The organism is Methylomonas defluvii (assembly GCF_033949435.1).
Classification (GTDB): domain Bacteria; phylum Pseudomonadota; class Gammaproteobacteria; order Methylococcales; family Methylomonadaceae; genus Methylomonas; species Methylomonas defluvii.
Window position 1 is genome coordinate 1 of record NZ_JAXARY010000034.1, and the last position, 42,448, is coordinate 42,448.

Sequence of the window (42,448 nt, forward strand, 5' to 3'; positions counted from 1 at the left end):
ACTCACAGGACTTTTCGAAACGTGTCGAAGAACTGGTATCAACTGTTTGCCATTAGTGAACAATTTATGATCTATACCAGCCATTGACAAAGACACCTCGAACGGCAGAAGTTGGCCGAAATTTGCCCATCAACCCACTCCAGAACACCTACCGGAAAATCGGGTTTGCGATAGGTTTAAAGACAATTCACAAATATCCGAAGCTACATCAGGCTTCAAAACCCATCTCGAAGGAAGAGAAGCCGGACTCGTCGCCGTATATCAACGACAGGCCGGACGGATCGGGTATTTTGCTTTGTTTGGCCGAGTAGGCGTCCAGGATTGGGGTGATGTGGCGTACCGATCTGGGCGTGGTGTAAACCAGGAAGGCCGTTTCGTCGTCGGACCAGCCGCCGAACATCGCCATGCCCTCGGGGCCGTTTCGCGCCACGTAGGCGGCTCGGAAAGCGCCTAACAGCACGTAGATTTCACCGGATTCGTATTCCTGGCGGGAGAGGGTGATGCGGTGCCAACTCATGGTTTTTGCCATTTCATGCCTTCCGTCACTAAATCAACTTAATTGACCTAAATCGTCTTGCTGCTTGATTTTGCTCAGCCCCAAGAATCTTAACATCGGAAGGCAATGCAGACCATACAGGTGCCCACCGGGATGGATAATCCCGGTGCTAGAAAAATTACGAAATGTAATTAAACAACGACAGATTTTGTACCTTGGTAAAGGCTTGCTGCGCGGCTTGCAGTGATATTTGTTGCAGATTGAATTTGCTCAAAGCTTCGGCGTAATCCAGGTCGCCGATGTCCGAGGCGGTGGATTTGTTGTCCAGAATGTAGTCGGCGTTTAAATTTTCCTGATCGTCCAAGGCGTTTAAACGGGCGCCGGCCGAGGCGCGTATCGTATCGAAGCGCACCAGAGCGGTATCGATGTCGTTCAGCGAGTTCTTATTGGGCGTGTTGGCTTTTAAATCGGCGGATATTTGCGCGACTGCTTGAAACACGTTGCTGATGCTGCCTGCTGTCAGCGGCGCGACTTGAATACTGCCGAACACCGACTCGCCGGGGTCGCCGTCGGTCACTTGCCGGGTGGGGCCTATCGCGATACTACGTTGGTTGGCGTCACCCTGATAGGCGTAAGCCGGGGTGTCGGTAAATGCGGCCTGATCGGTTTTGTATCCGGAATAAATATACTCGCCGTTGGCATTTTTGGTGTTGGCGATGCTTAGTAATTGCTTGTTCAACTCATCGATTTCCATCGCGATTTGTTTGCGGTTGGTGGCGGTGTTACTGTCGTTCAAACCTTGTACGGTCAATTCCCTGATTCTATGCAACACGCTGCCGGCATTATCCAGGCCGGATTCTTCCAGGTCGAGCCTTTGCCGCGCCGCGCCGATGTTGACTTGGTATTGCTCATTTTCCTTAATGTTGTGATTCAGGTCGATCATACTGGTGGCGGCGACCGCATTTTCCGCGGGGCTGAGGTATTTCTTGCCGGACGATAGTTTTAGCTGAGTCTCGCTGAGTTTGGATTGTTGATCCAACATCGCGTTAAGGCCGAGCTGATGATTCCATGAAGTTGAAATGCGCATAATAATCTCCTAGCGAAATGCCCCGATCAGCGTGTCGAACAGTGAGTTAGCCACCGACACGGCTTTGGCTGCTGCCTGATACGAATTTTGAAAATTGATGAGATTGGCCGCTTCTTCATCCAAGTTGACGCCGGATACGTTTTCCTTGGCGCTGGTGGCTTGCTTTAGCAGGGTTTCCTGCGCGGTGCGACCCACCGAGGCGGCATGCGTTTGCGAACCCACATCCGAGATCATTTGCCCATACACTTGGGTAAAGCTGGCTTTACCGCCGAACATTTTTGCTTGGGTTTCCAGGTTAGCCAATTTCAGCGCATTGCTGTTGTCGCCGGGCAGGCCGGTGGCGCTGGCGGCAGCAATTTGTCTGGGATTGGTGATGGCCGCGTTCACTTTGATTTTGGCGGCGGCATTAAAGTTGGGGCTGATCTGGAAGGAATCGCCGCTGGTCAACGAGCCGCCGCTAAAACTAATACTAAAACCGTTAGTGGCGGCGGTGGTCGCCAGAGTAGCGGCGCTTAAGCCTGTGGTAGTGGTATTGTCGCTTAAATTGGTCAGGCTGAAAGTGGCCGCCGGCACCGTTGCGGTCACATCAAGCCGGTAAGCGGCGCCCAAGCCGGATGCTGATGTTGGGGCAACAAATGCGCTAGAAACCACCAAGGTGCTGTCGCTGACGGTGGCTTTCACTTGTGGAGTAGGCGAATTCAAATCAAAAAACGCCACATTGGTGTTGCCGTTGATGTCGTAGCCGGCTTTATGAATATTGTTAAATTCCGTAGCCAAACCGGTTGCCAGCAAACCCAGCTGTTGTTGCGCAGGGTCCAGTACTTGATCTCTAAAGCGCAAATTGCCGGAGATTTCGCCGCCGGATAACTGTTTTGAAATATCCTGGCCATTCAGCATGATCAGCTTTTGATTGACGTCGTTACTGTCGCCGACCACGGACAGCGTCGAAGCCGCACTGCCCAACACCAGTGGTTGGCCCTTGCCGATAAACACGTTGTAAGAGCCGTCGGCTTGGGCGACATAGGAAACATCGGCTTTTTCGGCAATTTTAGTCAGCAATAGATCGCGCTGATCCATCAACTCGTTGGGCATTTGCTTGCCGGACGAGCGGCCGATGTCCGACACGATTTTCACATTCAATTCGGCCAGGGTTTTGGCAAAGCCGTTTAGCTCTTGCACCGAGCTGGTGATGTTATCGTTGACGCGCTTACGCAAATCGCCGAAGCGGGCGCTCATGGTGTTGAATTGCTGGGTCAGCGATTCGGCTTCGGTCAACATCACCTGGCGGGCGGCCACCGAGCTGGGATCGTTGGCAACGCTGTCGATCGCATCGAAAAAGCTTTTCATGGCCGGTGCCAGACCAGTGGTTTCGTCGGCGGTGATATTGTCGATTTGCGAGGACAAGGTGTAAAAACTGTCTATATCGTGAAACGTCGCGGTGCTGGAGCGGACCTGATTGCTGATGAACTGGTCGTAGCTGCGGGTGATATTAGCAACCTCGACGCCGTTGCCCATATAGCCGTTGCCGGTGAATTGCTCGGGGCGGGTGGCCAGTTCGACGCGCTGCCGGCTGTAGCCTTCGGTGTTGGCGTTGCTGATGTTGTTGCTGGTGGTTTCCAGCGAGCGCTGGAACGCCGTCAGCCCCGACAATGCGTTTCCGAGAATGCCAATGGCCATGGTCGCCTCCTATCCCGCGCTTTTTAGAGCTGCTACCTGGGCCGCGGTTTGGCTGTGGTAGATCGTCATGACTTTTTCGGCATACCGCGGATCGGTGGCATAACCGGCTTGTTGCAGCTCGTGTAAATAGTGTCCGGCGTTGCCGGCTTTTTTCAAAGCTTCGCTGTAACGCGGATTGGTTTTGATAAAGTTCACGTAATCGTCGAAGCTCTCTTTATAGGAATCGTAAGCCCGGAAGCCGGCCATTTCTTTTTTGGCGACACCCCCGGCATATTCCAGCGTCATGGTTTTGGCTTGTTTGCCTTGCCAGGACCTGTCGGCCTTGATATTGAACAAGTTAAAGCTGTTATCGCCCTGGGGATTTTTCACCATGCCTTGGCCCCAGCCGGTTTCTAATGCCGCTTGAGCCAGCAAGACATTGGGATCTACTCCCAGGCTGCGCGCGGCTTGTTCGGCATGCGGACGCAATTGGTTAACGAACTCGTCTCTGGAGGTTAGCGGCCGATCATTTTCGCTGCTGACTTTGTCGTCCAGGGTTTGCCATTGGTCGGCTAGCGCATTTTGACTACGTTCCAAACGGGCCAAACTGCGTTCCATGCTGCTTAAGCCGGAGGCATCCAGCGGCAGGGATTCTTCGCTTTCCTCGCCGGCTCGCAACGACTGATGATGGTCGGGCTTATTGCTGGCGCCGGTGCCGGCCGCGCGATTCAAGAAATCGCCAGTGGACAGTTGTTTGTCTTGTTCTTCGTCTTTGTTTTGTTTGGGCGACAGTTGTTGGGCAATCAAATCCGCAAAACCGATGCCGGGTTTGCCGGCCAGGTGCACGGACATTTGCTGGTCGTACATGTCTTGATAAAACTGGGTTTGTTGGCTATCCAAAATGCCTTCGGACAATTTAGCCTGACGCATGTTTTTCATGATCATGCCTAAAAACACCGACTCGAATTGTTTGGCGACTTCCTTGATCGCCTCGGGCGATTGCTCGCGGGCGCCTTGTTTAAGTTTCGCCAGGCCGTTGAAGTCGGTATAAACCGAAGCGCTGTCTACGTTTAACATGGGAATCTCCAAAGAATCATGCAATTGGCGGCTGTGTAACGTTGTTTAAATCACAATCAACTCGGCTCTGAGCGCGCCGGCGGATTTCAATGCTTCCAAAATCGCCACCAAGTCGCTGGGGCCGGCGCCGACGCCATTTACCGCTTGGACGATCTCGTCCAGCGATACGCCGGGGTTGAAGACAAACATGTGGTTTTTATCTTCTTTAACCGAGACATTGGATTGCGGTGTGACTACGGTACTGCCGCCGGATAAGGGGTTGGGCTGGCTGACTTGTTGGTTTTCGCTGATCGTCACCGTCAGGCTGCCATGAGACACCGCGGCCGGTTGTACTCTGACCTTGCTGTTGATAATCACGGTGCCGGTGCGCGAGTTGACGATCACTTTGGCCGGTGCGTCGTCGGGAGCCAATTCCAGGTTTTCGATAACTGAGGCAAAACCGACCCGTTGATTGGGATTAACCGGCGCTCTGACGCTGACCGAAGTGGCGTCGACGGCTTGCGCGGTGTCGGCGCCTAAAGCCTTGTTGATCGAGTCCGCCATGCGCTGCGCGGTGGTGAAATCCGCGGAATTCAAGTTAAACACCAGGTCCGCGCTTTGATCGAATGAACTGGGCACGATGCGTTCCACCGTGGCGCCGTTGGGTACCCGGCCGACCAGTGGATTGTTGACGGTAATTTTTGAGCCGTCCTGGCCGCCGGCACTAAGGCCGCCTACCACTAAATTCCCTTGTGCCACCGCATACACATTGCCGTCGGCACCGCGTAAAGGACTCATCAACAGCGAGCCGCCGCGCAAACTTTTGGCATCGCCTATCGAGGACACCGTGACGTCAATTTTTTGACCGGGTTTGGCGAAAGCGGGCAGGTCGGCGTGAATACTGACCAATGCGACGTTTTTGGCTTTGGGATCGGTATCGGGCGGCAAGGTCAGGCCCAGTTTGCCCATCATGCTGCGCAGGCTTTGGCCGGTAAATTTGGTTTTGTCGCCGGTTTTATCCAGCCCCGTCACCAGGCCATAGCCCACCAATTGGTTGGTGCGCACGCCGGCGATGGCGGCGATGTCTTTGATACGTTCCGCTTGCGCGGTATTTGCCAAGAGCAGTAAGGCGAATGAAAAGAGTATTTTGTTCATCAGATTTCTCCGTCAGCCTCGGCTAGAAAGGAAACAAGGGGCTGGAAAGAATTCGCGAGATCCAGCCGGGCTTGCTGCTGTCGGCCAAGGCGCCGTCGCCGGTGTACATAATTGTGGCGTCGGCCACTTTGCTGGAGGCCAGGGTGTTGGCGACGTTGATGTCGATAGGCCTTACGATGCCGGACAGGCGGATATATTCGCTGCCGTCGTTCAGCGTCACACGTTTTTCGCCGCGCACGCGCAGATTGCCGTTGGGCAACACGTCGACCACGGTCACGCTCATGCTGCCGGTCAACCGGTTACTTTGCCGGGAGTCGCCTTTGCCTTCGCTGCTGCGGTCGGTACTGTATTCGAGCGATGAGGCCAGGTCATGTCCAAGCAAAGCCTCGCTGGCGACGCCGAATAGAGTTGGGGCGGAGCCTTTGATATTGATGTCAGAGTTTTTACTGGCCTTGGAATTGGCTTGCTTGGTGGCGTTGGTGTTTTCGTCGAAGGTTACCGTCAAAATATCGCCGACCCGGCGCGCGGCATGATCTTCGAATAAGCGCATGTCGTAGCCGGCCTGGTAAATCGCGCCGTTGCTTTGTTGGGGCGGCCGCAAATCGGCGGGTTGTACCGGGGCGAAGTCGGGGTCGCGTTTTGGCAAGGTATCGCAGCCTGCCAGCAAGGCGATTGCCGCTACCAGCAAAATTTTGCCGCCTGCTTGCCGTGTGATGAATGTATTCATGAGCTTTGTCCTGAATTAAAGTTGTTGCGTGACAAAGGACAACATCTGGTCGGTGGTGGAAATGGCTTTGGAGTTCATCTCATAAGCACGCTGGGTTTCTATCATGTTGACCAGCTCTTCCACGACGTTGACGTTTGAGGTTTCCAAGGAACCTTGAATCATGGTGCCAAGTTCGTTTTCGCCGGGCGCTCCGATAATCGGCGCACCGCTGGCGACAGTTTCCCGGAACAGGTTGTCGCCAATCGGCTCCAAGCCGGCGGTGTTGATGAAGTCGGCGATCTGAATCTGTCCCACCTGATTGGCTGCCGCCGCGCCGGGTTGGGTTACCGATACCGTGCCGTCCTGGCCGATGGTGACGCTCAGCGCGTCTTGAGGAATGGTGATGGCCGGTTCCAGCGGCATGCCGTTGGAGGTGACCACTTGGCCGGTGGAATCCATTTTGAACGAGCCGTCACGGGTGTAGTTGATGTCGCCGTTGGGCATTAAAATCTGCATAAACCCGCGTCCGCTGACCGCTATATCCAGCGAGTTGCCGGTTTGTAGAATATTGCCTTGGGTGTGCAGTTTTTCGGTCGCTACCGTGCGCACCCCGGTGCCTAGCTGTAAGCCGGTGGGTAATTGGGTGTTCTGGGTGGACTGTGCGCCGGCTTGACGGACGTTTTGATACATCAAGTCGGCGAAAATCGGTCTGGCTTTCTTGAAGCCGGTGGTGTTGACGTTGGCCAGGTTATTGGAAATAACCGCCATGCGGGTTTGTTGGGCATCCAAACCGGATTTTGCGACCCATAATGCTCGTTCTGTCATGACAATCTCCTAATCTGACAATTTTTTGTCTTATCAGGAGTAAAGCAGAAACTATGCCACTTGCATCAGCTTGGCGCTGGCGCCTGATGTGTCATCGATGTTTTTCATGACCTTGGATTGCAATTCGAAGTTTCGAGACAGCTCTATCATTTCCACCATCGCCGCCAAAGCATTGACGTTACTGGATTCCAGAGAGCCTTGAATCAGCGTGACAGTGGCGTCGGCCGGTATGGCGCCGGCTTGCTTGGCGTGCATCAAGCCATCTTCGCGTTTTTCCAGATTGGCCGGATCGGGATTCACCAGCTTGATCCGTTCAACAATCACGCTATTGGTGGCATTGACGCCTTGCGGGACGATGGAGATGGTGCCGTCGGTACCGATTTCCAGTTTTTGGGCGGGCGGAACCGTGATCGCTTCGCCGCCTTCGCCAAGCACCGAGAGTCCTGCGCCGTTTTGCAGTAAGCCTTCCGGGGTGAGGCGCAGATCACCGGCGCGGGTATAGGCCTCCTGGCCCTCGGCATTACGCACCGCGATCCAGCCTTGGCCGTTGATGGCGACATCCAGGTCGCGGCCGGTGGTGTGGATACTGCCGCTGGCCATGTTGGTGCCCGGGCGTTCGGTCATCGAATAGACCCTTGATGGATAACCGGGACCGAAAGCCGGCATCGCGCGAAATTGCTCGAAATCGGCCTTGAAGCCGGTGGTTTGGGCGTTGGCCAGATTATTGGCGTTGGCGCCTTGCGCCAGCAAGGTCTGCTTGGCGCCGTTCATCGCAATGTATAGGCTACGGTCCATGGTTATTCCCCATTAATTACCGAATCTGCAGTATGGTTTGCATAATGCTGTTTTCAGTGGTGATGGTTTGCGCATTGGCCTGGTAATGCTGTTGGGCTACGATCAGGTTGACCAGTTGCGCGGATAGCTCGACATTCGAGCTTTCCAACGCGCCGGCCTGAATCAAGCCGAAGTTATTCGCGCCGGCCTCACCGGGAATCGGTTCCCCGGAGTTGGCGCTTTGTCCCCAAGCGGTGTCGCCGATTTTGGCCAAGCCGTTGGTATTGGCGAAGCGGGTCAATGCCACTTTACCCATGGTCTGTGAGCCGCCGTTACTGAAGCGGGCAAATATCACCCCTTCATCGTCAATATCAATGCCCGTCAAGCGTCCGGCCGGTAAGCCGTTTTGCGTCATCGTATTCACGCTGAACTTTTCCTGAACCTGGGTGGAACCGAAGAAGTCCATGGTGCCTACCTTCACAGGGGCCGCGCCGGTCGCCGGCAGTATGGTGTAATCACTCAAGGCGAAGCGTCCGGACACCGGGGATTGTAATTTGCCGGAGGAATCAAAAGTCATCACGGCCGGCGTCGGCAAAGTGGTGGTCGTGGCCGGGGCGGCGACCGCCGTGCCATAGGTGCCGGCATTGATGGAGGTTCGGGCGTTTGGGGTGGCTGGCTCGGCCATAAAATGATACACACTCCAATTCGTAGTGGAGGCTGTCGAGGCGCCTTTTACATAATAGGTGGAGAGAATATGCGGCGAACCCAGCGAATCGTAAACAGTCACCGAGGTTTGCGAGTTGTAGGAGTTATTGTTGGTTGGGTCGAACGGAGTTACGCTGGGAACTGTTTCGTTGGCGTTGAGATTTACCGCCAGAGAGACAGTGTCGGTGGCGCTGGGTAAGCCGGTGAGGGTATTGATCTGCACCGGTTGCGTCACCCCGGTGCTGAAGCCGTCGGAGACTGCAGTGCCGTTGGGTTTATAAACCATCAGTGATTTGCCTTGGTTGTTAACTAGATAGCCGTCCTTGTCCAGTTTGAATTCGCCGGACCGGGTATAAGTGATGTCATTGGTTTCTGTTGGGCTTTTGGCCATGGTAAAGAAGCCTTCGCCGCTGATCGCCAAATCCAGGTTGTTGTCGGTGAACGACAAGCTGCCTTGGTTGAATTGTTGGGCGACGTTGGCAACTCTGACGCCGGCGCCGGCCGTGGTGTTGCTGACTCCCCCCAGACTGGAGGCGTAAACGTCGGCAAATTCCGACCGCGACTTTTTAAAGCCTACGGTGTTGGCGTTGGCAATGTTGTTGCCGGTCACCGCCAGATTGTTGGATGCGGCGTTTAAGCCGCTTAATGCTGTTGTAAAAGCCATGATGCCTTCTCCTTCACAAGATTTGTTTAATTTGACTGAATTTTACGGTGCCGACGCCGTCCAGATTGACTTGCAGGCCGTTGCTGCCGCTGCCCATCGTCACGCTTTTCACTAGCGATTTAATATTGGTGGCTAATACCGTATTGACGCCGTCAATTTTGGCTTCCGCTTGAATTTTGTAGACGCCGGGGTCGGCAAATTGTTTATTGCTGTCTTTGCCGTCCCATTCGAAGGTGGTAGTGCCCGCCGACTGTGCGCCCATATCGATTTCTCTGATGATGGCGCCGGTTTGCGGGTCTATGATTTTCACGCTGACATTCGGCGAACTGCTGGGCATTTCGAAATCGCCCGAGACGCTGCCGCCGGCACCCAGCAAAGCTTCCTTGGAGGGTGCCGAAACATGGCGGCCAACCAAGCCGGCTGCTTGCAGGGCTTGGTCTGAGCTGAGCGAGCTGGCAAACTCTTTGAACGAAGCCTGTAGATCTTGAATACCCGATACGGTGCTGAATTGCGCCATCTGGCCAAGAAATTCGCCGTTGTCCATGGGCTTCATCGGGTCTTGATGCGTCATTTGCGTGGTCAGCAGTTTCAGAAACTGGTCTTGCCCCAAGCTTTGTTTTTTTACGCCGCTTGATGTGTCGGAGCTGGTAGTGGCCAAGCCGAGACTTTTAAAGGTGTCTATTGCGCTGGTCATAAATGCCTCACTGTCCCATTTTCAGGGTTTGCAAAATCAGGTTTTTAGCCGTATTCAACACCTCTACATTGTTTTCGTAGGAGCGGGAAGCGGACATCATATTGGCCATTTCTTCCACGGTGTTGACGTTGGATTTATAGATGTAGCCGGTCGCGTCCGCCAACGGATGATTGGGGGCATATTCCATCACCGGCGGCGCTTGGTTTTCGACGACGCCCAGCACGTTGACGCCGCTGGCGGTGCTGTTCTTGTCCATTGCATTTTTCAGTTCGGCGGCAAACACCGGTTGACGGGATTTGTAGACCTGGTCGATGCTGCTGCTGACGCTGTTGGCGTTGGAAATATTGCTGGCGACCAGATTGAGTCTCAGGTTTTGCGCGTTCATACCGCTGCCGGCGACATCGAAGATGCGAAATGCAGACATGGTTATTCTCCTTTAATGGCCGACATCAGGCCGGAAAACTTGTTGTTGATAAACCGTAAGCTGGCTTCGTACTGCACGGCGTTTTCTGCGTATTTGGCTTGTTCGATGTGCGATTCGACGGTATTGCCGTCCAGCGAGGCTTGTTGCGGATTGCGGTACAGCAGGTCTGCGCCGAGTACATTATTCTGGCTAGACAGATGGCCTTGCTGGCTGCGTTTCAGCTCTGATCCTGCCCCGGCCAGGGTTTGTTGAAACACCGACTTGAAGTCCAGATCGCGGGCTTTGTAATCGGGCGTGTCGGCGTTGGCCAGGTTTGATGCCAGAATTTCGCTGCGCTTTTCGCGCAACGCTAATGCTTGCGGATGAATGCCTAAGGCACTGTCGAAATTAATAGCCATAATTGCCACCTTTGGGTTTTTTAAACTTTAAAGCAGTATATGTGCCATAAAATAAATGTGCTGTTATTTCATTTGTGTAGCGGATTTTAGGGATGGCGAGAGTGTCAAAAAACAGTGCTTCGGGCGGGGCGGCAAAATGCTGCCGCTGTGTTAAGTCGTCAATAAACTGACGAGCGACTTAACCGATTTTTTTGAAGTAGCTGGTTAAGCCGGAACGAACCAATTCAAAGCTGTTTAAGCCTGTCGGCATCGCTTCGGTACTGCTGAGGAACAGATAGCCGCCGGGTTCCAGGCTGTCAGCCATGCGGGAGAGGATGTCGCGTTTAACTTGATCGGAGAAATAGATCAGGACGTTGCGACAGAAGATCAGGTCAAAACGGCCCAAGGCAGTGAACGATTTGAGCAGGTTGAATTGTTGAAAACGCACGAGTTGGCTGACTTCCGGGCTAAGTAAGTAGCCGTCGTAATTTTTGTGGAAATACCGGGCTTTTGCCGCGCTATCCAGGCCGCGAGATAGTGCGGCTTCCGAATAAACCGCTCGCTTGGCTTCTTCGAGGATAGCTTCCGAGATGTCCGTGCCGATAATTTGCACGGAGCGGGATTTGCTGGAGGCTCTGATGGCTTCCAGGGCGCAGATGCCTATCGAGTAGGGTTCTTGGCCGGATGAGCAGGCGGCGGACCAAACTCTTACGTTGCCGTTTTTGCTGTTTAACAAGCCGGGTAAGACCTTGTCTTTGAGTTCGACGAATTGCCGTTCGTCGCGAAACCAGAACGTTTCATTGGTGGTCATCGCGTCGATGACGGCGCTTTTGATTTTTTGCGCGGAAAATGACGCGGATTGCAGGCTGTTGGCTAGTTCAGCGAAACTTGTGAATTCAAATTTGCCCATCAAGGGCAATAATCGGCTTTTTACCAGGTATTGTTTGCTGTCACCCAACTCGATGCCGCAGCTCTGGCTGAGGAATTGTTGTATGGTTTGGTACTCCGCGGCGGAAATGTCGATAATTTTACCCGCCGGACTACCCGGTTCAGCCTGGTTCAACATGTCTAAGCTTTGCGGCTGGACGGCGTCTCGAGTATCGGTCAGGAATGGGCTGCATGATAAAGTTTGAGCTGATGCTGAATGGAATTCATCAACGAGTCTGGGTCAAATTTGGCCAGAAATTCGTTAGCGCCGACTTTTTGGACCATTGATGTGTTAAACACGCCGCTTAATGAAGTATGCAAAATCAAATAGATTTTTTTCATGTTGGGGTCGGCCTTGATTTTGGTAGCTAGGGTATAGCCGTCCATGCGCGGCATTTCTACATCGGAGATGATCATCGAGTATTTGTCCTGAATATCGATGCCGTCGGCCACCAGCGCGTTTAAATGATCCCAGGCTTCTTGGCCGTCTTTTAGCAGCGTACATTCGATGCCGATTTGCTGGCAGACCCGTTTAACCTGGTTCCTGGCCACCGATGAATCGTCCACTACCAAGATATGATCGTTTTTGCTGGTTACTTCCATGTCGATGATTTCTGCAGAAGCTTCTTCGCGGCCGCCGATGACTTCTTTCATCACTTTTTCGACGTCAATCACCTCTATCAGCTCACCGTCGATTTCAGTCACTGCAGTTAGATAGCTTTCTTTGCCGGTGCCGGTAGGTGGGGCTTTTACTTGTTCCCAACCGATATTAATGATCCGGTCTACCGAGCCGACCAGAAAGCCTTGAATGGAACGGTTGTATTCGGTGACGATGACGTAGCAGCCGGCGTCGCGGACCAAGGGTCTCATGCCGATAGCCATCGACAAATCGAGTACGGGAATGGTTTTACCGCGCAGGTGGGCCACGCCGCAAATCACCGAATGTGAATTGGGAATTTGCGTTAAGGGCGGGCATTGAATCACTTCCTGAACTTTGAAAACATTAATCCCAAAGCGTTGTTTACTAACAAGTTTAAACAACAAGAGTTCGAATCTGTTGTGCCCCGCTAGTTTGGTGCGCTGATCGACTCCGTCTAAGACTCCGGCCATAAAACCCCCTGAAATATACTGCTTGCAATTATAGACACTTTGCTTTTTTTTACTTTATAAAATTACTGGTATGTTTCGTGCTGTATTCTTGCAAAAGTCAAAAAAATGGCGACTGCAATGAAGATCAAAAATTTGAGAGTGATTTGGCTGTTGGTCTGCGAAACAGCGTTAGCGGGGCCGATGCAGTCGGTGCCGTTAATCCAGGATGCGGTTAACCAATACATCAGCACCAATCTTGCTCCAGGCGGCAAGTACGAAATAGGCGGAGCGCAAATTGATCCGCGTTTGCAATTGCCGCAGTGCGAACAACCATTACAAGTATTTACCCAATCCGGCGAAATAAAGCCGGGCAGGAATACGGTGGGGGTGCGATGCCAAGGCGAAAGAGGCTGGACGATTTACAGCATGGTATCGGTAAGGTCGTTTAAAGACGTACTGGTCCTGAATCGTTCATTACAGCGCAATGATGTGATTCGTGCCGAGTATTTGACTGCGGAAACTCGCGATATTGGCTTGTTGCAACAGGGTTATCTGACTGAGTTGGATGATGTCGTTGATAAGCAGGCGGTACGTAATATTCCCGCAGGCAGTGTGTTGAGTAAGCTGCACGTTACCGAGTTGACGTTGGTCAAGCGCGGCGAGCGGGTGAATATTCAATCGGGCAAGGCCGGAGTGCTGATTAGCGCGGTTGGCACGGCGATGGCGGATGGCGCAAAAGGTCAGAAAATCAATGTAAAAAACTTGTCTTCGCAACGGGTAATCCAGGCCACCGTGGTGGATTCCGGTCAGGTATCGGTTTATTTTTGATAAAGCGTTAAAGGAATTTATGATGATGCCGCTAAATGCTACAGATAAAACTAATTTAGGAATACCGTCATGGCTATCGACCCTATCACCAGCAAATCTGTTAGCACACCGCTACCGGCAAAACCAGCGGTTAAGGACTCGGCCGAACCTAAAGAGAAGCCCGTCAGCGGCGCCTCCACGGACACAGTCAACATCACAGCGACCGCTCTGGACATTAAATCGGCAACTGCTGCAAGCGCTACCGCCCCCGTGGTGAACGAAGACCGTGTGGCGGCCATAAAAGCCGCTGTGCAGGACGGCAGCTATCAAGTCAACGCCGAGCGCGTTGCCGAGAAAATGTTGCAATTTGAAGGTCAACTAACCAATAGCACATGACGTCATGATAGAGAAAACTTATCAAATCACCGAAAAACTGCTAAATAACGGTTTAAAAGCAACGCAAAGTTTGCACGAGCTGCTGAACGCCGAAGCCGCAAACCTGAAACAAAAAACCGATGCGGATGCCATATCGGCAATCGCTACTCACAAAAAAGATCTGGTTGCCCAGCTTGAGCAATTCACCAAGCAACTTGGGCAGGTACTCGCCACCGAGCAACTGGTGGTGAGTAACGATGGCATGAAAGCCTATCTGGTCAAAGCTAAATCCGCCGGTATCAATATTTCCGAGTCCTGGAATTATTGGAATCACATCGTTAGGCTCTCCCAAACCTGTCGCACAATTAACGAACAAAACGGTGCCAGCATTGCGTTATTGAGTCGACATACGCAAAGATCACTGCAAATCTTAAGAGGCAAGTCGCCGTTAGTCGCTACCTATGGGCCTGATGGAGTCACCCGCAACGAGCTGTTTTCGCATACATTAATTTCGGTGTAGACTGAGCGACGAATAACCAGACAGGTCGCTCATATGCTGCGAAAACTCAAGCATTTATTTTCAAAACCGTTGCCGACGGAGCCCGCTCACGATGACGATGACGAGCTATTGAGTTTTGAGAACCCCAACTTTATTACCGATTCCGACAAGATTGCCAAATTACTGGGGGAAATTGAAAATAGTTCGCCGCTATGTACCGTTCAGGTTGAGGGCGAGGACTTTAGTTCTTCAATATTGGCAGTCAAACTGGATAAGAAGGTCATTATCCTCGACGAGCTGATGCCTAAACACGGCAACGATTTTCTGTTGCTTAATCGCTCGCTGAAACTCTCTACCTTTCATAAGGGTATTCATTTATCGTTTAATCTGGCGGGAATCGAAGTCGGTCATTCACGGGGAATCAATTACTACAAAGCCCCGTTCCCTGATCGCGTGTTTTATCCTCAGCGGCGGCGCACCCCGCGTCTGGAAATTAGCAGTATCGATATTCCGTTTTCCGGCGTTGTGCAGCGCACGGGTATTTCGGTCGGAGGTAGTCTGTTCGATTTATCCAGAGGCGGAGCGGGGATTACCGTTCCCGTTAATAGGGCGCGGGTTCAGCGCGGCGATACCGTAAAAAACTGCCAAATCACCTTTGAAGATTATGTTATGGATTTTGATCTGTCCGTACGCTTTGTAAAGCCGGTATCGGCGGCATCAGCCAAAGTGCAAATCGGCGGATTATTCGAAAATCTGTCTGCAAAAAGCCAATCCAAGCTGTCCTATTTCATCACTTCACTTGAGCGCGTGGAGATTAGAAAACAGAAAGCCTAGTCTTTTGGCCTGTGGTAAAATCACGCGCTAAGGTCCCGGTAGCTCAGCAGGATAGAGCGGTCCCCTCCTAAGGGACAGGTCGGACGTTCGAATCGTCTCCGGGACGCCATAACAGCCGTTACGAACTGCTTTTGGCTGACCAAAGCTCTCGCAATCGTTGCATCAAACGCCAGTTTAAAGTCTGGGTATGAGGCATAGTTTTTTGCAAATCCAACTCCCATGTGCGCTCAACGCTGATGGCGTTTTGAAATAGTTTTCCCGTGCGAGCTTATTTTTCTGCGCATCCGCTATCTTCATTATGAGTCTTGTAGCGGCCATGATTCATGCCAGTTTGGCTCGCTGATAAACTTCAATAGTTGGTCTTACAGGGTGGTAGCCCAGCCAGCAAAGCATCGTTCGTTAAAGGCTTTAATCAAAACTTAATATTTTGTTAATAAAGGATTAAGTTGCCGGCTGTAGAATCTCGGCATACCCAATTTCTAATTGCGGTTTTTAGTTTTGAACAACCGATTTGTCCGACAGATGCACGACTATTCATAAAGATGGAAGGCGTTTCTGTCTTAGCAATGGATTGTGGCGCATTATATTGCACGGTAGAGTTGGGAGCGATTGGTGGTGGGTAGCGGGGCTTGCATTCAGTGGTTTATGCCGTTGTATAGGGATAAGTCTAGGGAGAAAGCCGAAGGGGTATGCACCCTAATGTAGCCAGGTTATTCAAGTGGGTGCCATGCCTTTGTAAAAAGCGCCGTTTAAGTAAAGTCGTTTGAATATATCAATTCATCTATTGAACTTGATCTCTGTTTCAGGGATTAACCATTTTGAGCTATTGCCTTGCGATCAACGAATGTTCGGCAGTAGCGGCTTACGAGAGTTGAAGACTCGTAGTAAGCAGACAGAACTCTGCTAAAGCTGATGTTGTTATGCAATATCGGCTTCGGAGTATAAGGTGGCTAAAGGATAGCCGTTTGTTAACGTAAGTGAAAATGGGGAACAATCCATGAAAATGCTTTTATCTTTAAAACTTTGGCTTGCTGTTTGCCTGTTTGCAGTTTCGACTGTAAGCTCAGCAGGCATCATTTGGGAAGCTACTGACGGCGATAGTAATTTTATCTCCTTCGGTTCTAGTGCATTCCCATTTACTTCAAGTGACACCTTCGGTATCTTTGCTGCTACCGCTGATCTGGCTGCTGATGCACCTGTGTACACTTTTAACGGTGTAGGTAGCTTTGCCTCTGCTAGCCCTTTTAAATTGGGCCTGTTGACAGCAAGCGGTTGGGTTAGCGAAGCCGGTAATTACGAGCTGAGCGCTCCTAATACCTTCTTGTTGTCCTTTGTAAAACCTGGCGTGATTACCAACAACTTAAGCTTTCTGTTTGGATTTGATCTGAAAGCAGCCGCTAATCAAAATCCTGTCACTAGCGTGCCTCTCCCCGCTTCTGTATGGTTTATGACAAGTGCGTTGATGGGCTTTCTGTATATAGGTCGTCGTAAACAGGTCGTTTAATCCCAAGCTATCATTGGGCTTTTAGGCCGGTTGGAGTCCAGTACTCCACCCGGTTTTTTTATGCCTATTGAACAGAGGCCGGTTTGTTCATAAGTGCTTACACAAAGTTGTGAGCAAATCCGGCAACGCACTAAAATCAGTGCACTCATTTTCGAATGCGTTCGAGACACGGTTTTTATAGCGTTTATCTTGTTGCGGCAGGCCATAATAGGCGGTGTGCAGATTATCTTGGGTAAATACTATGGCGAAAATACTAGTGATCGGTTGTGGAGATATTGGCTATCCGGTGGCTTTGCGCTTGCACCAGCAGGGGCATCAGGTAACCGGGTTGAAGCGCAGCGCGCCGGCTACCTCGACCCCGTTTCCCATTTTTATTGCCGATATAAGATTGGCCTCGTCATTGGTTACTTTACCAAGCAGCTTTGATGCGGTGATATTTATCGTAGCTCCCGATAGCCGACAGGCTGAGGAATATCAAGCGCTGTATGATGTTGGTTTGCGCAATTTGTTAGCGCATTTTGCGGCAGCTGAAACATCACCTTTTTGGTTGATGGTGTCGTCAACCAGTGTTTACGAACAGAATCGTGGCGAATGGGTTGATGAAACCAGTGTCACTGAACCGGCTAGCGCCACGAGCCGCTGGCTGGCTGCGGCGGAGAAACGCTTGTGGATTGCGAGTGACCGCAGTTGCGTCGTGCGTTTTTCCGGAATTTATGGGCCGGGTCGTGATTGGTTATTACGCCGAGTGGAGCGAGGGGAGGGCATCCAACAGCAACCGCCCAGTTATACCAACCGCATTCATTCTGAGGATTGTGTGGCGGTGTTGTTATTTTTACTGGAAAAACAACTCGCCGGTGTAGCCTTGGAGCCTTGCTATCTGGCGACCGACGATGAGCCGGCCCCGCTTTGGGAAGTGATGAGTTGGTTGGTCGAACAATTTGCTTGTCCTCAGCCTTCAACGTTGTCAGTAGCTCCGGATGCCCCGCAAAACAAACGCTGCCGCAACACCAGGCTCAAGGCCTTGGGTTACCGCTTTTTGTATCCTAGCTATCGGGACGGTTATGCAACCGTGCGACCGTTGCCGGGCGCGGATGGGTGAACTCAATACCTTTAAGCCTCTTCATGTTATTCAAGCTCAAGCAAGTTTATAGGTGTTGAGTTTGCCGTTTATTCGCCACACCGCGCTTCGTCGCGAACACTGTTGCGGCTTGTTGTAAGAACGCCGGCCGACTTTTTTCGCCGCTCCTTCGATAGTCCTCGTCTAACGCTGCCATCGCTTCGGCTGGCGGTACAAATAGTGTGTCAGTCATGACCGAGTAGGTGAATTCGAATAAGCGTTTCAAAGCAATTTGCCAGGTACTGTCCGTTAAGGCGTATAGCGCATCGCTAAATTGTAAAAAGCGGGTAAACGGTTGTTCGGCGACAATGAGCGGCAAACTCGCGGCAAACCGGCCGGAGTTGCCGATTAAATCCCAAAAGCGGGCGAATCGCGTAATACGTTGCAAGTCAGTAAAGCTCATATCTCGCGTGCTGAGAATGGCGTAGGGTGGCTGCGGGTCATAACGTAGCTGGTACGCTTCATTGTGTCGGTTGATTGGTGCGCCGCGCAGGCGTTTTAAAATCCCGACCTGAATTTCTTGGGGGTTGAGTGCAAACAATTTATCGAAACTGGCACCGAAGCCTGCAAGAGTGTCGCCAGGCAGGCCGGCGATTAGATCGGCATGAATATGGGCGTTGGAATATTGCCGGAGCCAGCTTAAATTGGCTTCGGTTTTCTGGTTATCCTGTTTGCGGCTGATCAGATGTTGGATGGCAGGATCAAAGGTTTGCACACCCACTTCAAATTGCAGTACACCGGGCGGAAATTGGCTGATGGCCTGCTTCAGACGTTCAGGCAAATTGTCCGGAATCACTTCAAAGTGCAAATATAGATCTTCGCTCAAGCGAGCCAAAAAAAACTCAAGGATAGCAACGCTGTTGTCTACTTTTAGATTGAAGGTGCGGTCGATGAACTTAAAGTGTCGTGCACCGCGCCGGTATAGAATTTCCATTTCGCGCAAAAAGCCGTTTAAGTTGAACGGTTTGGCGGTAGTGTCCAGCGACGACAGGCAAAATTCGCATTTGAACGGACAGCCGCGCGATGCTTCCACGTAGATAATCCGTTGACGGATGTCGGTTTCCGTATAGTGTGGATATGGCGACGCCAGGGTGTCCAATGCGGCCATCTCGCCAGCCACGATTTTTTCGGTTGGTTTAAATCCTGACAGCAACTGCCGGCATAATTGCGGAAAACTTAATTCGCCGTTACCGGTGACGACATAGTCCGCCGATTCGGCAATGCTTGGTAAATCGGGCGGATGACTGACTTCCGGCCCGCCAAGTACGATGATAATTTCTGGTGCGACTTGTTTCAGGATGGCTATCACGGCGCTGATTTCCACCACATTCCAGATATAAACGCCAAGGCCGATAATCCGCGCTTGTTGTTGCAGTAGTTTTTCGACAATTTCGATTGGGCGCTGCTGGATGCCGAATTCTAATAAGACCGTGTCTGTTTGCAACGTGCCCATGTTGGCGTAGAGATAGCGTAAGCCAAAAGCAGTGTGAATGTATCGGGCGTTGAGGGTAGATATAACGATACGGGGCATGTCTGATGTGGCGGATGGCTTCTAAATTGCGGTAATGCGCCAGCATAGCATCAATTTGGTGTTGGAAGCTGCTCTCGGCTGGTCTGCAAATGCAGGCTACGCGCTAGTGCAAACTATTGTGGAAACTGGCATTGTGCTGAAAATGCCCGGCTGTAGCAGCTTGGTTGGGTGAGTGATGTTGCCGAGTTCTGATTAGGCCGGCGATAGTTTGGGAATAAAACGCTTGTGCTAAACGGCCTATGAAATAACTGAGCCGCTACCGATTTTTCCAAAAAGCGGGATCTAACAATTTAGACGAATCGGCTGCTGCAATCGATGCTTATTTAAGTTCGTCAAGTAAAGCCTGTGCGGCTTGTTGTTGTTGTTTTGAGCCTTTGGACAAGACATCCTCGGCTATCAATTTTGCCGCCTCGGTGTCGCCCATATCGATATAGGCTTTCGCCAAATCGATTTTGGTTTCGAATTCGTCCATATCGGTCAAATCGGAAACCCCCAACTCAAACTCGTCGGTGTCTGTAGTGCTGATGATTGGCGTGTCAAAGTCGAAGTTAAAATCGAACTCGCCGCTCGGTTGCGCAGATGTTTCCAAAACCTGATCTGAAGATTGGGCTGATTTCGGGGTGATATTGTCAAAATCGGAAAAATCGAATGTTTCCAGTTTCAACTGCGATTCTAAATTCAGTTCAGGTTCGATGCTTAGGCTGTCGTCAGTTTGCGCTTTGGAGGTGATGCTGTCGAAGTCGAAATCGAAACTGTCTGCGTCCGCTAACGCTTCTTTGCTGCCGTCCGTAAGGTCTGAAGCGGTCTTTTTTATGCCATCGAAATCACTAAAGTCGAATGATTCTATATCTGTTGATATCTCGGCTTTTGCGGCATCCTCGTTAGATTTATCCGCAGTTGCTTCCGGAGTTGCATTGTCGACATCGAAGTTAAAATCGAAACTCTCCAAAGCATCGATCGAGTTAGGAGATTTTGTTTCCATCTCCTCTTTGTTGTCAGTCGTTTCGGATTCAGTATCCGCAGCAATTTCGGCAAAACTGGCAAAATCCAAAGATTCAAGCGCCAAAGCAGCCGAATCCGCTTCAGTTTTTTCCGAGTCAGAATCTAGCGCAAAGTCGAAGTCGAACGATTCTATGTCATCGTTGCTGGAAACTGCGGCACTTTCCGTGGTTTCGATAGTCTTCGCCGCAGATTTAGAAGCAGGTGGCTGATCGAAATCAATACTTTCGATATTTGCATCGGCTTGCTTGTTTTCAAGCGGTGACCTGGCGCTGCCGCCGAAACTTCCCAAATCAAAATCCAGTCCGTTGTCTTCGAGTGCCAAATCTTTATCGATATTCAGATCCGACAAATCGTCGTCGAGCTGCGCAAAGCCCTTATCCAAATCGATAATTTCCGTGTCGGCCACGGTGGAACTCGCTGCGCTAACACTAGTATCGCCTTTGCTGATGGGCGCTGTGGTGGCGGCAAAACTGCCGCCAAACAAGGCTAAATCTGGGACGATTTCTTTAGCCATATCCGTGACTTTTTTCCAGAATGGCTTATCGGCTTGTTTGCCGGCATCGGCCAGTTCTTGCGCATAACCGGCAAAGCCGTCTTTGTTTTCACTGGCGTAATAGATTTCCAGTAATTTCAGTTTGCATTCGTCGCGGTTAGGCTGTTCGCTTATTGCATGGCGGATCAGTTCTTCCGCTTGTTGATAGCGGCCATACGCCAAGTATACGTCGGCTTCCGAGATCGGATCAACTTCATTTTGATCGGTGTCGAAGGCATCGAAATCGCTAGGAGTAAAGTCGCTGATAAACGAACTTTCGCCTACAGTACCGACGTCGTATTCATCGGTACTGCTAATGTCCATAATCGGTACGGAAAGGCTGCTCTCAGAATCGGGCAGCCGAATTTGACTGGCCGATGCGAACATGCTTTCGGTGTTGGTGCGTTCGTCGATTTTACGTTTGCGCCATAACAACCAGCCCAGCAAGCCCAAAATACCAGTGCCTAAGGTGCCGGCAACCCAGTAATAAGCATCCGAGCCAAATAAACCTTCGTCTTCTGCAACAACCGGTGGAGGTGGCGGTGGGGTAACTTTGGGTGCGGGTGGAACAATAGGCTTGGGCGCCGGTGGTGTCACCACTGCAGGTTCGGAAACCGGTGGCTGTGGAGTCGGAGTCGGCATTACTGCCGGAGCTGGGGCCTCGGGGCTGGCAACGGGTGGCTGAGGTGCCGGTTGCGCGGGCTGAGGGCTAGGCTCGGCCGTTGCTGGTTTATTGTTTTGTAAAGTGGCTAGTTGCTGATCTTTTAAGGCCAGCAATTGCTGCATCATGCCTAGTTGTTGCTCGAGCTTTTCGATGCGAGCTTGTAATTCCAGGTCTTTCCCTTCGCTGGCTTGATCAGCAGCGCTATTTAAAGCAGGATTGGCTGTCGCAGCCGAATTTTGTTCGGTTTTTGTTGAACCCGTGCCGGCGGCCTTCGCTTCGGTAGGTGCTACCAATTCGAGCGCTTTCTTGGTGGTTTCTGCTTGTGCGGTTTCCGGCTTGACCTGCTTATTGGCGGCTTTTCGCTCATTTTGCGCTTGTCTTTGTGCCGGATTCATAATTGCGTCCGGCTCAGGAATCTTTAAGGTGGCGCCTTCTTTCAGCGAATTGATATTGCCGTTGTTAAATGCGTCCGGATTGGCTCTGTACAAAGCGGTCAACATTTTCTGGGTCGGAATGTTCTTTTCCTGGCCCACTTGGGTGGCGATACTCCATAAAGTATCCGATTTTTGGATAGGGCCGAATTCGCCGCTAGTGGGTGTTTCTGGCGTAATGTTGTCGGCAGGGGCGGCTCGCACTGCTCGCTTTGGTGCGGTTCTAGTTCTCTTGATCGGGCGCTCTAGTGGCTCAATGGGTTCGGCACTGTAACCGCTGGTTTCCACGACAGGCGTGACCGGTTGGTTATAAGCGGCCGGTGGGTCGATGAGCAATGTGAACTCGCGCATCATGCTGCCTTGCGGCCAAGTGACTTCCAACAGGAAATCCAGAAACGGCTCTGTCAACGCTTCCCTTGAGGAGACTTTTACGATGATGGAGCCGTTTGCTTGCACAACCGGCTCCAGCTTGATCTTGGACAGAAAATAATTCCAAACTACGCCGGCTTGGTCAAATTTTTCCGGCGGGGCCAATTTTACCGAGACATCGGCCGGATTTTCGCCCGGTGCGACGCTGAGTCTGATTTCGGCATTGAGTTTTTGGTTTAGGGCAGAATGTAATTCAATTTCGCCGATACCTAAGGGTTGGGCACTGACTGGTGCCAGTAACGATACAACCGCTAAGGCTTTAGTTAAATTGCTCACATTGCTTTCCTTCACTTGTAATACCTCGGTACTTACTGACCCACTATAAAACACAGAGCTAAGCGTAGACTAGATGTAGCTTTTTACCAGCACTTCGGCTATTTGCACACTGTTAAGCGCAGCACCTTTTCTGACGTTATCACTCACTACCCATAGATCTATGCCGGTCGGATGGGAAATATCCTCGCGGATTCTGCCGACAAATACATCGTCGTTGCCGGATGATTCCGTCACCGCCGTTGGATAACCGCCGTTCTCACGTTCGTCCAACAACGTTACCCCAGGGGCAGACGCCAACAGCTCGCGAACCTGCTCAGCGGAGATCTTGGTTTTAGTCTCAATATGCACGGCTTCCGAATGCCCAAAAAACACCGGCACCCGCACCGCTGTGGGATTGACCAGAATATCGGCATCTCCCAGAATTTTTCGAGTTTCCCAGACCATTTTCATCTCTTCCTTGGTGTAGCCGTTATCCATGAAGACATCGATTTGCGGCAACACGTTGAAAGCAATTTGCTTTGGATACACGCTAGGCTCGACCGGTTTGGCATTCAACAAATTCGCGGTTTGAGTGGCCAATTCTTCAATCGCTTCCTTGCCGGTGCCGGAAACGGCTTGATAGGTAGCGACGTTGATGCGGCTGATACCTGCCGCATCGTAGATAGGCTTCAGGGCCACCAACATCTGGATGGTCGAGCAATTGGGGTTGGCGATAATGCCGCGATTTTTGTAGTCGGCAACTTTTTCCGGATTGACTTCCGGCACCACCAGCGGAATGTCGTCGTCGTAGCGAAATTGAGAGGTGTTGTCGATCACCACACAGCCAGCTGCGGCCGCTTTGGGCGCATATTCCGCAGACACTGACGCGCCGGGAGAAAATAAGCCGATTTGCACTTTCGAGAAATCGAAGGTCGCCAAATCTTCCACCACCAGCGACCCGTCTTTAAACGGGATACGTTTGCCGGCCGAGCGCTCGCTGGCTAATGCATAGACTTTGCCCACCGGAAAATTGCGTTCTTCCAAAATGGAAATCATGGTTTCGCCGACCGCGCCAGTGGCGCCGACGACTGCTACATCATAAGTTTTAGACATATTGCTTATCCTTTTAAGGCGTTAAGAACAGCATCGCCCATGCCGGAAGTGCTGACTTTGGTCATGCCTTCCGAATAAATATCAGCGGTTCTGACTTTACTATCCAATGCGCTGTTCACCGCGCGTTCGATACGCTCGGCGGCTTCCGGCTGGTTAAATGTATAACGCAGCATCATCGCCACCGACAAAATCGTCGCCAAGGGATTGGCGATACCCTGGCCGGCGATGTCCGGCGCGGAACCGTGAATCGGTTCATACATGCCCTTGGCATTGGCATCCAGGGAAGCCGACGGCAGCATGCCGATGGAGCCGGTCAGCATTGCGGCGATGTCGGACAGAATGTCGCCGAACATATTACTGGTGACGATCACATCAAATTGTTTCGGCGCCCGTACCAGTTGCATCGCAGCATTATCGACATACATATGACTCAGTTGTACGTCCGGATAGTCCTTACCCACTTCGGTCATCACGCTGCGCCATAGTTCGGTCACTTCCAGTACATTGGCTTTATCGACCGAGCACAGTTTTTTGTGACGTTTTTGCGCAATCTTGAATGCGGAATGGGCGATGCGGCGGATTTCTGATTCGCTGTAAATCTTGGTATTGATGCCGACTTTCTCGCCGTTTTCGGCGACATGCACACCGCGCGGCTGGCCGAAATAAATGCCGCCGGTCAATTCGCGGACGATCATGAGGTCCAGGCCCGACACCACTTCCGGTTTCAAGGTCGATGCGTCGACCAATTGCGGATACAAAATCGCCGGACGCAGGTTAGAGAACAGATTCAACTCCGAACGAATGCCCAATAAGCCGCGCTCCGGACGTATCGCATGCGCCAATGGCTCCCATTTGGGGCCGCCGACCGCACCCAGCAGCACCGCATCAGCGTTTTTGCACAGATTCAGCGTGGTTTGCGGCAGGGGTGTACCGAAAGCGTCGTAAGCCGCACCACCAATCAAGGCGTTCTCGAATACCAACCCCAGATTCATGTCGGTATTTAGAAAGCTTAGTACCTTGATCGCTTCGGCGACAATTTCCGGTCCGATGCCGTCGCCGGCCAGGACTGCTATTTTTTTGGGCATTTTTTTACCTTTCAGTGGCGCTTATGCGTCTTTGAACAACCACGGTGCGCGTTTGGCGCGCTCGGCTTCGTAACTCTTGATTTTGTCGGCATGTTGCAAGGTAAGTGCGATGTCGTCCAGGCCGTTCAGCAAGCGGTAACGGCGGTTTTCATCGACGTTAAAGGCAATGTTTTGTCCGCTTGGTGTGGTAATGGATTGGCTTTGCAGATCGACCGTCAATTGGTAACCGTCGACAACCTCCTTGAACAACAGGTCTACGGTTTCTGCCGGCAACACAATCGGCAGAATGCCGTTTTTAAAACAGTTGTTGAAGAAAATGTCGGCAAAGCTCGGCGCGATGATCACGCGGAAGCCGTAGTCTTCCAGTGCCCACGGTGCGTGTTCGCGCGATGAGCCGCAACCGAAGTTTTCCCGGGTCAGCAGAATCTGCGCCCCTTTGTATTGCGGTTGGTTCAAAACAAAATCCTTGTTCAACGGACGGTTGGTGCAATCCATTTCCGGTTCGCCATGATCCAAATAACGCCATTCGTCGAACAAATACGGACCGAAGCCGGCGCGACGGATCGATTTCAAGAATTGTTTGGGGATGATCGCGTCGGTGTCGATATTGGCGCGGTCCATCGGCACCACCAGGGCGGTTAAAGTGGTAAAAGCCTGCATGATTTAAGCCTCCTCGGCGACGTTGACAAAGTGGCCGGCAATCGCAGCCGCGGCAGCCATGGCGGGACTCACCAAGTGGGTACGGCCGCCGTAACCCTGACGGCCTTCAAAGTTACGATTCGAGGTCGAAGCGCAATGTTCGCCGGCATCCAGACGGTCGGCGTTCATCGCTAGACACATCGAGCAACCCGGTTCGCGCCACTCAAAGTCGGCGGCGGTGAAGATTTTGTCCAGGCCTTCCGCTTCGGCTTGTTGTTTGATCAAACCCGAGCCTGGCACCACCAGCACTTGTTTGACCGACGCAGCTTTTTTGCGGCCTTTGATCGCCGCAGCCGCGGCGCGCAAATCTTCGATGCGCGAGTTGGTGCAGGAACCGATAAACACCTTATCCAGCTTGATGTCGGTGATTTTTTGGCCGGATGTTAAGCCCATGTATTGCAGGGCGCGTTCGATGCTTTGCTTCTTGACCGGATCGGCTTCCTGAATAGGGTCGGGGATGGATGCATCGACCGGTAATACCATTTCCGGCGACGTGCCCCAGCTGACTTGCGGTTTGATCGCGGCCGCGTCGAATTCGATGACTTTGTCGAATTTGGCGTCGGCGTCCGAATGCAGTTTTTCCCAGTAACGGACCGCCATATTCCAGTCCTCGCCTTTGGGCGAATAAGGCCGGCCTTGGTAAAACTCGATGGTTTTCTCGTCGCAACCAATTAAACCGGCACGGGCACCGGCTTCGATAGCCATATTGCAGACCGTCATGCGGCCTTCCATGCTCAGCGCGCGAATCGCGTCACCACCGAATTCGATGGTGTAACCGGTGCCGCCGGCGGTGCCGATGTGGCCGATGATGGCCAGCACGATGTCTTTTGCGGTAACGCCCGGTCCGGTTTTGCCGTTGACCTTGATCAGCATATTTTTGGCTTTCTTTTGCACCAGCGTTTGCGTGGCCAGGGCGTGTTCCACTTCCGAGGTGCCGATACCGAAGGCCAGCGCGGCCGAGGCGCCGTGGGTTGACGTGTGCGAGTCGCCGCAGACCACGGTCATGCCGGGCAGGGTGGCGCCTTGTTCCGGACCGACCACATGGACGATACCTTGGCGGATGTCGGCCATATCGAATTCGGTGATGCCGAACTCGGCGCAGTTGTTTTCCAGGGTTTGCACTTGCAGACGGGAAACCGGGTCGGCGATGCCTTGCGCGCGGCCGGAGGTCGGCACGTTATGGTCGGCGACGGCCAGATTGCGGGCGACCCGCCAGGGTTGGCGGCCGGACATGCGCATGCCGTCGAAAGCTTGCGGTGAAGTCACTTCGTGCAGCAACTGCCGGTCGATATAGATCAGGCAAGAGCCGTCGTCTTCGGTATGGACGACGTGGTCGTCCCAGAGTTTGTCGTATAAGGTTTTACCTGCCATTTGGATTTCTCTTTTTAGGTGGTGTACGCATTTATGCCCTTTGGGGTATCGCGTACCGAAAGCTAAAAGGTACGTGTTGCGTACCCTACGAAGTTTTTATGCCAACACCGCTAACACTTTGTCGGTGATTTCGCTCACCGAACCGACACCCGCAATCGACGCGAATTTGACGTTTTGACCGGGCGCGGAATAAAAGCCGACCAGCGGTTTGGTTTGCTCGTGATACACGCTTAAGCGCTTGCGAACGGTTTCTTCTTTATCGTCGTCGCGTTGGATCAAAGGCTCGTTTGTAACATCGTCCAAGCCCTCCTGTTTCGGTGGATTGAACACCACGTGATAGGTACGGCCCGAGGCCATATGCACGCGCCTGCCGCTCATGCGTTTGATGATCTCTTCGTCATCGACGGCAATTTCCACGACGTAATCCAGTTCTACGCCCATTTTTGCCAGACCTTCCGCTTGTGCAATCGTGCGCGGAAATCCATCGAGCAAAAAGCCATTTTTGCAATCGTCCTGAGTGATGCGGTCTTTAATCAAACCCAAGATGATGTCATCGGAAACCAGGCCGCCGGCATCCATGATTTTTTTGGCTTCAATACCCAGCGGGGTGCCTTCGCGGACGGCGGCGCGCAGCATGTCGCCGGTGGAAATTTGCGGAATCGCGAACTTCTCCGTGATGAACTGGGCTTGGGTGCCTTTGCCCGAGCCGGGGCTGCCTAACAGGATAATGCGCATATCAATCACTCCAGTGTATGAATCAGGTTGGTTGCCTTATATTAAAGAGAGCCGGCTCAAGCGCATCAGTTCGTGAGCCTGGCGGAAAAATGCGGCATTTTATCGCACTTGCCATGCGAATGCCGCCAAATCTTGTCGAGCCGGCGGCGCGGGGAGTTGCGAACTTAACTGGCGGTGCTTGCTTGGCTGTGAGTGCTGAGCAGGGCGAACTCGGCCAGGCTGATCGATTCGGCGCGTAGATTGGGGTCGATGCCAAGTTCGATAATCTGCTGCTCGGAGATGAAGTTTTTCAGCGAATTGCGGATGGTTTTTCGGCGCTGCGAAAAAGCTTGGGTCACCAATTGGCTAAAGCTTTTTAGGTCTGGAATGTCGACCGGCGGTTGGCTGTGCGGGGTCAGGCGGACGATGGCCGACATCACTTGCGGGATCGGATCGAAACTTTCCGGCGGTACGTCGAACAGCAATTCCGTTTCACAGTAATACTGCATCATCACGCTCAACCGGCCGTATGCCTTGCTACCGGGCTCGGCGCAAATGCGGTCCACCACTTCTTTTTGCAGCATGAACAGCATATCTTCCACGCAATCGGTGGATTCCAGTAGGTGAAACATTAGTGGTGTGGAAATGTTGTAAGGCAGGTTGCCGATGATGCGCAGTTTCTCGCCGGTTTTTGCCAGCGCGGCAAAATCGAACTTCAATGCATCGGCGCTGTGCACGGTTAAGTTGCTGTGGCCGGCAAACTGCTTTTGCAGACGACTGACTAAATCTCGGTCCAGTTCAACGACATCGAGTTTAGCGCCGGACTCCAATAAAGGTTGGGTCAACGCACCCAGCCCGGGGCCGATCTCCACCCAATGTTCGCCAGTCTGCGGATGGGCGCTGGCTAGAATGTTGTAAATAATGCTGTGATCGTGCAGAAAATTCTGGCCGAAGCGTTTGCGGGCGGTGTGGGTCATTTTTAGTTTGTTAAGTGGGGAATCATATCCAGCGCAGTCTGCAAGGCAAACTGCAAGCTGCCGAGATTGGCTTTGCCGGTGCCGGCCAGTTCCAGGGCGGTGCCGTGGTCTACCGAGGTGCGGACGATAGGCAGACCAAGGGTGATATTCACCGCTTGACCGAAGCCTTTGTATTTCAATACCGGTAGACCTTGATCGTGATACATCGCTAACACGGCGTCGGCGGTTTCCAGGTATTTGGGTGTAAACAGGGTGTCGGCGGGTAGCGGGCCGTATAGGTGAATGCCTTCGCAACGCAGGCGCTCCAACGTCGGCTCGATAATCTCGATTTCTTCCCGGCCGAGATGGCCGCTTTCGCCCGCGTGCGGATTAAGGCCGCAGACCAAAATTTTCGGGTCGGTAATGTTGAAGCGTTGGCGCAGGTCGCGGTCCAGCAACCGGATAACGGTCGCCAATGCATCCGAGGTGATGGCGGCGCTTACTTCTGACAGCGGCAGATGCGTGGTTGCCAAAGCGACGCGCAGGCCCGGTGTTGCCAGCATCATGACTGGGCTGCCGCCGGTCAGTTCGGCGATAAACTCGGTGTGGCCGCTGAAAGGAATGCCGGTGTCGTTGATCACGCCTTTGTGGACCGGGCCGGTCACCATTGCGGCAAATACGCCGCTCATGCAGCCCAGAGTGGCTTGGCGGATGGTTTCCAGAACGTATCGGCTATTGATGGGGTTGAGTCTTCCGCAAACGGCTGGTTCGCTTAGGCTGATGGGCAGCACGGTTAGGGTCCCGGCTTGCTGTTTGTTAACAGCTTGATCGATGTCGAAAAGTTGAATGGCCAACGGCAGACCTATCTGCTCCGCTCTTTGTTGCAATAGTTCCGGATCAGCAATGGCGACAAGTTGACAAGCCTGGTCCTGTTGCGCCAGTTGTATAAATAAATCCGGGCCAATGCCAGCCGGTTCGCCTGGCGTCAAGGCGATGCGAGGTATGGCCATATTAACTCCCAAATCTATTCGATAAATCCCGCAGTATAAGCCGGGCCGGGATCTGTTTAACGCCTATCTGGGCACTGCGCGGATAGCTAAACAGGGTTGTGTTCCTGGCAAATTTGCTCGCTATCGTCTGTGCTGAGCTTTTCCTGGGTCAGCTGGCAGAAAAAGCCACCGTCTTTTTCGCTGAAATTGCGGCAGGTTTTGCAAACACCAAATGATTGCGACTGATTTGCTTTTTGCAGCGCGGTAAGGGCTTGCTGAAACACATTGGCGTCTGAAGGCGGCGAATCGCTGCTTTGCAGAATGGCCGTGGCTCCGTGGAATAAGTCAGACGGTCGCGCTTGTTTGAGTATGGCCGCGCCGTCCGGCAGCAACTGTAAATGCACCACTCGCTTGTCGTTGGCATCTGGCGTTTTACCGATATAGCCCTTCTTTTCCAGAATAATCAGCGATTGCGAAACGGTGCCGCGAGTCATGCCCAGATAATTGGCGACAGCCGCTGGGGTGTTGCTATATTTATTGCAGCGCGAGAGGTAATTGAGCACTTGGAAGTGTACCGGCTGCAAGCCCAGTTCCGTACATTTTTTCCGCTCTTCGGAGCGGATCAATGTAGTCATGCACTCAATAAGTTCGTAAATATCAGTTTGTTGCATAAATTGCATTCTCATCGTGACCCACTAGGTTGACAAGGCGATAGTTTAGGGAGTAAATTGATAGCGAATCGAAACTTTACTTTATAACATCGGCCTGGAGTCAACAAGCTGTTATTTTACCATGCTAAATCGGGTGTCTGTTCGTCCTGATCTTTTATGGTTTAATGCACCAAGTTGGCTCTTTTTTTTAACTTGCGGGTGGCAGGAATTTTAAATGAAAAATACTATAAAAATGCTGAATAAATCCCTACTGGCGAGTTCTATCGCCATGCTGTTGTCATCCGGAGTGGCGATGGCAAAATCCGACGATTTCCATAAACTCTATCAAGATAATTGTGCCAGCTGCCACGGTTCCGACCATGGCGGATATCTGGCGCCGGCATTGAACTCGGCGACCTTGAAAGGCCGCAGCCCCACCGCCTTGCGTACCATCGTGATGGCCGGCAGCTTCGACACCTTGATGCCTCCGTTCTACGGTAAGCTTGATGACGACCAAATTCGCGGCGTGATCAAACATTTGCAAGAAACGCCAAAACAGCCCAACCCGGCCTGGACAATCGACGATATGAAAAAGTCGTTGAAAGTCTATGTCAAAGACGAAAGTACATTACCGGCCAAGCCAACTTTCCAAATCGACGATAAATTCGAAAACTTGATTGGTGTTGCGGCGCGCGGCAAATACGGTCGAGGCGAAGGCTCCAAAGCTATCTTCATTAACAGCTCCACCCATCAAAAAGTCGGCGAAGTACCGACCGGCACTGCCGCACATATCATCGATTTCAACCCGGCCAATCCGCGCTGGGCGTATGTAAAAACTGATACCGCCGAGATTTTTAAAGTTGATTTATATTCCATGCAAGCGGTGCGCAGTATCAAAACCGGCTGGAACGGCCCGGGCATGGGCGTATCGCGCGACGGTAAATACATCATGGCCGGTTCTTTCGTCCCACATAACGCCGTGATTCTGAATGCCGATACGCTGGAGCCATTGAAAACCTTCGAACTGGAAGGCACCGATCCGGACGGCAAACATGTTTCCTCCGACTCCGGCATGATCATCGGCACCCCTTATGCAGACATTTTTGCGATTGCATTGGAAAATGCCGGTCAGGTTTGGGTTATCGATTTAAACAAAGAAGGTTTTCCGGTTACCCGGATCGAGAATGTCGGCCGGCATCTGCATGATGCTTTCCTGACCCACGGCGGCAAAAAATTGATGATCGCGTCTTATGACGACAGCATCGTCGCTGCGATCGATCTGGAAAAACGCGAAATTATCAAAAAATTGGAAGCCGGTTGTGTGCCGCACGTGGGTGGTGGTTCGGCAGTCAAAGTGGATGGTCGTACTTTGGGCTTTGGTACCAACTTTGGCGATTGCGACAAAACCGTGGTCAGTGTTTGGGATCTGGACAAAATGGAAGTCGTGAAACAGGTGCCGGTTTCCGGCGGTACCGAATCTCCGGCTGCACATGCCAACGCGCCTTATGTCGCGGTTGACATCATCAGCAAGGATAGACGTGCCCGTACTGTACAGTTGATCGACAAGAAAACCCTGGAAGTGGCTAGAACGCTGGATGTCGGCGGTCACGCCTACTTCCCGGAATATAGCGCCGATGGCAAATTCCTGTATATCAGCGCCGGTTACAACGGCGACGAAGTGGTGGTGTACGATTCCAACACCTTGCAAAAAGTCGCCACCGTGCCGATGGAAAGCCCGGCGGGTATCTTCTCTCGCGGCCGGGTTAAATACATGACTCGTGGCTTGTCACCTGACGAAATGGAGCAATCAAAATGAAGATGACTCATTTTATCGTGTCGTTGCTGGCGGGGCTGCTTGCCGCCGGTAGCGCACAGGCTACCAGTTTGTATGTCGGTCAAGCCAAGGCAGGTGCGGTGTGCGCGCAATGTCACGGTATCCGGATGCCCAGCTCCGACGCGCCGTTTCCACCGTTGGGCGGCCGCGATCCCGAGTATTTGAAAACCGCGATCAAACAATATCGCGACAAAACTCGGAAATCCGACATCATGAATGCGATTGCCGGCTCGTTGACCGACGCGGAAATCAACGACATCGCCGCGTATTACGGCAGCGTTAAACCCTAGGCAATGCGTTATTGCTGGCTATTGATCGGCTTGCTATCCACCTGCGCCGTTGCGGAACAACCCAATCCGCAAAGGCAGCAGGAGCTGTTGAATATGCTCAAGCATGATTGCGGCTCCTGTCACGGCCTGCCGCCGAAAGGCGGCTTGGGACCGTCGTTGATGCCGGAAGCGCTGGCTGGCAAAAGCGACGCTCTGTTGGCGGATGCGATTCAAAACGGTCGAGCAGGCACGGCTATGCCGCCGTGGAAGAGTTTTCTGAGCGTCGATGAAACAAACTGGTTGATTCAACGCTTACGGCAACCTTAGATTCGATTAGCGTGCAAAAAGGTATTTTAAAACGTTGGATCGACGATAAAGGGTATGGTTTTATTACCCCCGACGATGGCAGTGAGGATGTATTTTTTCATATATCTTCGTTGAAAGGTGCAATCCAAAGGCCGGTTGAAAGCGACATAGTTTATTTCGATGTAATCACCGACCTGACAGGCCAAAAAAGAGCTGTCGGCGTTACTATCGAAGGGATGAAAAGCGTATTCTCGGAGCGGAAGCTCGTTAAGTCAGCCTCAGTAGCGCCGCGAAAAAATGCAATTAAACCTCAACCTTATAAGGCTCGTGCTTATAAGCATAAAAACAGCAACTATCGATCAGTATTTAGTTCTGTTGTTATTGTTGTGCTTGTCGTTGGATTTGCGGTGAATAAATTTAAAAGTCGTGAAAGCACTATTTCTTGGTCGCCGCCGGTCGCGGAGGTCAGCTATCAGCCGCTAGAACAGCCTGAAATACAAGTCACTACGAAATTTACATGTGAAGGCAAAACGCGATGCACGCAAATGACTTCATGTGAAGAAGCAATGTTCTATTTGAATAATTGTCCTGGCAGCGTGACGGATGGTGACAATGACGGGCGGCCCTGCGAAGATCAATGGTGTGGGCACTAAAAATTTTCCTTGGCGTCGATATGAAGCAAATAATTCGTAAAGTTACCATTGCTGTTTCGTTGTTTTGGGTTTGTCAAGCCAATGGCGATCCGCGCGGCACCGGCGATCTCGGTGTAGTGATCGAACGCGAAACCGGCAGTATACAGATTGTCAATACCACGAAGCCCGCCTCGTTGAGCCATATCCAAGGCTTGGGCGATTTGTCTCACGCTTCGATAGTGTTTTCCCGCGATCAGCGCTACGCCTATGTATTCGGACGCGATGGCGGTTTGACCAAGATCGATTTGCTGCAAGACAAAATCGATAAACGCATCATCCAGGCCGGCAACAGCATCGGCGGGGCGATTTCTCAGGACGGCAAAGTGATTGCGGTTTCTAATTACACACCCGGCGGCGTTAAGCTGTTCGACGCGGTGACGCTGGAACAACTGGCCGAAATCCCAGCTATTTACGGCGAAGACAATAAATTATCCAAAGTGGTCGGTTTGGTTGACGCGCCGGGTCAACGCTTCGTTTGCAGTCTGTTCGAAGGTAACGAAATCTGGCTGATTGATGCTAAAAATCCGCGTCAACCTGGCGTAAAAAAATTTAAAGACGTAGGCAAACAGCCTTACGACGCCTTATTGACGCCGGATGGCCATTTCTACGGCGCTGGATTGTTTGGTGAAAAAGGTTTGGCTTTGCTGGATTTGTGGCAGCCGGAAAATGGTGTCGAACATATTCTGGAAGATTACGGCAAAGACGATGAACAAATGCCGGTCTATAAAATGCCGCATCTGGAAGGCTGGACCGTGGCCGGCGACTGGTTGCTGGTACCGGCAGTGGGATTGCATGAGGTGTTGGTGATCGACACCCGCGAATGGGAGTTGGTCAAGCGTATTCCGGTTGCTGGACAGCCGGTGTTCGTTACCTCTCGGCCGGACGGGCGTCAGGTGTGGGTGAATTTCGCCTTTCCGGACAATCAAACCGTGGAAGTGATCGATTTGAAAGATTTTAATGTGCTTAAAACACTGCAACCCGGCAAGGCCGTGCTGCACATGGAATTCAGTCCACGCGGCGAATCGGTATGGCTGGCGGTGCGCGACGAGGACCGGGTGATGGTTTATGACACTGAGACCTTTGCCGAAACCGCCCGCCTGCCGGCGCAAAAACCCAGTGGGATTTTCTTCACTGATCGCGCCAATCGCATAGGTTGGTAACATGCTGGCACCCTTGCACAAACGCTTGCTCAACGACTATCAACAGGATTTTCCGTTGAGCCCGACTCCCTACCGCGACATCGCCGAGCAGCTTGGGGTTAGCGAGGATGAGGTGTTAAATGCGTTTCAAACCTTATCCGAACAGCAGATGATCAGCCGCATCGGTCCGGTTATCGCGCCCAATAGCATCGGTAATAGCGCGCTGGTGGCGATGGCGGTGCCGGAATTTGATTTGCCAAGGGTCGCCGAATTGGTCAGCGCTTATCCGGAAGTCAATCACAACTATGAGCGCGAAAATCGCTTCAATCTCTGGTTTGTATTGATTGCGGACAGTGAGGCTCACCTTAAAGGCGTGATCGCGGATATCGAAACTCAAACCGGCTATCCGGCGATGCTGCTGCCGATGCTGGCCGACTATTTCATCAACCTGGGATTTGAGCTAAATCTGCATGATTGACGCGATCGATTATCAACTGATTGCCGCCGTGCAAACCGGTTTGCCGATTGCGGCGAGGCCGTATGCGGCAATAGCGGAGCAATTGGCGATAGCCGAGCAAGACGTGATCGAGCGTTTGGCCCGCTTGAAGACCCAGGGATTAATCAAGCGTTGGGGCGTAGTCGTCAAGCATCGTCAACTCGGCTACCGGGCCAATGCGATGATTGTGATGGATGTGCCAGACGACCGGGTGGCTCGGGTGGGCGCTTTGATCAGCCAGCAGGCTTGTGTGAATCTGTGTTATCAACGCCCGCGCCAAGGCGAAATCTGGCCGTATAACCTGTATTGTATGATTCATGGTAAGACCCGAGACGTGGTGTTGGAACAATGGGCCGAGCTGCGGCATGCCTGCAATCTATGCGAGTATCCATTCGAAGTATTGTTTAGCCGGCGCTGTTTTAAACAGCGTGGTGCTCTATATGCTCGCCCCAATCGCGATGGGGCCGTTCCCTCTATTGCCGGAGAGAGCAGGACTGAGGAGATTAAAAACAAGCAGTCTTTTGGAATGCACTTCGCCTAAACATGGACGCCATAGACAAAGCCATTATCAACCGCCTGCAGCAAGGCTTCCCGATTTGCGCAGCACCCTATCAACGAGTTGCCGAGGAATTGGGGCTTGAAGAAGCCGAACTGCTGGGCAGATTGCAAGCCATGCTGGCCGATGGTGTGTTGTCGCGTTTTGGGCCAATGTATCACGCCGAACAAATGGGTGGCGCCTTGACCTTGGCGGCCCTGAAAGTACCGGAGGCGCGCTTCGATGAAGTAACCGAAATCGTCAATAGCTTCCCGGAAGTGGCGCATAACTATGCCCGCAATCATTTATTAAATATGTGGTTTGTGCTGGCGACCGAGCAACCCGAACAGGTGGCAACCGTCATCGCGGAAATCGAACGCCAAACCAGCCTGACCGTCTACAACATGCCGAAGATCAGCGAATACTACGTTGGCTTGCAATTGGAAGCCTGATGCCAATCGACGAAATAGACCGGAAAATTATCCAAGCTACCCAGGCCGGTTTGCCTTTGGTCAGCGAGCCCTACCAAGCCGTTGCCGAGCAATTGGGCTTGTCCGCCCAAACCGTGATGTTACATCTGGCCGAAATGCAACAGACCGGGGTGGTTCGCCGCATTGCTGCGGTGCCCAATCATTACAAACTGGGTTACCGCTTTAACGGTATGACAGTTTGGGATGTCGAAGATGGGTACGTCGACGACCTTGGACAAAAAGTGGCCATGCTACCGTTTGTCAGTCATTGCTATCAACGTCCCCGGCATTTGCCGGAGTGGCCCTACAACCTGTTCGCCATGGTGCACGGCAAGACCGAACAGGATGCCGGCAAGCAAGTGGCTATCATTGCCGAATTATTGGGTGCGCAAGCACGCAACCACGAGGTGTTGTACAGCACTAAAATTCTAAAAAAAACCGGTTTAAGAATCGGAGGATAAAGCATGTTCAGACTGAGCCAATACATGCGCGAACTGCTGCATCCAACCCCTTTGACGGCGCCACGCAAGCCGCCGGGACCGGTGGTGATCTGGAATTTGATCCGCCGTTGCAATTTAACCTGCAAGCATTGCTACACTACCTCCGCCGACATCAATTTCCCCGGCGAATTGAGCACGCCGGAAATTTACACGGTGATGGACGACTTGAAGGCGTTTAAAGTCCCAGTATTGATTCTGTCCGGCGGTGAGCCGTTGCTGCATCCGGATATTTTTGCTATCTCGCAGCGTGCTCGTGACATGGGATTTTATGTGGCTTTGTCCAGTAACGGCACCTTGATTAATCCATCTAACATCCAGCAAATTGCCGCCATCGACTACCAATATATCGGTGTTAGCCTGGATGGCATTGGCCAGACCCATGATACGTTCCGCCAGAAGCAAGGTTCGTTCGAGGCGTCGCTAGCCGGTATTCGTTTATGCCGTGAACACGACATTAAAGCCGGTGTCAGATTTACGCTGACCCAAGACAACGCCCACGATTTCGAGGGTTTGTTGCAATTGATGGACGACGAAGACATAGATAAATTCTACCTGTCGCATTTGAATTACGGTGGCCGCGGTAACAAAAACCGTAAAGACGACGCCGAGTTTCAGTTGACCCGCAAAGTCATGGACAGCTTGTTCGAAAAGTCTTTAAGTTGGGAGCAGCAAGGTTTGCACCGCGAGGTAGTGACCGGTAACAACGACGCTGACGCCGTGTATTTTCTACATTGGGTCAAGCGGCGGTTTCCTGAGCGCGCGGAGCACATCCGAACCAAACTACAGCAATGGGGCGGTAACGCCTCTGGCGTCAACGTCGCCAATATTGACAATCTCGGTAATGTCCATCCGGATACGTTTTGGTGGCATTACGGCTTGGGCAATGTGCGTAAACGACCTTTCTCCGAAATTTGGATGGACGTCAATGATCCGTTGATGGCCGGATTGAAAGCGTCGCCGCGGCCGCTGAAGGGACGCTGTGGTGAATGCCATTATCAAAGCATCTGCAACGGTAATACGCGGGTTCGCGCGCAGCAAATGACGGGCGATTTTTGGGCCGAGGATCCAGGCTGTTACCTGTTGGACGAAGAAATTTTGGCTTAGATGGGCTTGAGTTTGGTTAAGTTTGACCTTGGTGCATCAATGCACATGGGATGCTCCACAGCAATTTAGCCGAAGCTTGATCCGAAAAATCGGTATCCAATCGAGTCAGAGAGGCTTTTTTGATAACAATGTTGTCGGGAGTTGTGCCCAGAAGCCGGGAAATGGCAGTCGAAAAGTCCGGTTCGTGCCCGACTAGCCATGCGTCGCTTATGCCACGCCGGGCGAGTTTGCTAAGTTCGGTGAGTATAGTGGGTGTAGCTGTTTCGATTGCCAACCAACTAACGGTTTGCGGGGCCGGGCTGCCAGACAGGCTTTGGTTGAGGAGCCTTGCGGTCTGTTGGGCGCGTAACAGCGGGCTGCAATAAATTGATTCCGGAATTAAGCCGTTGGCCAAACAAAATGCAGCGATGCGTTTTACCTGCTTTTCGCCTTTATCGATTAAGGCTCTGTCCGAGTCGGGCAGCGATAAGCCACCAACTTCTGCGGTAGCGTGTCTGAGGAAGGTGATAAGCATGGTTGGTTTCCTTGTCGGACAGTTTTAACTGGAATCTTCGGCTATCGAGACGTTTGGGCTTTCGGCGAAGCGATGGAGTGTGTTTAAGTTCCAGCTAAATTTAGCGCAAATAGTTGCCTGGTTGTTACGCCTTTAGGGCTTTAACCGCTAGCCTGGGAAATATAGTGGATAATTCTTGACTGAATTACTAGGTATAGTCATAATCGCTCAATCTTTCAATTGCTTATAGAGTTTTATATGTCCGATCCTATTGTTTTTACCGACAGTGCAGCGCAAAAAGTAGCGGGTTTAATTCAGGAAGAGGGTAACGATAATCTTAAGCTCAGAGTTTATATCAGCGGTGGCGGCTGTTCCGGATTTCAGTATGGTTTTACCTTTGACGAAGAGGTGAATGACGACGATACGCAAATCCTCAAAGACGGTGTGACAGTGCTGATCGATTCGATGAGTATTCAGTATCTTAGCGGTGCCGAAATCGATTACAAGGAGGACTTGTCTGGTGCGCAATTCGTGATTCGCAATCCAAATGCGACCACTACCTGCGGTTGCGGCTCGTCTTTCTCAGCTTAAGCCGTTTTTACCCGGATAAATCCCACCTAATACCACGGGCGTAGCTGCGCCCGTGACGCTGCATAGATTTCCCGGCAAATTGTTCAGGGTTTGCCGTGCCAGCCAGGCAAAAGCAATCGCTTCGACATGGTCCGGGTCGATTCCCCGTTCCGCTGTCGACGTTACAGACATATCCAGACTTTTCCGTAACAGCTTCATCAATTGGCCGTTATGCGCTCCGCCGCCGCAAATCAAGGTTTGCAAGGTACGCGGCGCATATTGATTAATGGCGTCGGCGATAGTATCGGCGCTGAATTGACAGAGTGTGGCTTGAATATCTTCGGGCTCAAGGTCTGGAAATAAGCTGAGCTTTTGCTGTAACCATGCAGGCGAAAAATATTCCTTGCCAGTGCTTTTCGGTGGCGCTAGCCGGAAGTAATCGTCGTCACTTAAAGCTGCGAGCAAGGCAAGGTGCGCTTTGCCCTTGGCTGCCCAATCGCCGTTACGGTCATAATGCTGGTTGCAATGTTTTTGACACCACCAGTCCATTAAACCATTGCCGGGGCCGGTATCGAAGCCGATGACCGGTTTATCGTTTAACACCGTGATGTTGGCGATGCCGCCAATATTGACGATGACTCTGGCTTGTGCTGCGTCGCTAAAAACCGCTTGATGAAAGGCTGGAACCAGCGGCGCGCCTTGGCCGCCGACGGCAATGTCGCGGCGGCGGAAATCGGCGACCGTGGTGATGCCGGTGATTTCGGCGATGCGATTCGGGTCGCCTATTTGCAGAGAAAAGCCATTGGCAGTCTCCGGGGCGTGATAAACGGTTTGGCCGTGGCTACCGACAGCTTTGATTGCGCTCGCTGGGATCTGAGCGTTACTTAATAAAGTCAGCGCGGTTTCGCCGAATAAACGACCGATCTGGCTATCCAGCGAGCCGTAATCTGTTAATAAAACAGGTTGATTCGCTTGACTAAGCTTGTGAATTTTTTGCCGGAGTTCGGGGGGGAATGCTTGGTAATGGAATGCGACAAGTTGTATTTTGCCGTTGCTAAAATCCACAAGACCAGCATCGATACCATCGACGCTGGTCCCTGACATTAAGCCTATATAAAGCTCGGACACTGTATTAGTTTTGAGCAACCATTGCGTCGCCTTTGGCTTGTTTCAGTTGCGCCAAAAATGGCTGGGTTTGTGCTTTGAATTTGGCCAATAAGGCTTTGTCCATAGGCATAGAGTGCGGTATTTTGGCGGTAACCGGGTTGACATGCATGCCACCGATACGGAATTCATAATGCAAATGCGGGCCGGTAGCTAAGCCGGTTTTGCCGACATAACCGATCACGTCGCCTTGTTTGATGGCGCTACCGAGTTTTTGACCGGATTTGAAACCGGACAGGTGGGCGTACAAAGTTGAGTATTTTTGGCCGTGTTCTATTTCCACTACATTGCCGTAGCCGTTTTTCACGCCGCGGAAGACAATTTTGCCGTCGCCGGTGGTTTTAACTGGTGTGCCGATGGCTGCGGAATAATCGACGCCTTTGTGAGCGCGGATGGTGTTTAGGATGGGATGCTTGCGGTGCAAATCAAAGTGCGAGCTGATTTTGGCAAAATCCATCGGCGTTTGCAGAAAGGCTTTGCGCAGGCCGTTGCCGTCCGGGGTGTAATAACCGGTGTTGCCTTGGTTGTCTTCGAAGCGCACGGCGGTATAGGTTTTGCCTTGGTTGACGAATTCAACTGACAGGATCTCGCCGGTATCGAATTCTTTACCGTCTACAAACAGCTTTTCATAGACGACGGTAAATTGGTCGCCGTCTCTTAAATTAAGTGCGAAGTCGATGTCCCAGGCAAAGATGTCAGCCAGTTTCAGGATTAGTTTTTCCGGCAGGCCAGCTTCCTTGCCGTCTTCGAACAGTGAGGAATCGATAGAGCCTTTAGCGCTGGCAATTTGGTAATCGACTTTTTTACTGAGTAGTTCCACGTCGAAATTGTCGTCATGCCGCGTGGCTATCAATGTTTCGAACGGATTTTTGCTGTAAGTCAACTGTTCCAGTTCGCCTGAAGCGTTCAACGTAGCGACGACGTCTTGACCTGGTTCGACGTCGGCGAATTGTTTGCCCGTAGGGTTGGCGTGGATGATTTTATGCAAATCTTCCCGGCTTAAATTGAGTGCGGAAAAAATGCTGGAGAGGTTCTCGCCGGATTTAACGGTGTGTTCAAGTTCCTCGGTGATGTTGAGGTGTTGCGCTTCGGGAGGTTCTACGTATTTGGTGTATTGGTTGATCTTGGACGAGATCAGTCTGTCTTGCTCCAAGGTTTTTGCGTCTTCAAAACCTTTATGCGGTATCAATCCGTAACTTGCGCTGGCGGCAACAACGGTGCAGGTGCCTAAAAGCACCGACTTGAGTATTCTGTTCTTCACAGTAATCACACTTCATTGTTTGTCGAGCGTTTCATTGTAGGGAATTTTGGTGCATAAGGCCAACAAAAGGCCATTTTTTATCCTTCCCTACAATTCCATCACTTATAATGCGCGGCCAAAACTTAAGGCTAATTGGAGAATAAATTGTTGCAAGAAACCTTGGCTCAGTTGCGTTACGGCGCTGAAGAAATTTTGCTGGAATCTGATTTGGTCAAAAAATTGGAGGAAAATCGGCCGCTAACAATAAAGGCCGGATTTGACCCGACCGCGCCTGATTTGCATCTGGGGCACACGGTGCTGATTAATAAGCTGAAGCAATTTCAGGATGCCGGGCATAACGTGCAATTTTTGATCGGCGATTTTACCGCGATGATAGGTGATCCGACTGGCAAAAACGTCACCCGTAAACCGTTGAGTCGTGAAGAAGTGGCGGAAAACGCGAAAACCTATCAGGCGCAGGTGTTCAAAATTCTTGATCCCGAAAGAACCGAGGTGAAGTTCAATTCGGCGTGGATGGGGGCGATGACCAGTGCTGAGCTAATCCAGTTGGCGGCAAAAAATACCGTGGCGAGAATGCTGGAGCGTGATGATTTCAGTAAGCGATATAAGGGTGGTCAACCGATTGCAATTCACGAATTCTTGTACCCCTTAATACAAGGCTATGACTCGGTGGTCATGAAAGCGGATGTTGAGCTGGGTGGTACGGATCAGAAGTTTAACCTGTTGATGGGTAGGCAATTGCAGGAAGGTTATGGGCAAAAACCTCAGGTCGTGTTGACTATGCCGATTTTGGAAGGGCTTGATGGCGTGCAGAAAATGTCCAAGTCACTTAATAACTACATAGGCATTGCGGACGCGCCCGACGATATGTTTGGCAAGATCATGTCGATTTCCGACGAGCTCATGTGGCGTTATTTTAAATTATTGAGCTTTAAGCCAATGACTGAAATAGAAAGTTGGCGGACTGCGTGTGAGAGTGGCGAGAACCCAAGAAATTACAAAGTTGCGCTTGCCCAGGAGATTGTTGGTAGATTTCATGGGTTGCAGGCTGCAAAAACGGCTCTGGAAAGTTTTGAGGCTCGGTTTCAGCGTGGAGCTTTACCGGATGTTATCGAAGAGGTTCAAATAAAGGTCGATGAGCAGGGGATGCCGATTGCTAATGTATTGAAAAATGCTGGTTTAGTGGAAAGTACTTCTGAAGCACTACGTTTGATCAAACAAGGTGCAGTAAAGATTGATGGTGAAAAATTGGAGGATCCCAAAGCTTTAATTTCGGCGCCTGCGAGGCATGTTTATCAAGTAGGGAAAAGAAAGTTTGCGCGAATAGAAATAATTTCTTGACGCGAGGATGTTGGGTGATTAGAATGAGCGGCTCTTCACTGCTCTGGCTTTTAAGTTTTAGCGGTGAAGCGGTCGACTTGGT

45 protein-coding genes and 1 tRNA gene are annotated in these 42,448 nt (G+C 51.8%); 19 read left to right on the plus strand and 27 right to left on the minus strand.

Annotated elements, in window-relative coordinates; translation table 11 throughout:
- Positions 1–208 precede the first annotated feature (208 nt).
- The 14 genes from QLH52_RS23100 to QLH52_RS23165 form a co-directional block, all read right to left on the minus strand.
- A complete protein-coding gene (locus QLH52_RS23100; RefSeq protein ID WP_033159257.1) occupies positions 209–517 on the minus strand; it encodes a hypothetical protein in 309 nt (102 codons plus the stop codon).
- Positions 518–674: 157 nt separating this feature from the next.
- Complete coding sequence (gene flgL / locus QLH52_RS23105) at positions 675–1,583, minus strand: flagellar hook-associated protein FlgL (RefSeq protein ID WP_051670497.1); 909 nt, start codon at positions 1,581–1,583, stop codon at positions 675–677.
- A gap of 9 nt (positions 1,584–1,592) precedes the next feature.
- Positions 1,593–3,260: a flagellar hook-associated protein FlgK gene (gene flgK, locus QLH52_RS23110; RefSeq protein WP_033159259.1), complete on the minus strand. Its 1,668-nt coding sequence runs from the start codon at positions 3,258–3,260 to the stop codon at positions 1,593–1,595.
- 9 nt (positions 3,261–3,269) lie between these two features.
- Positions 3,270–4,316, minus strand: coding sequence for a flagellar assembly peptidoglycan hydrolase FlgJ (gene flgJ / locus QLH52_RS23115; RefSeq protein ID WP_319963113.1), 1,047 nt, complete (start codon positions 4,314–4,316; stop codon positions 3,270–3,272).
- A gap of 45 nt (positions 4,317–4,361) precedes the next feature.
- The gene (locus QLH52_RS23120; RefSeq protein WP_033159261.1) at positions 4,362–5,450 is read right to left on the minus strand and encodes a flagellar basal body P-ring protein FlgI; all 1,089 of its coding nucleotides are present in this window, start codon (positions 5,448–5,450) and stop codon (positions 4,362–4,364) included.
- A gap of 22 nt (positions 5,451–5,472) precedes the next feature.
- Positions 5,473–6,177 carry a flagellar basal body L-ring protein FlgH gene (gene flgH, locus QLH52_RS23125; RefSeq protein ID WP_051670499.1) on the minus strand — a complete coding sequence of 235 codons (705 nt, stop codon included), beginning with the start codon at positions 6,175–6,177 and terminating at the stop codon, positions 5,473–5,475.
- A 15-nt stretch (positions 6,178–6,192) separates the two neighbouring features.
- On the minus strand, positions 6,193–6,981 hold the full coding sequence (gene flgG, locus QLH52_RS23130) for a flagellar basal-body rod protein FlgG (RefSeq protein ID WP_033159262.1): 789 nt from the start codon (positions 6,979–6,981) through the stop codon (positions 6,193–6,195).
- Between the two features lie 51 nt (positions 6,982–7,032).
- Entirely contained in the window at positions 7,033–7,776 is a 744-nt protein-coding gene (flgF, locus tag QLH52_RS23135; protein ID WP_033159263.1) for a flagellar basal-body rod protein FlgF, read from the minus strand.
- A 16-nt stretch (positions 7,777–7,792) separates the two neighbouring features.
- The gene (gene flgE, locus QLH52_RS23140; protein WP_033159264.1) at positions 7,793–9,124 is read right to left on the minus strand and encodes a flagellar hook protein FlgE; all 1,332 of its coding nucleotides are present in this window, start codon (positions 9,122–9,124) and stop codon (positions 7,793–7,795) included.
- A gap of 13 nt (positions 9,125–9,137) precedes the next feature.
- Positions 9,138–9,818 (minus strand): flagellar hook assembly protein FlgD, encoded by a 681-nt coding sequence (locus QLH52_RS23145; protein WP_033159265.1) that lies wholly within the window; start codon positions 9,816–9,818, stop codon positions 9,138–9,140.
- Positions 9,819–9,825: 7 nt separating this feature from the next.
- Entirely contained in the window at positions 9,826–10,242 is a 417-nt protein-coding gene (gene flgC, locus QLH52_RS23150; protein WP_033159266.1) for a flagellar basal body rod protein FlgC, read from the minus strand.
- A 2-nt stretch (positions 10,243–10,244) separates the two neighbouring features.
- On the minus strand, positions 10,245–10,640 hold the full coding sequence (gene flgB / locus QLH52_RS23155; RefSeq protein ID WP_033159267.1) for a flagellar basal body rod protein FlgB: 396 nt from the start codon (positions 10,638–10,640) through the stop codon (positions 10,245–10,247).
- Between the two features lie 178 nt (positions 10,641–10,818).
- Positions 10,819–11,685, minus strand: a complete 867-nt coding sequence (locus QLH52_RS23160; RefSeq protein ID WP_051670501.1) for a CheR family methyltransferase — start codon at positions 11,683–11,685, stop codon at positions 10,819–10,821.
- 38 nt (positions 11,686–11,723) lie between these two features.
- Positions 11,724–12,656: a chemotaxis protein CheV gene (locus tag QLH52_RS23165; RefSeq protein ID WP_020483236.1), complete on the minus strand. Its 933-nt coding sequence runs from the start codon at positions 12,654–12,656 to the stop codon at positions 11,724–11,726.
- 117 nt (positions 12,657–12,773) lie between these two features.
- Here QLH52_RS23165 and flgA point away from each other — a divergent pair, with 117 nt between their 5' ends.
- The 7 genes from flgA (at position 12,774) to QLH52_RS23200 (ending at position 17,753) form a co-directional block, all read left to right on the plus strand.
- A complete protein-coding gene (gene flgA / locus QLH52_RS23170; protein ID WP_319963114.1) occupies positions 12,774–13,463 on the plus strand; it encodes a flagellar basal body P-ring formation chaperone FlgA in 690 nt (229 codons plus the stop codon).
- Between the two features lie 69 nt (positions 13,464–13,532).
- On the plus strand, positions 13,533–13,838 hold the full coding sequence (gene flgM, locus QLH52_RS23175) for a flagellar biosynthesis anti-sigma factor FlgM (protein ID WP_319963115.1): 306 nt from the start codon (positions 13,533–13,535) through the stop codon (positions 13,836–13,838).
- A 4-nt stretch (positions 13,839–13,842) separates the two neighbouring features.
- Positions 13,843–14,337: a flagella synthesis protein FlgN gene (locus tag QLH52_RS23180; protein WP_319963116.1), complete on the plus strand. Its 495-nt coding sequence runs from the start codon at positions 13,843–13,845 to the stop codon at positions 14,335–14,337.
- A 33-nt stretch (positions 14,338–14,370) separates the two neighbouring features.
- Positions 14,371–15,150 (plus strand): flagellar brake protein, encoded by a 780-nt coding sequence (locus tag QLH52_RS23185; protein ID WP_319963117.1) that lies wholly within the window; start codon positions 14,371–14,373, stop codon positions 15,148–15,150.
- Between the two features lie 32 nt (positions 15,151–15,182).
- Positions 15,183–15,259 (plus strand) — tRNA-Arg (locus tag QLH52_RS23190).
- Positions 15,260–16,147: 888 nt separating this feature from the next.
- Positions 16,148–16,654, plus strand: coding sequence for a hypothetical protein (locus QLH52_RS23195; RefSeq protein WP_319963118.1), 507 nt, complete (start codon positions 16,148–16,150; stop codon positions 16,652–16,654).
- Positions 16,655–16,895: 241 nt separating this feature from the next.
- The gene (locus tag QLH52_RS23200) at positions 16,896–17,753 is read left to right on the plus strand and encodes an SDR family oxidoreductase (RefSeq protein ID WP_319963119.1); all 858 of its coding nucleotides are present in this window, start codon (positions 16,896–16,898) and stop codon (positions 17,751–17,753) included.
- A 46-nt stretch (positions 17,754–17,799) separates the two neighbouring features.
- Here the strand turns inward: QLH52_RS23200 and QLH52_RS23205 are convergent, their stop codons facing one another.
- The 10 genes from QLH52_RS23205 to QLH52_RS23250 all read right to left on the minus strand — a co-directional run bounded on the left by QLH52_RS23205 (position 17,800) and on the right by QLH52_RS23250 (position 30,213).
- The gene (locus QLH52_RS23205) at positions 17,800–19,302 is read right to left on the minus strand and encodes a B12-binding domain-containing radical SAM protein (RefSeq protein WP_319963120.1); all 1,503 of its coding nucleotides are present in this window, start codon (positions 19,300–19,302) and stop codon (positions 17,800–17,802) included.
- Positions 19,303–19,621: 319 nt separating this feature from the next.
- On the minus strand, positions 19,622–22,636 hold the full coding sequence (locus QLH52_RS23210) for a FimV/HubP family polar landmark protein (RefSeq protein WP_319963121.1): 3,015 nt from the start codon (positions 22,634–22,636) through the stop codon (positions 19,622–19,624).
- A gap of 69 nt (positions 22,637–22,705) precedes the next feature.
- Positions 22,706–23,728 (minus strand): aspartate-semialdehyde dehydrogenase, encoded by a 1,023-nt coding sequence (locus QLH52_RS23215; protein WP_033159286.1) that lies wholly within the window; start codon positions 23,726–23,728, stop codon positions 22,706–22,708.
- 5 nt (positions 23,729–23,733) lie between these two features.
- On the minus strand, positions 23,734–24,813 hold the full coding sequence (gene leuB, locus QLH52_RS23220; protein ID WP_319963122.1) for a 3-isopropylmalate dehydrogenase: 1,080 nt from the start codon (positions 24,811–24,813) through the stop codon (positions 23,734–23,736).
- A 21-nt stretch (positions 24,814–24,834) separates the two neighbouring features.
- On the minus strand, positions 24,835–25,473 hold the full coding sequence (gene leuD, locus QLH52_RS23225; protein WP_319963123.1) for a 3-isopropylmalate dehydratase small subunit: 639 nt from the start codon (positions 25,471–25,473) through the stop codon (positions 24,835–24,837).
- Between the two features lie 3 nt (positions 25,474–25,476).
- Positions 25,477–26,883 carry a 3-isopropylmalate dehydratase large subunit gene (leuC, locus tag QLH52_RS23230; protein WP_319963124.1) on the minus strand — a complete coding sequence of 469 codons (1,407 nt, stop codon included), beginning with the start codon at positions 26,881–26,883 and terminating at the stop codon, positions 25,477–25,479.
- A gap of 96 nt (positions 26,884–26,979) precedes the next feature.
- Complete coding sequence (gene adk / locus QLH52_RS23235; RefSeq protein ID WP_319963125.1) at positions 26,980–27,618, minus strand: adenylate kinase; 639 nt, start codon at positions 27,616–27,618, stop codon at positions 26,980–26,982.
- Positions 27,619–27,782: 164 nt separating this feature from the next.
- Positions 27,783–28,574, minus strand: coding sequence for a 16S rRNA (adenine(1518)-N(6)/adenine(1519)-N(6))-dimethyltransferase RsmA (gene rsmA / locus QLH52_RS23240; protein ID WP_319963126.1), 792 nt, complete (start codon positions 28,572–28,574; stop codon positions 27,783–27,785).
- 2 nt (positions 28,575–28,576) lie between these two features.
- Complete coding sequence (gene pdxA / locus QLH52_RS23245) at positions 28,577–29,563, minus strand: 4-hydroxythreonine-4-phosphate dehydrogenase PdxA (protein WP_319963127.1); 987 nt, start codon at positions 29,561–29,563, stop codon at positions 28,577–28,579.
- 86 nt (positions 29,564–29,649) lie between these two features.
- Entirely contained in the window at positions 29,650–30,213 is a 564-nt protein-coding gene (locus QLH52_RS23250; protein ID WP_064010020.1) for a MarR family winged helix-turn-helix transcriptional regulator, read from the minus strand.
- Positions 30,214–30,427: 214 nt separating this feature from the next.
- Here QLH52_RS23250 and QLH52_RS23255 point away from each other — a divergent pair, with 214 nt between their 5' ends.
- Genes QLH52_RS23255 through nirJ form a run of 10 tightly spaced genes read left to right on the plus strand, consistent with a single transcriptional unit; the run spans position 30,428 to position 37,537 of the window.
- Complete coding sequence (locus QLH52_RS23255) at positions 30,428–32,008, plus strand: cytochrome D1 domain-containing protein (protein ID WP_319963128.1); 1,581 nt, start codon at positions 30,428–30,430, stop codon at positions 32,006–32,008.
- Complete coding sequence (locus tag QLH52_RS23260; protein ID WP_319963129.1) at positions 32,005–32,316, plus strand: c-type cytochrome; 312 nt, start codon at positions 32,005–32,007, stop codon at positions 32,314–32,316. Before QLH52_RS23255 ends, QLH52_RS23260 begins: the two co-directional genes overlap by 4 nt.
- 3 nt (positions 32,317–32,319) lie before the next feature.
- Entirely contained in the window at positions 32,320–32,622 is a 303-nt protein-coding gene (locus QLH52_RS23265; RefSeq protein ID WP_319963130.1) for a c-type cytochrome, read from the plus strand.
- A gap of 11 nt (positions 32,623–32,633) precedes the next feature.
- Positions 32,634–33,254, plus strand: a complete 621-nt coding sequence (locus QLH52_RS23270; RefSeq protein WP_319963131.1) for a cold shock domain-containing protein — start codon at positions 32,634–32,636, stop codon at positions 33,252–33,254.
- Between the two features lie 20 nt (positions 33,255–33,274).
- Positions 33,275–34,453, plus strand: a complete 1,179-nt coding sequence (locus QLH52_RS23275; protein ID WP_319963132.1) for a cytochrome D1 domain-containing protein — start codon at positions 33,275–33,277, stop codon at positions 34,451–34,453.
- Position 34,454: 1 nt separating this feature from the next.
- Positions 34,455–34,910, plus strand: coding sequence for an Lrp/AsnC family transcriptional regulator (locus tag QLH52_RS23280; RefSeq protein ID WP_033159297.1), 456 nt, complete (start codon positions 34,455–34,457; stop codon positions 34,908–34,910).
- Complete coding sequence (ahbB, locus tag QLH52_RS23285) at positions 34,903–35,469, plus strand: siroheme decarboxylase subunit beta (RefSeq protein ID WP_319963133.1); 567 nt, start codon at positions 34,903–34,905, stop codon at positions 35,467–35,469. The genes QLH52_RS23280 and ahbB (QLH52_RS23285) overlap by 8 nt, the downstream gene beginning before the upstream one ends.
- A gap of 2 nt (positions 35,470–35,471) precedes the next feature.
- Positions 35,472–35,915, plus strand: a complete 444-nt coding sequence (locus tag QLH52_RS23290; RefSeq protein ID WP_319963134.1) for an AsnC family transcriptional regulator — start codon at positions 35,472–35,474, stop codon at positions 35,913–35,915.
- Positions 35,915–36,394: a siroheme decarboxylase subunit beta gene (gene ahbB, locus QLH52_RS23295; protein ID WP_205451265.1), complete on the plus strand. Its 480-nt coding sequence runs from the start codon at positions 35,915–35,917 to the stop codon at positions 36,392–36,394. Before QLH52_RS23290 ends, ahbB (QLH52_RS23295) begins: the two co-directional genes overlap by 1 nt.
- Positions 36,395–36,397: 3 nt before the next feature.
- Entirely contained in the window at positions 36,398–37,537 is a 1,140-nt protein-coding gene (gene nirJ, locus QLH52_RS23300; protein ID WP_319963135.1) for a heme d1 biosynthesis radical SAM protein NirJ, read from the plus strand.
- A 16-nt stretch (positions 37,538–37,553) separates the two neighbouring features.
- On the opposite strand, the gene QLH52_RS23305 is transcribed toward nirJ, so the two are convergent.
- Positions 37,554–38,051 (minus strand): SixA phosphatase family protein, encoded by a 498-nt coding sequence (locus tag QLH52_RS23305; protein ID WP_319963136.1) that lies wholly within the window; start codon positions 38,049–38,051, stop codon positions 37,554–37,556.
- A 237-nt stretch (positions 38,052–38,288) separates the two neighbouring features.
- Between QLH52_RS23305 and erpA the strand changes: the two genes are divergently transcribed.
- On the plus strand, positions 38,289–38,621 hold the full coding sequence (gene erpA / locus QLH52_RS23310; RefSeq protein ID WP_033159303.1) for an iron-sulfur cluster insertion protein ErpA: 333 nt from the start codon (positions 38,289–38,291) through the stop codon (positions 38,619–38,621).
- Here the strand turns inward: erpA and QLH52_RS23315 are convergent.
- Together QLH52_RS23315 and QLH52_RS23320 are read right to left on the minus strand one after the other, a co-directional pair.
- Complete coding sequence (locus tag QLH52_RS23315; protein ID WP_319963139.1) at positions 38,613–39,728, minus strand: anhydro-N-acetylmuramic acid kinase; 1,116 nt, start codon at positions 39,726–39,728, stop codon at positions 38,613–38,615. The genes erpA and QLH52_RS23315 overlap by 9 nt on opposite strands.
- A gap of 4 nt (positions 39,729–39,732) precedes the next feature.
- Positions 39,733–41,025 carry a peptidoglycan DD-metalloendopeptidase family protein gene (locus tag QLH52_RS23320; protein WP_319963137.1) on the minus strand — a complete coding sequence of 431 codons (1,293 nt, stop codon included), beginning with the start codon at positions 41,023–41,025 and terminating at the stop codon, positions 39,733–39,735.
- 147 nt (positions 41,026–41,172) lie between these two features.
- Between QLH52_RS23320 and tyrS the strand changes: the two genes are divergently transcribed.
- Positions 41,173–42,366, plus strand: a complete 1,194-nt coding sequence (gene tyrS, locus QLH52_RS23325) for a tyrosine--tRNA ligase (protein WP_425257972.1) — start codon at positions 41,173–41,175, stop codon at positions 42,364–42,366.
- Positions 42,367–42,448: the final 82 nt, after the last annotated feature.

Bases quoted from the DNA above. Each gene is read 5' to 3' on its own strand.
- QLH52_RS23165 (WP_020483236.1), bottom strand. From the start codon at position 12,656: ATGGCCGGAGTCTTAGACGGAGTCGATCAGCGCACCAAACTAGCGGGG.
- flgA (WP_319963114.1), top strand. From the start codon at position 12,774: ATGAAGATCAAAAATTTGAGAGTGATTTGGCTGTTGGTCTGCGAAACA.
- QLH52_RS23120 (WP_033159261.1), bottom strand. From the start codon at position 5,450: ATGAACAAAATACTCTTTTCATTCGCCTTACTGCTCTTGGCAAATACC.
- QLH52_RS23265 (WP_319963130.1), top strand. From the start codon at position 32,320: ATGCGTTATTGCTGGCTATTGATCGGCTTGCTATCCACCTGCGCCGTT.
- leuC (WP_319963124.1), bottom strand. From the start codon at position 26,883: ATGGCAGGTAAAACCTTATACGACAAACTCTGGGACGACCACGTCGTC.
- QLH52_RS23280 (WP_033159297.1), top strand. From the start codon at position 34,455: ATGCTGGCACCCTTGCACAAACGCTTGCTCAACGACTATCAACAGGAT.
- QLH52_RS23160 (WP_051670501.1), bottom strand. From the start codon at position 11,685: ATGTTGAACCAGGCTGAACCGGGTAGTCCGGCGGGTAAAATTATCGAC.
- QLH52_RS23215 (WP_033159286.1), bottom strand. From the start codon at position 23,728: ATGTCTAAAACTTATGATGTAGCAGTCGTCGGCGCCACTGGCGCGGTC.
- rsmA (WP_319963126.1), bottom strand. From the start codon at position 28,574: ATGACCCACACCGCCCGCAAACGCTTCGGCCAGAATTTTCTGCACGAT.
- QLH52_RS23185 (WP_319963117.1), top strand. From the start codon at position 14,371: ATGCTGCGAAAACTCAAGCATTTATTTTCAAAACCGTTGCCGACGGAG.
- flgM (WP_319963115.1), top strand. From the start codon at position 13,533: ATGGCTATCGACCCTATCACCAGCAAATCTGTTAGCACACCGCTACCG.
- nirJ (WP_319963135.1), top strand. From the start codon at position 36,398: ATGTTCAGACTGAGCCAATACATGCGCGAACTGCTGCATCCAACCCCT.
- ahbB (WP_205451265.1), top strand. From the start codon at position 35,915: ATGCCAATCGACGAAATAGACCGGAAAATTATCCAAGCTACCCAGGCC.
- adk (WP_319963125.1), bottom strand. From the start codon at position 27,618: ATGCGCATTATCCTGTTAGGCAGCCCCGGCTCGGGCAAAGGCACCCAA.
- flgG (WP_033159262.1), bottom strand. From the start codon at position 6,981: ATGACAGAACGAGCATTATGGGTCGCAAAATCCGGTTTGGATGCCCAA.
- leuD (WP_319963123.1), bottom strand. From the start codon at position 25,473: ATGCAGGCTTTTACCACTTTAACCGCCCTGGTGGTGCCGATGGACCGC.
- QLH52_RS23255 (WP_319963128.1), top strand. From the start codon at position 30,428: ATGAAAAATACTATAAAAATGCTGAATAAATCCCTACTGGCGAGTTCT.
- erpA (WP_033159303.1), top strand. From the start codon at position 38,289: ATGTCCGATCCTATTGTTTTTACCGACAGTGCAGCGCAAAAAGTAGCG.
- QLH52_RS23195 (WP_319963118.1), top strand. From the start codon at position 16,148: ATGAAAATGCTTTTATCTTTAAAACTTTGGCTTGCTGTTTGCCTGTTT.
- flgF (WP_033159263.1), bottom strand. From the start codon at position 7,776: ATGGACCGTAGCCTATACATTGCGATGAACGGCGCCAAGCAGACCTTG.
- flgJ (WP_319963113.1), bottom strand. From the start codon at position 4,316: ATGTTAAACGTAGACAGCGCTTCGGTTTATACCGACTTCAACGGCCTG.
- flgE (WP_033159264.1), bottom strand. From the start codon at position 9,124: ATGGCTTTTACAACAGCATTAAGCGGCTTAAACGCCGCATCCAACAAT.
- flgH (WP_051670499.1), bottom strand. From the start codon at position 6,177: ATGAATACATTCATCACACGGCAAGCAGGCGGCAAAATTTTGCTGGTA.
- QLH52_RS23100 (WP_033159257.1), bottom strand. From the start codon at position 517: ATGAGTTGGCACCGCATCACCCTCTCCCGCCAGGAATACGAATCCGGT.
- QLH52_RS23260 (WP_319963129.1), top strand. From the start codon at position 32,005: ATGAAGATGACTCATTTTATCGTGTCGTTGCTGGCGGGGCTGCTTGCC.
- leuB (WP_319963122.1), bottom strand. From the start codon at position 24,813: ATGCCCAAAAAAATAGCAGTCCTGGCCGGCGACGGCATCGGACCGGAA.
- pdxA (WP_319963127.1), bottom strand. From the start codon at position 29,563: ATGGCCATACCTCGCATCGCCTTGACGCCAGGCGAACCGGCTGGCATT.
- QLH52_RS23250 (WP_064010020.1), bottom strand. From the start codon at position 30,213: ATGCAACAAACTGATATTTACGAACTTATTGAGTGCATGACTACATTG.
- flgB (WP_033159267.1), bottom strand. From the start codon at position 10,640: ATGGCTATTAATTTCGACAGTGCCTTAGGCATTCATCCGCAAGCATTA.
- flgK (WP_033159259.1), bottom strand. From the start codon at position 3,260: ATGGCCATTGGCATTCTCGGAAACGCATTGTCGGGGCTGACGGCGTTC.
- QLH52_RS23180 (WP_319963116.1), top strand. From the start codon at position 13,843: ATGATAGAGAAAACTTATCAAATCACCGAAAAACTGCTAAATAACGGT.
- ahbB (WP_319963133.1), top strand. From the start codon at position 34,903: ATGATTGACGCGATCGATTATCAACTGATTGCCGCCGTGCAAACCGGT.
- QLH52_RS23305 (WP_319963136.1), bottom strand. From the start codon at position 38,051: ATGCTTATCACCTTCCTCAGACACGCTACCGCAGAAGTTGGTGGCTTA.
- QLH52_RS23275 (WP_319963132.1), top strand. From the start codon at position 33,275: ATGAAGCAAATAATTCGTAAAGTTACCATTGCTGTTTCGTTGTTTTGG.
- flgC (WP_033159266.1), bottom strand. From the start codon at position 10,242: ATGTCTGCATTTCGCATCTTCGATGTCGCCGGCAGCGGTATGAACGCG.
- QLH52_RS23290 (WP_319963134.1), top strand. From the start codon at position 35,472: ATGGACGCCATAGACAAAGCCATTATCAACCGCCTGCAGCAAGGCTTC.
- flgL (WP_051670497.1), bottom strand. From the start codon at position 1,583: ATGCGCATTTCAACTTCATGGAATCATCAGCTCGGCCTTAACGCGATG.
- QLH52_RS23145 (WP_033159265.1), bottom strand. From the start codon at position 9,818: ATGACCAGCGCAATAGACACCTTTAAAAGTCTCGGCTTGGCCACTACC.
- QLH52_RS23205 (WP_319963120.1), bottom strand. From the start codon at position 19,302: ATGCCCCGTATCGTTATATCTACCCTCAACGCCCGATACATTCACACT.
- QLH52_RS23200 (WP_319963119.1), top strand. From the start codon at position 16,896: ATGGCGAAAATACTAGTGATCGGTTGTGGAGATATTGGCTATCCGGTG.